This is a genomic window from Methanoregula sp. (assembly GCF_049518935.1).
In the GTDB taxonomy this organism is placed as follows: Archaea; Halobacteriota; Methanomicrobia; order Methanomicrobiales; family Methanospirillaceae; genus Methanoregula.
Genome location: NZ_JBEKRH010000013.1, coordinates 1 through 52,149 on the forward strand (window position 1 = coordinate 1; position 52,149 = coordinate 52,149).

At 56.5% G+C, this 52,149-nt stretch carries 60 protein-coding genes and 4 tRNA genes; 24 read left to right on the forward strand and 40 right to left on the reverse strand.

The annotated features are described in order from the left end of the window. From ABSE13_RS08790 to ABSE13_RS08820, 7 genes are all read right to left on the reverse strand, one after another. The coding region (locus ABSE13_RS08790; RefSeq protein ID WP_424028144.1) for a S1 RNA-binding domain-containing protein at positions 1–185 on the reverse strand (185 nt) is incomplete at its 3' end. A 6-nt stretch (positions 186–191) separates the two neighbouring features. Beyond that, positions 192–380 carry a 30S ribosomal protein S27e gene (locus tag ABSE13_RS08795; protein ID WP_424028145.1) on the reverse strand — a complete coding sequence of 63 codons (189 nt, stop codon included), beginning with the start codon at positions 378–380 and terminating at the stop codon, positions 192–194. Between the two features lie 6 nt (positions 381–386). After that, a complete protein-coding gene (locus ABSE13_RS08800; protein WP_424028146.1) occupies positions 387–665 on the reverse strand; it encodes a 50S ribosomal protein L44e in 279 nt (92 codons plus the stop codon). A gap of 38 nt (positions 666–703) precedes the next feature. Continuing rightward, a complete protein-coding gene (locus ABSE13_RS08805) occupies positions 704–1,417 on the reverse strand; it encodes a hypothetical protein (RefSeq protein ID WP_424028147.1) in 714 nt (237 codons plus the stop codon). Between the two features lie 12 nt (positions 1,418–1,429). Next, positions 1,430–2,572 carry a DNA primase catalytic subunit PriS gene (gene priS / locus ABSE13_RS08810; protein WP_424028148.1) on the reverse strand — a complete coding sequence of 381 codons (1,143 nt, stop codon included), beginning with the start codon at positions 2,570–2,572 and terminating at the stop codon, positions 1,430–1,432. Beyond that, the gene (locus tag ABSE13_RS08815) at positions 2,569–4,146 is read right to left on the reverse strand and encodes a tRNA uridine(34) 5-carboxymethylaminomethyl modification radical SAM/GNAT enzyme Elp3 (RefSeq protein WP_424028149.1); all 1,578 of its coding nucleotides are present in this window, start codon (positions 4,144–4,146) and stop codon (positions 2,569–2,571) included. The genes priS and ABSE13_RS08815 overlap by 4 nt, the downstream gene beginning before the upstream one ends. 6 nt (positions 4,147–4,152) lie before the next feature. Further along, a complete protein-coding gene (locus ABSE13_RS08820) occupies positions 4,153–4,419 on the reverse strand; it encodes a UPF0058 family protein (RefSeq protein ID WP_424028150.1) in 267 nt (88 codons plus the stop codon). Positions 4,420–4,474: 55 nt separating this feature from the next. On the opposite strand from ABSE13_RS08820, the gene ABSE13_RS08825 reads away from it, so the two are divergent. Both ABSE13_RS08825 and ABSE13_RS08830 read left to right on the forward strand, forming a co-directional pair. Next, a complete protein-coding gene (locus ABSE13_RS08825) occupies positions 4,475–5,377 on the forward strand; it encodes an ADP-ribosylglycohydrolase family protein (protein WP_424028151.1) in 903 nt (300 codons plus the stop codon). A 190-nt stretch (positions 5,378–5,567) separates the two neighbouring features. Further along, positions 5,568–6,638, forward strand: coding sequence for a hypothetical protein (locus tag ABSE13_RS08830; RefSeq protein WP_424028152.1), 1,071 nt, complete (start codon positions 5,568–5,570; stop codon positions 6,636–6,638). Positions 6,639–6,851: 213 nt separating this feature from the next. Here the strand turns inward: ABSE13_RS08830 and ABSE13_RS08835 are convergent, their stop codons facing one another. Together ABSE13_RS08835 and ABSE13_RS08840 are read right to left on the reverse strand one after the other, a co-directional pair. Then, entirely contained in the window at positions 6,852–7,298 is a 447-nt protein-coding gene (locus ABSE13_RS08835; RefSeq protein WP_424028153.1) for a UPF0179 family protein, read from the reverse strand. Between the two features lie 7 nt (positions 7,299–7,305). Then, positions 7,306–8,385, reverse strand: coding sequence for an NAD(P)-dependent glycerol-1-phosphate dehydrogenase (locus ABSE13_RS08840; RefSeq protein ID WP_424028203.1), 1,080 nt, complete (start codon positions 8,383–8,385; stop codon positions 7,306–7,308). Positions 8,386–8,396: 11 nt separating this feature from the next. Between ABSE13_RS08840 and ABSE13_RS08845 the strand changes: the two genes are divergently transcribed. The 7 genes from ABSE13_RS08845 to ABSE13_RS08875 all read left to right on the forward strand — a co-directional run bounded on the left by ABSE13_RS08845 (position 8,397) and on the right by ABSE13_RS08875 (position 14,399). Continuing rightward, positions 8,397–9,245, forward strand: a complete 849-nt coding sequence (locus ABSE13_RS08845) for a DUF63 family protein (protein WP_424028154.1) — start codon at positions 8,397–8,399, stop codon at positions 9,243–9,245. After that, on the forward strand, positions 9,238–9,804 hold the full coding sequence (locus tag ABSE13_RS08850; protein WP_424028155.1) for a stage II sporulation protein M: 567 nt from the start codon (positions 9,238–9,240) through the stop codon (positions 9,802–9,804). The genes ABSE13_RS08845 and ABSE13_RS08850 overlap by 8 nt, the downstream gene beginning before the upstream one ends. Before the next feature lie 14 nt (positions 9,805–9,818). Then, positions 9,819–11,255 carry a proline--tRNA ligase gene (gene proS / locus ABSE13_RS08855; RefSeq protein WP_424028156.1) on the forward strand — a complete coding sequence of 479 codons (1,437 nt, stop codon included), beginning with the start codon at positions 9,819–9,821 and terminating at the stop codon, positions 11,253–11,255. An 80-nt stretch (positions 11,256–11,335) separates the two neighbouring features. Further along, positions 11,336–12,046: a sugar phosphate isomerase/epimerase family protein gene (locus tag ABSE13_RS08860; protein WP_424028157.1), complete on the forward strand. Its 711-nt coding sequence runs from the start codon at positions 11,336–11,338 to the stop codon at positions 12,044–12,046. A gap of 77 nt (positions 12,047–12,123) precedes the next feature. Beyond that, the gene (locus ABSE13_RS08865; RefSeq protein ID WP_424028158.1) at positions 12,124–12,399 is read left to right on the forward strand and encodes an acylphosphatase; all 276 of its coding nucleotides are present in this window, start codon (positions 12,124–12,126) and stop codon (positions 12,397–12,399) included. Positions 12,400–12,521: 122 nt separating this feature from the next. Beyond that, positions 12,522–12,920, forward strand: coding sequence for a hypothetical protein (locus ABSE13_RS08870; RefSeq protein WP_424028159.1), 399 nt, complete (start codon positions 12,522–12,524; stop codon positions 12,918–12,920). Between the two features lie 144 nt (positions 12,921–13,064). Next, entirely contained in the window at positions 13,065–14,399 is a 1,335-nt protein-coding gene (locus ABSE13_RS08875; protein ID WP_424028160.1) for a YcdB/YcdC domain-containing protein, read from the forward strand. Between the two features lie 20 nt (positions 14,400–14,419). Here the strand turns inward: ABSE13_RS08875 and ABSE13_RS08880 are convergent, their stop codons facing one another. The 3 genes from ABSE13_RS08880 to ABSE13_RS08890 form a co-directional block, all read right to left on the reverse strand. Continuing rightward, complete coding sequence (locus ABSE13_RS08880; RefSeq protein ID WP_424028161.1) at positions 14,420–14,875, reverse strand: hypothetical protein; 456 nt, start codon at positions 14,873–14,875, stop codon at positions 14,420–14,422. A 156-nt stretch (positions 14,876–15,031) separates the two neighbouring features. After that, on the reverse strand, positions 15,032–15,340 hold the full coding sequence (locus ABSE13_RS08885) for a hypothetical protein (RefSeq protein ID WP_424028162.1): 309 nt from the start codon (positions 15,338–15,340) through the stop codon (positions 15,032–15,034). Between the two features lie 3 nt (positions 15,341–15,343). Continuing rightward, entirely contained in the window at positions 15,344–16,237 is an 894-nt protein-coding gene (locus ABSE13_RS08890; protein ID WP_424028163.1) for an Mrp/NBP35 family ATP-binding protein, read from the reverse strand. 142 nt (positions 16,238–16,379) lie between these two features. Here ABSE13_RS08890 and ABSE13_RS08895 point away from each other — a divergent pair, with 142 nt between their 5' ends. The 3 genes from ABSE13_RS08895 (at position 16,380) to ABSE13_RS08905 (ending at position 18,725) form a co-directional block, all read left to right on the forward strand. Then, positions 16,380–16,832 carry a YbhB/YbcL family Raf kinase inhibitor-like protein gene (locus ABSE13_RS08895; protein WP_424028164.1) on the forward strand — a complete coding sequence of 151 codons (453 nt, stop codon included), beginning with the start codon at positions 16,380–16,382 and terminating at the stop codon, positions 16,830–16,832. A gap of 77 nt (positions 16,833–16,909) precedes the next feature. Further along, the gene (locus tag ABSE13_RS08900) at positions 16,910–17,371 is read left to right on the forward strand and encodes a YbhB/YbcL family Raf kinase inhibitor-like protein (protein ID WP_424028165.1); all 462 of its coding nucleotides are present in this window, start codon (positions 16,910–16,912) and stop codon (positions 17,369–17,371) included. Between the two features lie 166 nt (positions 17,372–17,537). Beyond that, a complete protein-coding gene (locus ABSE13_RS08905) occupies positions 17,538–18,725 on the forward strand; it encodes a deoxyguanosinetriphosphate triphosphohydrolase family protein (RefSeq protein WP_424028166.1) in 1,188 nt (395 codons plus the stop codon). A 68-nt stretch (positions 18,726–18,793) separates the two neighbouring features. Here the strand turns inward: ABSE13_RS08905 and ABSE13_RS08910 are convergent, their stop codons facing one another. The 3 genes from ABSE13_RS08910 to ABSE13_RS08920 all read right to left on the reverse strand — a co-directional run bounded on the left by ABSE13_RS08910 (position 18,794) and on the right by ABSE13_RS08920 (position 22,033). Beyond that, complete coding sequence (locus ABSE13_RS08910) at positions 18,794–18,994, reverse strand: hypothetical protein (RefSeq protein WP_424028167.1); 201 nt, start codon at positions 18,992–18,994, stop codon at positions 18,794–18,796. A gap of 49 nt (positions 18,995–19,043) precedes the next feature. Continuing rightward, positions 19,044–21,119, reverse strand: coding sequence for a protein kinase domain-containing protein (locus ABSE13_RS08915; RefSeq protein WP_424028168.1), 2,076 nt, complete (start codon positions 21,117–21,119; stop codon positions 19,044–19,046). Positions 21,120–21,247: 128 nt separating this feature from the next. Further along, positions 21,248–22,033 carry an FHA domain-containing protein gene (locus ABSE13_RS08920; protein ID WP_424028169.1) on the reverse strand — a complete coding sequence of 262 codons (786 nt, stop codon included), beginning with the start codon at positions 22,031–22,033 and terminating at the stop codon, positions 21,248–21,250. Between the two features lie 244 nt (positions 22,034–22,277). Between ABSE13_RS08920 and ABSE13_RS08925 the strand changes: the two genes are divergently transcribed. Continuing rightward, entirely contained in the window at positions 22,278–22,529 is a 252-nt protein-coding gene (locus ABSE13_RS08925) for a hypothetical protein (RefSeq protein WP_424028170.1), read from the forward strand. A gap of 300 nt (positions 22,530–22,829) precedes the next feature. Here ABSE13_RS08925 and ABSE13_RS08930 read toward each other — a convergent pair whose 3' ends face one another. Further along, positions 22,830–23,729: a hypothetical protein gene (locus ABSE13_RS08930; protein ID WP_424028171.1), complete on the reverse strand. Its 900-nt coding sequence runs from the start codon at positions 23,727–23,729 to the stop codon at positions 22,830–22,832. Between the two features lie 270 nt (positions 23,730–23,999). Here ABSE13_RS08930 and ABSE13_RS08935 point away from each other — a divergent pair. From ABSE13_RS08935 to ABSE13_RS08950, 4 genes are all read left to right on the forward strand, one after another. Further along, positions 24,000–24,070: transfer RNA gene (locus ABSE13_RS08935), tRNA-Gly, on the forward strand. Position 24,071: 1 nt separating this feature from the next. Continuing rightward, entirely contained in the window at positions 24,072–24,755 is a 684-nt protein-coding gene (locus ABSE13_RS08940; RefSeq protein ID WP_424028172.1) for a DUF5612 domain-containing protein, read from the forward strand. After that, positions 24,756–25,328, forward strand: a complete 573-nt coding sequence (locus ABSE13_RS08945; RefSeq protein WP_424028173.1) for an L-threonylcarbamoyladenylate synthase — start codon at positions 24,756–24,758, stop codon at positions 25,326–25,328. Positions 25,329–25,338: 10 nt separating this feature from the next. After that, on the forward strand, positions 25,339–26,262 hold the full coding sequence (locus tag ABSE13_RS08950) for a DNA polymerase subunit beta (protein WP_424028174.1): 924 nt from the start codon (positions 25,339–25,341) through the stop codon (positions 26,260–26,262). Positions 26,263–26,307: 45 nt separating this feature from the next. Here ABSE13_RS08950 and ABSE13_RS08955 read toward each other — a convergent pair whose 3' ends face one another. Beyond that, positions 26,308–26,778 carry a hypothetical protein gene (locus tag ABSE13_RS08955; RefSeq protein ID WP_424028175.1) on the reverse strand — a complete coding sequence of 157 codons (471 nt, stop codon included), beginning with the start codon at positions 26,776–26,778 and terminating at the stop codon, positions 26,308–26,310. 395 nt (positions 26,779–27,173) lie between these two features. Then, positions 27,174–27,842: a CRISPR-associated protein Cas4 gene (locus ABSE13_RS08960; protein ID WP_424028176.1), complete on the reverse strand. Its 669-nt coding sequence runs from the start codon at positions 27,840–27,842 to the stop codon at positions 27,174–27,176. 286 nt (positions 27,843–28,128) lie between these two features. Between ABSE13_RS08960 and ABSE13_RS08965 the strand changes: the two genes are divergently transcribed. Next, on the forward strand, positions 28,129–28,422 hold the full coding sequence (locus tag ABSE13_RS08965) for a DUF3467 domain-containing protein (protein WP_424028177.1): 294 nt from the start codon (positions 28,129–28,131) through the stop codon (positions 28,420–28,422). Between the two features lie 55 nt (positions 28,423–28,477). After that, a tRNA-Thr gene (locus ABSE13_RS08970) sits at positions 28,478–28,549 on the forward strand. A gap of 74 nt (positions 28,550–28,623) precedes the next feature. Here ABSE13_RS08970 and ABSE13_RS08975 read toward each other — a convergent pair. The 5 genes from ABSE13_RS08975 to ABSE13_RS08995 form a co-directional block, all read right to left on the reverse strand. Continuing rightward, on the reverse strand, positions 28,624–29,658 hold the full coding sequence (locus tag ABSE13_RS08975; RefSeq protein ID WP_424028178.1) for a PAS domain-containing protein: 1,035 nt from the start codon (positions 29,656–29,658) through the stop codon (positions 28,624–28,626). Positions 29,659–29,771: 113 nt separating this feature from the next. Then, a complete protein-coding gene (locus ABSE13_RS08980; RefSeq protein ID WP_424028179.1) occupies positions 29,772–30,164 on the reverse strand; it encodes a DNA polymerase ligase N-terminal domain-containing protein in 393 nt (130 codons plus the stop codon). Continuing rightward, positions 30,161–30,820: a thiamine phosphate synthase gene (thiE, locus tag ABSE13_RS08985; protein ID WP_424028180.1), complete on the reverse strand. Its 660-nt coding sequence runs from the start codon at positions 30,818–30,820 to the stop codon at positions 30,161–30,163. The genes ABSE13_RS08980 and thiE overlap by 4 nt, the downstream gene beginning before the upstream one ends. Before the next feature lie 14 nt (positions 30,821–30,834). Then, entirely contained in the window at positions 30,835–31,635 is an 801-nt protein-coding gene (thiM, locus tag ABSE13_RS08990; protein WP_424028181.1) for a hydroxyethylthiazole kinase, read from the reverse strand. A 143-nt stretch (positions 31,636–31,778) separates the two neighbouring features. Next, positions 31,779–34,439 carry an aminotransferase class V-fold PLP-dependent enzyme gene (locus ABSE13_RS08995; protein WP_424028182.1) on the reverse strand — a complete coding sequence of 887 codons (2,661 nt, stop codon included), beginning with the start codon at positions 34,437–34,439 and terminating at the stop codon, positions 31,779–31,781. Positions 34,440–34,715: 276 nt separating this feature from the next. On the opposite strand from ABSE13_RS08995, the gene ABSE13_RS09000 reads away from it, so the two are divergent. Next, entirely contained in the window at positions 34,716–35,120 is a 405-nt protein-coding gene (locus ABSE13_RS09000; RefSeq protein WP_424028183.1) for a pyridoxamine 5'-phosphate oxidase family protein, read from the forward strand. A 102-nt stretch (positions 35,121–35,222) separates the two neighbouring features. On the opposite strand, the gene ABSE13_RS09005 is transcribed toward ABSE13_RS09000, so the two are convergent. From ABSE13_RS09005 to ABSE13_RS09020, 4 genes are all read right to left on the reverse strand, one after another. Continuing rightward, a complete protein-coding gene (locus ABSE13_RS09005; RefSeq protein WP_424028184.1) occupies positions 35,223–35,942 on the reverse strand; it encodes a DUF169 domain-containing protein in 720 nt (239 codons plus the stop codon). 178 nt (positions 35,943–36,120) lie between these two features. Beyond that, on the reverse strand, positions 36,121–36,678 hold the full coding sequence (locus ABSE13_RS09010) for a YeeE/YedE thiosulfate transporter family protein (RefSeq protein WP_424028185.1): 558 nt from the start codon (positions 36,676–36,678) through the stop codon (positions 36,121–36,123). A gap of 2 nt (positions 36,679–36,680) precedes the next feature. After that, the gene (locus ABSE13_RS09015; RefSeq protein ID WP_424028186.1) at positions 36,681–37,208 is read right to left on the reverse strand and encodes a YeeE/YedE thiosulfate transporter family protein; all 528 of its coding nucleotides are present in this window, start codon (positions 37,206–37,208) and stop codon (positions 36,681–36,683) included. Between the two features lie 116 nt (positions 37,209–37,324). Beyond that, positions 37,325–37,549, reverse strand: coding sequence for a ferredoxin (locus ABSE13_RS09020; protein WP_424028187.1), 225 nt, complete (start codon positions 37,547–37,549; stop codon positions 37,325–37,327). A gap of 217 nt (positions 37,550–37,766) precedes the next feature. On the opposite strand from ABSE13_RS09020, the gene ABSE13_RS09025 reads away from it, so the two are divergent. Both ABSE13_RS09025 and ABSE13_RS09030 read left to right on the forward strand, forming a co-directional pair. After that, complete coding sequence (locus tag ABSE13_RS09025; protein ID WP_424028188.1) at positions 37,767–38,492, forward strand: DUF4013 domain-containing protein; 726 nt, start codon at positions 37,767–37,769, stop codon at positions 38,490–38,492. A gap of 130 nt (positions 38,493–38,622) precedes the next feature. After that, positions 38,623–39,345 carry a 4Fe-4S double cluster binding domain-containing protein gene (locus tag ABSE13_RS09030; protein WP_424028189.1) on the forward strand — a complete coding sequence of 241 codons (723 nt, stop codon included), beginning with the start codon at positions 38,623–38,625 and terminating at the stop codon, positions 39,343–39,345. A 170-nt stretch (positions 39,346–39,515) separates the two neighbouring features. Here the strand turns inward: ABSE13_RS09030 and ABSE13_RS09035 are convergent, their stop codons facing one another. From ABSE13_RS09035 to ABSE13_RS09095, 13 genes are all read right to left on the reverse strand, one after another. Beyond that, positions 39,516–40,037, reverse strand: coding sequence for a hypothetical protein (locus ABSE13_RS09035; protein ID WP_424028190.1), 522 nt, complete (start codon positions 40,035–40,037; stop codon positions 39,516–39,518). A gap of 209 nt (positions 40,038–40,246) precedes the next feature. Then, positions 40,247–41,164, reverse strand: coding sequence for an AEC family transporter (locus ABSE13_RS09040; protein ID WP_424028191.1), 918 nt, complete (start codon positions 41,162–41,164; stop codon positions 40,247–40,249). Positions 41,165–41,515: 351 nt separating this feature from the next. Further along, the gene (locus ABSE13_RS09045; protein ID WP_424028192.1) at positions 41,516–42,331 is read right to left on the reverse strand and encodes a sulfite exporter TauE/SafE family protein; all 816 of its coding nucleotides are present in this window, start codon (positions 42,329–42,331) and stop codon (positions 41,516–41,518) included. Between the two features lie 250 nt (positions 42,332–42,581). Next, positions 42,582–43,694 carry a tRNA uracil 4-sulfurtransferase ThiI gene (gene thiI / locus ABSE13_RS09050; protein WP_424028193.1) on the reverse strand — a complete coding sequence of 371 codons (1,113 nt, stop codon included), beginning with the start codon at positions 43,692–43,694 and terminating at the stop codon, positions 42,582–42,584. A 20-nt stretch (positions 43,695–43,714) separates the two neighbouring features. After that, the gene (locus tag ABSE13_RS09055) at positions 43,715–44,002 is read right to left on the reverse strand and encodes a DUF1894 domain-containing protein (RefSeq protein WP_424028194.1); all 288 of its coding nucleotides are present in this window, start codon (positions 44,000–44,002) and stop codon (positions 43,715–43,717) included. After that, complete coding sequence (locus ABSE13_RS09060) at positions 43,990–44,475, reverse strand: DUF1890 domain-containing protein (protein ID WP_424028195.1); 486 nt, start codon at positions 44,473–44,475, stop codon at positions 43,990–43,992. The genes ABSE13_RS09055 and ABSE13_RS09060 overlap by 13 nt, the downstream gene beginning before the upstream one ends. Beyond that, positions 44,472–45,947 carry a homoserine O-acetyltransferase MetX gene (metX, locus tag ABSE13_RS09065; RefSeq protein WP_424028196.1) on the reverse strand — a complete coding sequence of 492 codons (1,476 nt, stop codon included), beginning with the start codon at positions 45,945–45,947 and terminating at the stop codon, positions 44,472–44,474. The genes ABSE13_RS09060 and metX overlap by 4 nt, the downstream gene beginning before the upstream one ends. A 90-nt stretch (positions 45,948–46,037) precedes the next feature. Further along, complete coding sequence (locus tag ABSE13_RS09070) at positions 46,038–47,336, reverse strand: O-acetylhomoserine aminocarboxypropyltransferase/cysteine synthase family protein (RefSeq protein WP_424028197.1); 1,299 nt, start codon at positions 47,334–47,336, stop codon at positions 46,038–46,040. 165 nt (positions 47,337–47,501) lie between these two features. After that, positions 47,502–48,866 (reverse strand): O-phospho-L-seryl-tRNA:Cys-tRNA synthase, encoded by a 1,365-nt coding sequence (gene pscS / locus ABSE13_RS09075; RefSeq protein WP_424028198.1) that lies wholly within the window; start codon positions 48,864–48,866, stop codon positions 47,502–47,504. Between the two features lie 25 nt (positions 48,867–48,891). Continuing rightward, positions 48,892–48,962: transfer RNA gene (locus ABSE13_RS09080), tRNA-Cys, on the reverse strand. A 297-nt stretch (positions 48,963–49,259) separates the two neighbouring features. Next, complete coding sequence (locus tag ABSE13_RS09085; protein WP_424028199.1) at positions 49,260–50,255, reverse strand: radical SAM protein; 996 nt, start codon at positions 50,253–50,255, stop codon at positions 49,260–49,262. 247 nt (positions 50,256–50,502) lie between these two features. Continuing rightward, positions 50,503–50,574, reverse strand: a tRNA-Cys gene (locus ABSE13_RS09090). Between the two features lie 277 nt (positions 50,575–50,851). Next, positions 50,852–51,040 carry a winged helix-turn-helix transcriptional regulator gene (locus ABSE13_RS09095; protein WP_424028200.1) on the reverse strand — a complete coding sequence of 63 codons (189 nt, stop codon included), beginning with the start codon at positions 51,038–51,040 and terminating at the stop codon, positions 50,852–50,854. Between the two features lie 366 nt (positions 51,041–51,406). On the opposite strand from ABSE13_RS09095, the gene ABSE13_RS09100 reads away from it, so the two are divergent. Both ABSE13_RS09100 and ABSE13_RS09105 read left to right on the forward strand, forming a co-directional pair. Continuing rightward, positions 51,407–51,703, forward strand: a complete 297-nt coding sequence (locus tag ABSE13_RS09100; RefSeq protein WP_424028201.1) for a hypothetical protein — start codon at positions 51,407–51,409, stop codon at positions 51,701–51,703. Positions 51,704–51,958: 255 nt separating this feature from the next. Next, positions 51,959–52,149: MarR family transcriptional regulator (locus ABSE13_RS09105; RefSeq protein ID WP_424028202.1), on the forward strand; the 191-nt coding region annotated here is incomplete at its 3' end.

Here is a 52,149-nt window from a genome sequence, read left to right on the forward strand (position 1 = left end):
ATCTTCTGGCCTTCCCGGATATGGTCGCGGATGTACTTGATCCAGCCCGTTGCAATTTCAGAGATGGGGATGAGCCCCTGGCGGCCACCGTACTCATCGAGCGAGACGAAGGCAACAAAGTCCTTGACGTTCTCAACCGTGCAGACGACCAGTTCTGATTCCTGTGGCCACTCTCTGTCCGTCATGGGTGGTTACTTGAGCTCCTGGATGATCTCTGCCTTGAGGTTTGCCCTGCCGCCTGCCGGGGTGGCAAGCTCGCGGCCGCATACTACGCACTTGACGAGCGTGCTGGCCTTCTCGAAGATGACCTGCTCGTTGTCGCAGTCAGGGCACTTTACCTTGAAAAATTTACTCCGGTTTTCCCGAATCTGTTGTACCATTTCGCTTCACTCCGTCAGTTCGAACTTTGCGACACGGTAACCCTTGCGCAGGTGCGCCTTTCCGCAGGTGACACAGCGGTACCGGACGTTGATCTTCTTGGTCGGCTTGTCGCCGCCGGGCACCTTTGAGAACTTGCCCATGTTACCCACTTTACCCCTCCGGGCCTTCTGGCGGTCGATCCAGTGGAGGCCGGTGGTCTTGCCTTTCTTTACCTTTTCAACCTCGTGCACCTGATGATTCCTGCAAAAGGGGCAGTAAGTTGTAAATTTCGCTGGCATCTTCATGAAAATTTCACCGATAATCCCGATTAAGAATACCTATATTATTTGCAAAGTTGGATATTTAAGACTATGTTGCGTTCGCTCAGTACCGCAGCGTTCCGCTCCGGAAGCGTCACTATATCTCCTTTTGAGAGGGTATAAATCCTCCCATCCACTCCCATGAACGATTCCATGTCGTCCAGCACCCGGACAAGGGTGCAGGGATGGGCGAGGATGGAGGGCATCCCCGCCGCCTGTGCAACAGAACCCGCTGCCAGCGGAAGATCCTGTCCTCCCTGGTTCATATCTTCCTGCAGGGATTCTCCCATCCCGTCACCGTCGCCGGTTTCGGCAGCGACAACAGCGGGCGTGGTAATCAGGGGTGCATGAATGTTGCTGTGGGGTTTGTTGTAAAGCAGGATTCCCTGGCACTTCTCGATACTTGCCGTTGCCGCATCAAACATCTCCCGCTCGGCCGGGATCATCCGCTTGACTTCCTCGCGGTCGTAATAGTTGCCCTCCGCATGCATGATCGTAAGGGCAAGGATCTTGCGCGACCGGATTGCAAACAGGTCCTGAAGGGTCTCGCGGATCGAGAGTGTCTCATCGATCAGGGAACGGGCATCGTCCGAGAACGGGTCCTCGAATGCATACACTTTTTTGGTGATCGCGGCGAGTTCCGCATGGCCTTTCTCGAAGATATCGGGAGCAACAGCGGTAAGCCGCCCGGTCTCCCGTTCCGAGAGAAGGATACTACGAAGATCGTCGAGATGCATTGTGTTGCCCGCCTAGGTGATTTCCGCCATGCCGCGACAGCAGAGAAAAACTGCTACCGCTTCCGGTACTGTAGAGATGCCCTTTTTGAGCTCATAAGTACTTCCGAGCATTGGCATCTTCAGCGGGAACTTCTGGTCTACCCTGACATCCCGGGTCCCGAATACCACCGCATCGGTGAGGGGATCGAAGTCGTGGAACTCGCGGAGCTCAAGTGGTTGCACCCGCATCCCGCTCCCGCCATGGAGAGATGTCGGCATCCGGATCAACCGTTTCGTGTCGGTCGTGACCGGTTCATCGGCCAGTGCAGCCCGTTCGAGCAGGCGCTTCCGGAACTCCCCGTCATCCTTTTCGACAAGGATCCGGAGGGCATCGTCCCGGAGCTTTCCCTTCACAACGAGTTCCGCGGGCCGGGTGGCGAGATGCTTTGAAAGCGTCCCGCGTTCGTTCAGCAGCCGCTCGGCGGTTTTGTCGCCGATGCCCGGGTGGGAGGTCAGGTACTTGATCGCCTCTTCATGCGGCATTTCCCCGATCCAGTCGAGATACTCCAGAAGGGTCTCGCGGTACCGCTTCGGCCAGCCAGGCCCGGTCGTGATCTTCCCGGAGAGCAGGGCGCCCGGGTCGATCCCGATCCCGCAGACATAGTCGATCAGTTCCCGGCGCTCGGCACTCCCCCAGCCCCGGAACGCAATGTCCTTTACATGGACGTGATACCCCCGCCCCCCCGAGAAGACCAGCTCGATCGTCTTTGGGTCCATGCCAAACTCATCGGTCAGCATTGTAAGGAGTTTTCCGGTCTCAACCTTGACCCGGGCGAGCATCTGGTCGTACGGGCCCCGCACGATATGGTCCGCATCGAGGTCGAAGATCAGGTCCGCCCCGCACCAGCCTTTGTCTGCCATGGTCCCGGCATCCGGCTTCTCGTAGTACGCAGTTGAGTAGTAGGCGTGCTGGGGGATCAGGTTCCGTATATAGTCCCCGAGTTCCTCCCTGCCGGAGAAGCCGATATGCCTGCGCATCCGCATCTCCGAGCCGCCCGGGTTGAAGAGGACAAAACCCCACTCGCGCTGCACGAGGGACGAGGGTGTAAGGAGGACTGCCTTCCGGTAGTACTCGGTAAATCGCTGGCGGAGGAATTCGGTCGTTGCCGGGTTCATTGCAGCACCTTAACCATATAGGGTCCGCTGCGCTCATAGCCCTGCCTGCGGTAATACGGCCGGACTCCTATCCCGCTCATGATCGCGAGGCTGGTGAACCCGCCATCGGTTGCGATCTCTTCTGCCCGGGCGAGGAGCAGCCGGCCAAAGTTCCGGTGCTGCCACTCCTCGTCACCGGCATCCTTCCCGACCGACACAAGGCTGCCATAGACATGCAGTTCCCGCAGGAGTGCTGCACAGTCAAGCTCCTGGCGGTAGACCTGCGAGGGGAACCGGAGCCGGGCAAAGCCGATCAGGGAATCACCCGACACCGCCGAGATGAAGTGCTCCTGCCCTCCGCAGGCCTCGTACTCGAGAACACGCACTTCCGCTTCCACAACCGAGGGGAGCCGGCCAATCTCCCGGCAGCGAATGCACCGGCACCGCTTCCCGAGCGAAGTGAGTCGGTTCTGGGCCAGCTGCCGGAAGTTCGAATGCTTTGAACCGGCCACGATCAGCTTTGCCGGGATGTCCCGCTGGATCCGCTGGAGCCGGGTGAACTCAGGGATCACCGACTTTGCATACGCAATGAGATCCACGAGTTCCTCCTCACCATAGGAGGAGTAGAGGCCCCGCTGCCAGAGATCCTCGATCTCCGAGCCGGGCGTGACGAGAGTCGGGTAGATCTTGAGGAAGTCCGGCTTGAACCGGGGATCGGTGAAGATCGTATCGAACATCGCCCGGTCCGCCTCGATTGTCGATGACGGCAGGTTCGGCATCATGTGGAACCCGACCTTGAGCCCGGCATCGCGGAGAAGGGTGTTGGCCTCAACAGTATCCGCCACTGTGCACCCCCGCCGGTTGAAGGCAAGGACAGCATCGTCCGTATGCTGGACCCCGAGCTCCACCTTGGTCACGCCAAGTTCGAGCATCCGGTCAATATGCTCCCGCCGGCACCAGTCCGGCCGGGTCTCGAACGTTATCGCAACGTTTCGGATCGCCGACTGCTCATTCTCAGCCTCTACGGTTGCCACATCACGAGCTTCCACGGCAGGGGATCCCCCGGGATATGTATTCATCGCCTCGATGCAGCGGGATACAAACGATTCCTGGTACTCCACCGGCCGTGCGGTCATCGTCCCGCCCATCACGATCAGCTCGACCTTGTCTACCCTGTGCCCGAGGATCTCAAACTGTTCGAGACGGGCATGCACCTGCCGGAACGGGTCGTACCCGTGCTCCCGTGCCCGTTTTGCCGCCGGCTCCTCACCGGTATAACTCTGTGGGGAATGGAATGGATGGTCGGGCCCGCCCGGACAGGGAAGACACTTGCCGTGCGGGCAGGCAAAGGGAGAGGTCATAACGGCAACCGGTGCAACGCCAGATAGCGTGCGGGTCGGCTTGACGAGCAGGATCTTCCGGAGCGTCTCCCGCTCCCCCGGTGCGGCTGCTGCAAGGATCGCGGAGTTCTTGGGCACCGCGGGCAAGGAGTACTTCCGACAGACCGCAATCTTGGCGGCAACAATCGCGTCGTCACCGGGGGGCAGGGTGAGGATACGGGAGATCATCTCCCGCAACGCCATGACCTCATCCATAGAAAATTAATGTTCAGCTGCAACTTTGACCGATGCAGTCTCAGAAGAGTAGTTCACCACGGGCATGCTGCGGTGGTGGATATGGGAGACGATCTCATCCCCGAGCGTGAGGAGAGCGTCCTTGTGGGCCTTCTTGTCCTTGTGGATGTGGACAGGAGAGATCTCAAGGGAGTTGTAACGATCCGTCTGTATTTCCTCGTTGTTGACTCCCTCGTAATACTTCTTGATGTGGATCATCAACATGTGTAAATGCAGCAACTCTTCCTTTTGCACACTATCACCTTAGTCTGAATCAATCCTTAATTTGTGGTGCACATATACCTTACTGGTGAAATTTATAACAGGAAACCTGCGGCACGTGGGATCCCTGGTTGCGCTCGCAATTGGGGATGCGTTGGGTGCGCCTTTTGAAGGATCTCCGCAACCTGAAGCGTGGGTGGCAGAAATGCGTTCCGGTGGGCGGCATTTCCGGAAAAAAGGGGAGGTCACGGACGATACCCTGCAGGCCATCGCAGTCGCGGAATCGCTTGCAATTTGCGGGGGTTTCAACCCGGAAGACCTTGTTATGCGATTGGTTGCCGGGTACAAATTGCGTCCCGCATGGTTCGGTCCAACATCCTCAGCATTCTTTGATCTGGTGGAATCCGGGACCCTGCCGCACCTTGCTGCACGGCTCGTTCACAAACGCCGTGGGAGCAGCCGGTCCAACGGCAGCGTGATGCGGGGGTTCCCCCTCGGGATCTTCTTCCCTGCCCTGCGGGTTTACGATGTCAGCTTAACCTGTTCGCGGCTCACCCATTACGACCCGGTCGGGGGCCACTGCTCCGCGTTCCTGAACGTGATGGTGAGCGACCTGTGCCGGGGGATCTCCAGGGCAACGGCATTCCGGCATGCACGATCGCTTTGTATACATCCTGAGGTACGCACTGTGCTCGGCAATTACCAGCATTATACTATAGTGCCCGGGCTCGATGCAGTGGAATGTTCCCACGCGGCCCTCTCCTGCTTCATGGAATCGCGATCTCTGGAGCATGCAATGCTTTGGGCGATCAACCTCGGCGGGGATACAGACACGGTCGGTGCCTGTACCGGTGCACTTGCGGGTGCATACTGGGGGATCGATTCTGTGCCTGAACGGTGGAGCCGGGAGGTTGAGGGGCATGACAGGCTGGTGCAGCTTGCAGGTCAGATATGGGAAGCGAGATCAGATCGATGTGGGAACAGACGGTAATGCAACAATTTTCGGGGACGCTATCCGGCGTATCCTGAATAGTTTACATAACGGGCCATGAAAAAATAGTGGCCGTCAATAAATATACACTCTGCAGCGTGTGACTGGCCGGTCCCAAAAGGCTGGAGAACCAGATCGTATGCATTAATACGATCCGGTTTTAAAAAGACCTCCCATACAGGTGAGTCCAATGGAGGGGAAGATACGGACGGGTACCAATCGCTGGTATATCGGTGCTGCTGTGTGCATACTGGTCATCCTGGTCATGGCTGCCGGGTGCAACATGGCCGCAAGCCCACCACCCGGGAATGACAACGGGGGAAGCGGCGGGGGAGAGAACGGGGGTTCATCGCACTCGGTGGGCGATACCGGAACAGAGACCTGGCAAGCTACGTTTTCGGTCACGGAGAATGATCATACCACGATGGCACTAACAAGAGTCGGCGATACGGCATCCACGCAGAAAGAGGAAGCAACATCCACACTGGAATTCCACGGTACGTTTCCGGTCGTGATGGCACATGAGAGAACTTCGGAGGGGGATCATTATTACATTCCTGACCGCCCGGACAAGGGATATCCCGCCAGCGGGTCGTTCGAGTCCCATGACCACGTGGCCTCGACCGGGCAGGAGACCGGCTGCCACCCGATGGCATTCGAGACCTTCGATCAGGAGCAGCTCGGATCCATCTCGCTGACAAATTTTGATTTTGCTGTCGAGGGGCCAAAGGAATTTGTCCAGGTGGACAACAGTTTCCCGACAACGATCGAGACCAAGGATGTCTTTTCGGATCCGAAGGACTGCCCGAACAGCGAGGAAACTACCACACAGAACGGCGGTACCTGGTACCAGTGCCATTCCGATACCCCGAACCCGGATGACACGTTCCCGGGCGGAACCCACGATTTCCACCGCGAGGGTTCCCGTTATGTCATCCTGTGCCATGCAATGATAAACACTCCGTATAATGACGATGCGGAATACCACTACGATCCGAGCTCGATGAAAACGGAGGATATCACCCTGAAGATCACCATGGACCCGGATTACGTGCAGGGAACAGCTACGCCCACATCGTCTCCGACACCCACGATACCGGAACCGACTCTGAGTCTCGCTCCGCTGGAACCAACGGTTAGTCTGGCACCGCTTGAACCTACCGTAAGCCTCGCACCACTTGCACCAACGGTAAGCCTTGCACCGCTGGTGACTCCGGAGATTACCCTTGCACCGCTGGTAACACCAACGTCCGGGAAATGAACTGCTGAAATTTCCCTTTTTTCTTTTGTAAAAACATCCTCCGGCAAGCCGGGATATTCACGAGGGGGAAACACAATATCCGGAGAGTATTACTAGATCTCACAAAAAGACATCACAAGCGGTGCAGCAAAGAAAGAGAACAATATGGCAGATGATGGCGTTTACCGATAATCAGCACAGGCAGACATAAAAAAATATTACACGGGGAGATTCTCATGCCGGCTTGATCTCCACGAGCTTGAGCGCCCGGCCCTTGTCGCAGATATCCGAAGCGTTCCCGAGCACATCAACTACCGTGTACTTCTCGCCTTCGACCACGCCCTCAGGCCGGCAGAGTGCAAAACTCCGGCAGTCTCCCTTATTACAGGAAAAATCGGGCTTGATCTTGGAATTGATGATCGCCATCTCCGGGCTGATCAGGATCGTGATCGGGGCCTCGGTCACCTCGACTGCGGTCGCACCATTGAGATGGACCGCACATTCGTGATGGGTGGTCCTGACGGTCACGATCCGGTACTTGTGCCCTTTCTGGAGATTATTACAGGCCTTCTTTACCTTGCAGCTGTCGCACCCGGGCGCCTCGCCCTCGTAGATGAACTCTACACCCTGCCGGGCAAGCACCGTTCCCACGAGCGTTACCTTGGATTTCGATTCGGTCATCTGGTCCTCACTCCCGGTAGAGCATCTGCACGAGGTTCTCTGCGGATTCGCGTGTGAGCCCCATATCGAATATGGTAAAGCGCTCAGGACGGATAGTCTTTGCCATCAGGAGCGCCTCGACGGCAATGGCATCGTCAATACCCACCTCCGCCGGCGTCACGGGTGCGCCGATGCTTTTCAGGGAGGAACGGATACTCCGCCAGTCGCCGCCGTGCAGGTACATGGAGATGATCGTCCCGATCCCACAGCTCTCGCCGTGAAGAGCCTTCCCCGGGGCCAGCTTGTCGAGAGCGTGGGAAAACTTATGCTCCCCACCGCTTGCCGGCCGGGACGAGCCGGCAATGCTCATCGCAACCCCGCTCGAGACGAGCGCTTTGGTGACAAACCACGCGGACTGCTCCTGGTGCGGCTTGATCAGGTGGGCATTCTTCACCAGGATCTCCGCGGTCATCTTCGAGAGCGCGATCGCGTACTCGCTCATTGGTTCGCCTTTCACCCGGTGGGCGAGCTCCCAGTCGAGGATTGCAGTGTAATTCGAGATAACGTCTGCACAGCCCGCGGCAAGGAGCCGATGGGGGGCGGAAGCGATGATCCCCGTATCCGCTACGATCGCAATCGGGGGCTGAGCCTCGAGCGACGAGTGCCCCTCGTCCATCGCGACCGAGGCGCGGGCGGAGGCGATGCCGTCATGGGAAGCTGCGGTCGGGACGGAGATGAACTGGATGTCGAGGTTGTATGCTACAATCTTTGCGGTATCGATTACCCGGCCGCCGCCAACACCGATAATGAAATCCATACCCGCGGCCGCCTTCTCAGCCTCCTTGATGACGGGGATGGTGATCTCTTCGGCAAGGAACGGGGTCACCGTGCGGCCGGGCGAGAGGATATCCCTTACCCGGTTGCCGGCAAGCTCCATCGTGCCCCTGCCCGAGATCAGGAGCGCAGAAGGGCCAAGGCTGAGGTCATCGCAGACCGCGGGAATCTGCCCGAAGACATCGTGCCCGATCACCACGTCACGGGGCAGCTGCATCCACTTGGACTTGTCAAAGACCTTATCCTTGAGTAATTTTATTGCATCTGCGCTCATTGTACTCATGGATGATTAGTGATTTCCTCTACAAATACTACATCGATCCCATACGATACGAACAGCCTTACAACGCTGTCGAGACAATCACGTACGCCCTCATCCTCATAGTCGCGCTCTACCTGATCTACCGCTGGTTTAACAGCTCGGACTTCAAGGTTGACGGCCGGTTCGTGCTCGCCACCATCCCTTATGTGATCTTCGGGGGTGTCCTCAGGGTGGTCCAGGACACCCACATGATCCAGTCCGACATCCAGTTTGCGATCGTCACGCCGTTCATCTACTTTGTCATCTTCGCCTATACGTTTGGTATCCTCCTCTTCTCCCGGCACCTGGAGCGGCAGGGATTTGTCGACGATTACCTGAAGGTCTATGCGGGTGCCGGCATCTTTTCGACATTCTGTGTCGCGCTTGTCCTCATCGCCTGGAGCATCCCTCACCATGGGGTCGACCTCTCGATCCTCGCCATCATCCTCGGTATGGCAGTCACTGCAACGGCGATCGTCTGGGGATTCATCAGATATATCCTCAAGTGGGAGTACGTCAGAGACCCGCTCTACGTGATGCTCCTCTTCGGCCAGCTGCTTGACGCGAGCGCCACGAGCTACGGTATTGACTTCCACCCCGGGGTCCACTACATCGAGCAGCATGTTGTCGGTTCTTTCCTGATCGACTGGGCACATACCGCGTTCATCATGTTCCCCCTGAAACTGGTGGTGCTCTTCCCTGCGATCTACTTCATGCAGATGTTCCGGAAAGAGGCGAACCCGGCATTCTGGCATCTCGTGCTGCTCGCGATGATCGTGGTCGGGTTTGCCCCGGGTGTCCGGGACATGGTCCGGATGGTACTGTATGTCTGATTCCGTACTCACCGATGCGCTTATCATCACGCTCCTTCTCTTTTTTACCACGGTTACGGTCGGCTGGCTGGGTTCAGCACAGAACCCGTCGATGGGGCAGGACCTCATGAAACTCTTCGAGAAAGAAGTAGCCGGCCAGATGTCCACCAGTAACCCGGCCGATCTGTGCGCCAAGCTCTTTGCCAACAACCTTGAGGCCTGTATCCTGCTCTTCCTTGGCGGGGCATCGTTTGGCATCCTGACAATTTTTATCATGAGCATCAACGGGATCGTGATAGGAGCTGTCATGGAGATAGTCCACAAGGAACACTCGGCGCTCTTTGTCGCCGCCGCGATCCTGCCGCATGGTATCTTCGAGATCCCGGCCTTCATTATATCAGGAGCGCTCGGTATCCTGCTCGCCCAGTCATTGATTGCGGAGTGGTATGGCGGGCATGACGCAGCCGCGGATGCGGCCCGCTATGCCCGGCTCTTTATTGTCTATGTCCTGCCGCTGGTCGCCATAGCCGCATGCGTCGAGGCTTTTATTACGCCGGCAGTCATACATCTGGTAGCTTAGAGGGTTAGACAGAAATGGACGACGATACGGGCGCCCTGCCGCCGAAGCAGGACTTTTCCGGATGGTTTAACGATCTTCTCTGGCGGGCCGGGATCATGGATGTCCGCTACCCGGTCAAGGGGCTCTATGTCTGGTACCCGTACGGGTTTGCGATCCGCAAGTTCGTGTACAACGGGCTCCGCGAACTTCTCGACCGGGACCACCAGGAGACGCTATTTCCCCTCCTGATTCCTGAGCAGGAGTTCATGAAGGAGGCCGAGCATATCAAGGGCTTCGAGAACGAGGTCTACTGGGTGACCCACGGGGGCACGACCCCGCTCGATGTGAAGCTCGCTCTCCGGCCCACGAGTGAGACGGCAATCTACCCGATGTATGCACTCTGGCTCCGCTCTCATGCCGATCTGCCGATGAAATACTACCAGATCGTCAACACGTTCCGGTACGAGACCAAGCAGACCCGGCCCCTGATCCGTCTCCGCGAGATCACCTCGTTCATGGAATCCCACACGGTCCACGCCACGTGGGATGAGGCAGAGGCACAGGTGGAGTATGAACTCGGCCTCACCAAAGAATTCTATGACGGGCTCTGCATACCGATCACCATCTCGAAGCGCCCGGACTGGGACAAGTTCCCGGGAGCGGACTATACGATCGCAGTGGACGCGATCATGCCGAACGGCCGGACCCTCCAGATCGGTACTGTCCACCACCTCGGCACGCATTTCTCGAAGACATTCTCGATCAAGTACGAGGACAAGAACGGGGAGCAGCAGCTCGCGAACCAGACCTGCTACGGGATCTCGGAGCGGTGCATCGCGGCCCTCATCAGCCTGCACGGCGACGACAAGGGGCTGATCCTGCCACCGGCCGTGGCACCGGTCCAGGCGGTCATCGTCCCGATCACGATCGGGAAGCGGCACGAGGACGTACTCGCCGCTGCCCAGAAACTTGAGGCGGATCTCAAGGCCGCAGGGTTCCGGGTGAAGACGGATATCCGCGACATGCGGCCCGGTGCGAAATACTACTGGTGGGAGCTCCGGGGCGTGCCGCTCCGGCTCGAGCTCGGGCCGAGAGATCTTGATGGCGGGAAAGTGATGGCCGTCAAACGGACGGGCGAAAAGAGCCAGATCGAGCTTGCGACAGTCACGGACGGCGTAACCCGGGTGCTTGGCGAGATAACAGAGGCAATCCGTGTGAAGGCCGAGGAACACACGAAGGCACACCTCTGCTCCGTCGACTCGATGGAAGCCCTCAACGCAGCGCTCAACGAGGGCAAGGTCGCGGTCGTTCACTGGTGCCGGGAACGGGGCTGCGGGGACGCGATCGAGGAGAAGGCGAACTCGAGTATCCTCGGCACCGAAGTCCGTTCACTTTACGTCCCGTGCACTGACGGGTGCTGCATCGTCTGCGGGAATCCCGGCAAGGCGACGCTTGTGGGCAGGACATACTGAATTTTACCAAAAGTCATACGGAGTCAGCTGCCTGCCTCCCGGCCCAAACCTTTTTCGTTTGCCCCGCGCCACCGCTCATCATGATTGGTATCTCGACCTACTGCCTCCTTGAGGAGCCGCTGCCTGTAGCACTGGACCGGCTCTCTGCCCTCACCGGCCTCATCGAGGTAGTAGACGAGGGCCCCCACTTCGTCACCGATACCGGACTCTTTGAGAGTTATTCCACGGATTTCATTTTTCATGCCCCCTACCATGGGATGAACATCGCCTGCCTCTTCGAGCCCATCCGCAGGGCAAGCGTCGAGGTGATGACCGATTGCTTCACGGTTGCCGCGGAGATCGGGGCTGCCGTGGTCCTCCACCCGGGCTATTTTGCCTGGGAACAGGAGCGGGAGCAGGCGGACCGGCAGTTCAAAAAATCCCTGAGGGAGCTAACCGATTTTGCCTGCGAGCACTCGCTTACGTTTTATTTCGAGAATATGGGGGACATGAATTTCTTCAACCTGCGGACACCCGAAGACCTTGCGATCATAGACGGTACCGGATTCACCCTTGACGTTGGACATGCGAACCTCAATCAGTGCCTGCCGGGATTCCTCCGGAAAAAGATCAGCCACATGCACATCCACGATAATAACGGGAAACGGGATACTCACAGTACTGTCGGAGAAGGGGAGATCGATTTTGCCCCGGTGATGGCAGCACAGCGGCGGGAAAAGGCGACCGCAGTCATTGAAGTGAGGTCATTTGAAGGCGTCCTGAAGAGTATGAAGGCGCTCGAAGCATTGTGAAGGACATCCCCGTTTCCTGCGATACGATCCCTGCCGTTTGCCAAGATTTATGGCAGGTCGTTTCCTGATAGTACCGTATGGAGAGGATCATGGCCGTTGCCCGGGGAAGGGTGCAGGGTGTTGGATACCGGCACTTTGTTGAAGGATGCGCCCACGCGACCGGGGTGCACGGGTACGTGAAGAACATGCCGGACGGCACCGTGGAGATGGTTGCCGAAAGTTCCCCGGCCTCACTTGAAGATTTTATCCGGCTCACCCATGCCCGGGACGATCCGGTGATCCATGTCGAGCAGATCGCGGTCACGCAGGGTCAGGCCACAGGTGAGTTCAGGGGCTTCCGGGTGGAGTGGTAACCCGGCTGGAGTCCGGCGTGTCTCATAAACCATCGAACTGGCGACCGTTCCGGTGACCTCCCCGACATTCGCGACCACAAACCTGTTGACTCCCGCACCCGTACCCCTGCTGGGGACTTCCTATGCGGATAAGGATAACCGGACGGAGCGCAGCTGTCCTGGTCATCGCATCCCTTGCGGTGGCCGGTGTTCTGGCGATTGTTTCAGCACAGAACGGTGGAGGAAATGCAGGGGCCTTTGCTCCCGGGCCGGGCCTAAACAGAACCAACAGCTCGCCGGACCTGGAAATCATTCCTGCGGACTACCGGCCCGGCCCGACACCGGTGACAATTTTCCGGGCCGGACTGAACCAGAGTGTTCTCCCCGGCCCAAGGTATATGGCGTTCGGCCCGAGTGTTATTGAGATTGCGATCGACCCGCGGCTGCTCGCGGTTGTCTTTGCCGGTCTGTTCGCAGGGTGTGCAGCACTGGTCATCTTGGTAATGAGAAGAAACCGGGATGACGACGAGAGGAGCCGGTAGGTACCCCATCGGGGTATGTGTCCCGGCAGAGGTGAGCCGGAGGAATACAGACCCAACGGTCACAGGGAAGCCGGATCGTGCCAAGGAGGCCTGCCCTTTTTTATCTCCTGCCGGAATAACTACTAAAGCAATGAGGCAGCAGAAGTGAGTGCGGACTCCGGGGATTTCAACCAGCCCTATTTACCCGGGCGGTACAGGAAGAAAGTGCGGGAGAACCAGAGCCGGCGGCTCAGGAAAAAACTCCTCCTTGCCGGGGCACTGGTAGCGATTGCTGCCATTGCAATCTTCATTTTTTCCGGCATATTCTCCACCCATGGAACACCATCACCGTTGTCACACCCGCTGGTGCCGGCGTCCGGTTCTGCCATGACGACGATCACAGTATCCGTTGCACCTACGGTCATCCCCGCAACAAATGTCACACCGTCAGAGACCTACGCATTTACTGTCGGGCCCGGGGTCCCCGTCCAGGCATCAGGAGACACAATCTCCCTCAGTGAGGCAGTTGCTTCGCTCCGGGAGTATTACCCGGCCGGTGATTCTTCTATCTCCAGCGTGAATTTCTCATCTGGTTCCAACCACACCCTCTTTGGTTTCACGCTCACCCCGACGACACCTCAGTGGGGAGAAGATTTCGTCGTGTTCATTGATGCCACAACAGGAGAACCGTATGCGCCCGGACAGGAGAATGCCGCCATAACGGCATCAAAGGCGAAGATCCTGGCCCTCTCGGCCTTCCCCGGGATCCACCCGGAGCAGGTGAAGGTCTGGTACGCAAACGATCCGGTCAAGGGAGGCGGGTGGCAGTTCATCTTCCTCACGCAGAACACCGTACTTGCCCGGGGGACCCTGGATGCCACTACCGGTGACACCACCGCACTCATTCTTATTGTCCCGCACACCGGCCGGCCGGCCAGTCCCTCGATCGACCAGGATAAGGCAAAGACGATTGCCGATCAGTACATCAGCGACCACAACGGCGGGCCACTCTCCCTCAACATGACAACGGAACACTATGAGGACTGGAGCACCGCCTCGGAACCGGCAGCAGGGCAGTACGTTCTTACTTACGAGCGGATCTTCCAGGACTTCCCTGTTGATACGGACAGGATCGCGATCGCCGTGGATTCGGTGACCGGGAATGTTCTTTCCTATGACAAGACGTGGACAACGGAGGATTTTGCTTTCTCCCAGACGGTCGAACTGGCCGTCGGCATGCGCGATGCCACGTTTAACGTGATGCAGGCCGCCAAGACAAAGTTCCCGCTCTCCGTTGAGAGCGTCCGGATCATCTCCGCAGATATCCGGTGGAACAACCGGCACACCCCCGGCATCACCCAGCGGCCCGGCAGTGTCCCGCTTGCATGGAAAGTCCTGTTCGATGACGCAACAATCCGGGCCGATCCCACGCTGCCACAGGGTATCGGCTGGGTCGATATCCAGACCGGCAATGTCACGGAGCTGGAGTACCGGCACTAAAGATTTTTTCTAAAAAAATTTCAGCACCGGTCGCAGACGAAATCGACTTTAAGTGCTGTCTTCCGCATGTCGCCCCTTATCTGCTTTTTGCCCCCGCGTACGAACCATTTGTTGCACTTTGCACAGTGCTTGGGGAGGATGCGATCCCACGGCTTCATCGGGATCTCGAGGACAAAACCGGTCCGTTCCCAGTCTTCCGGGGGTTTTTCCGCGTTCTGCTCGTATGAAGCAACGAACTCCATGATCTGGTGGGGGGGCACGCCCAGGTCCACGAATTTCTTGAAGACGAAGTAGTTGAAGATGAGCCACGAGAGGTCGGACCGGTCGAGGATCCCGTCATACTCCCCGAACGCCTCGTCGAAGTCCTCGAGCGAGCAGCCGCACAGCGGGCATTTGCCGCCGACTAGCTCATCGAGAAATACCTCTTCCTGGCATCCCGGACAAGTGGTGTGAGGGGATTGCATGCGTGATGTCATTGTCTCTCCTTAGTGAATAGGCGATATAGTATTCATCAGTACAGGGGTTCCTGATCGTTGCACTAGTATAGCTGTCCTAGTATTTGCCGGGTCGGCACATATAGGTATCACCAGTGCATACCAGGTCACGATAAAAGGGTATTGGTCGGATAGAGATCAATCGGCGGAAGGCTCGGTGGGTTCCATGACAAGGGACCCGAATACAACTTTCTCAAGAACCTGCGCAACGTACTTGATATGCATCGCTGTCTCGAGGTCCTCGTTCCGGTGGACATCGGCATAGAGCTGGAGGCGCATCAGGGAAAACCGGAAACGGTCGAGCGTCTCATCGTCCAGATTCATCGCCTCGCGGTAGACCGGTTCGAGCATGTCGGGGAATGCAAGCGGGTTCTCAAGACACACAACAATCCCGTTGTATATCGGAACAGGCTTTTCCTTACCGGTGAGAATCCGCAGGTAGTCCATCACTTATCCCTCGACAACCCTGATGAGTTCTTCCATGACCTTATCCACGCTCTTCCACGTGGGACTGTCGCCACGGCGGATGATGAACGGGCGGCCTTCGTCGCCGGCCTTGCGCATCTCGATATCGAGCGGGATTGCACCGAGGAACGGGACGCTGAGCTCTTCGGCAATCTTCTTGCCGCCACCCTTGCCGAAGAGGTCGATCTCCTCGCCGCAGTGGGGACAGAGCATCCCACTCATGTTCTCGATGATACCGATGACCGGGAGGCCGAGTTTCTCGATGAACTTTGCCGATTTTCGTGCATCGAGGGTCGCGACATCCTGGGGGGTGGTGACGATTACGGCACCGCGGACATTGGGCGCGAGCTGGGCGATCGTAAGTGCCTCATCACCGGTGCCGGGAGGCAGGTCGACAACAAGGTAGTCAAGCGAGCCCCAGTTGACTTCTGAAAGGAACTGCTGGATCGCTGCCATCTTCATCGGGCCGCGCCAGATGATCGGGGTGCTCGTATCGGGGATGAGGAAGGCCATCGAGATAACCGAGAGCTTGCCGGTGACATGGACGGGTTCGATCTTGTCGTCCATCATCGCCAGCTTGTGCTGCTCGATCCCCAGCATCTTGGGGATGTTGGGGCCATGCATATCGAGATCGAGAAGGCCGACCTTCTTGCCATGGTTCGAAAGCGCATAGGCAAGGTTGACCGAGACGGTCGATTTGCCAACGCCACCCTTGCCGGACAGGACCAGGATCACGTGCCTCACATCGATCTCTGCCTTGGGGGGCATGCCGGCCGGCCCGGTCTTTGCTGACGAGCAGGTGCTGGCGGTAGGGCAGCTCCCGCATTCCTGCTTGCACTCCTCATCCGCCTTGGTCTTCTGGATAGTTTTCTTTGCCATGATTGAACCTCGTAGTAATCGGTATATGATCGTATCAGTTGTTCGCGAGAGACAATAAAGATGGGCGATCTGTGCATATCCGGCCGGCCGCCAGATTTATTACCAGGTCGGGTGCTTATCACTCCTCCAGAGATGACTGGTCATGAGTGATCTTGCTGTCAGCATCGATTTCCTGGAATTCCCACCGGAGATGATCTGTGGCGGGGAGAGCACATCCCCGAAGATCACCATCAGGGGACTTGAGGCCACGTCCGTCGCGGTTATGGTATTCAACCCCTCGATGATGAACCACCTCTCCTACTGCAGCTGGCTGATCTGGAATATGCCCGCTCAGGGGGTTATCCCTGCCGGCATCCCCCATGGGAAGATCATAACAACACCGGTCTCCGCCCACCAGGGCACAAATGATGCCGGTGAGATCGGGTACACGGGCCCCTGCCCGGAGCCCGGCCATATGCACCGCTACCTCTTCCGGGTCTACGGTCTCGATACCATCATCGAGCTCCCCGGCGGCGCAAAGAAGCACGAGCTCCAGGGAGCGATGCATGGCCATATCCTCCAGTACGGGGAGACGGAAGGCGTTGCCTCACGCTGAACACATAATGCCGGCATGCCATCACCGTCATATTTATTTCCCTGTCCGTGCTTCATGACACGAGAGGAGGTTACTGAATGGAGGAACTCAAAGTAAAAATTTCCGTTAAGATCCTGCCCAATGACTATACCTGTGATGGCGAAGACCGGTCGCCCGAGATAACGGTCGGCGGTGTGAACACTGGCATAGCAAAGTGCCTTGCGATCATTGTCAACGACCCGGATGCCGGTGGTGGCGGGGGATTTATCCACTGGCTTGCCTGGAACATTGAGCTTGTCAGACTCATCCCGGAGAAGATCCCAAAGACGCCCGAGGTCACGTTTCCGTTGAAAGCGGTCCAGGGAAAGAACAGCTTTGGGAAGACAGGGTACAACGGCCCTTGTCCCCCGCATGGCCAGACCCACCGTTACTTCTTCAAATTGTACGGGCTGGATACCCTGCTTTCGCTTCCTGCCGGTGCAACAAAAGACGAACTCGCTGCAGCCATGCAGGGCCACGTGGTCCAGTACGGCGAGACATATGTCACGTATGGCAGGTAAGCGTCCCATCTCATTTTTTTTACAAAACACAAACCAACGCAGCCGGATGCCGGCAGCACGCACGTGCTGCGATAAACCGAGAACAATCCTGTTTTTCCCCGCAGGTCCCCGTTACCAGGGGTATGCTGTCGTCATCCTTATGAAGATCGAACACTCATGACCATTGATGAAGAGTCCTGCGCGGGCGAGAGTGCCCGATACAGCAAAGCTAGCCGCGATCAGGGCGATGAACGGGAAGCGCGAGAGACTCCTCTCCCCGCTTGCCACAACAAGCGAGGACGCGGTCCGCAGGCATAACCGGACACCGGAGGATATCCGTACACCCTACTCACGGGATGCTGACCGTATCATCCACACACGCGCCTACACACGGTACATCGACAAGACTCAGGTCTTCTACCTCGTGGAGAACGACCATATCACCCACCGGGTGATCCACGTCCAGCTGGTCTCGAAAATTGCCAGGACGATCGGGAGATCCCTCCGGCTCAACGAAGACCTGATCGAAGCGATCGCACTCGGGCATGACATCGGGCATATCCCGTACGGCCATTTTGGGGAGACCTGCCTGTCCGCCATCTGCGAGCGGAACGGGATCGGGAAATTCTTCCACAACGTCCAGAGCGTCCGGTTCCTCGACCAGATCGAAGACTGTGACCTGACTATGCAGGTGCTCGACGGTATTCTCTGTCATAACGGTGAGGCGGATGATCTTCGGGTCACCGCTGAACCCTGCCCTGGCTGGGCTGCGTTTGACAAGAAAGTGCAGGACAATGCCGACGGAAGACGATCGCGATCTGCCATGACCCTTGAGGGCTGCGTAGTGAAATTCGCCGATACCATTGCCTATATCGGCCGCGACCTGCAGGATGCCCGCGAAGTCGGGCTTATCGGCGAGGGGACACAGATCCCCGAGGGGGCCCGGGTAATTCTTGGCGAAGCGAACCGGGATATAATCAATACCCTGATCTACGATCTGCTGGAGAACAGCGACACGGAAGACAACGGTTTTATCTCGTACAGCCGGGAAGTCGAAAAGGCCCTGATATCCCTGCGCCGGTTTTCCCGGGACGCAATCTATGATCACCCGTCCCTCACATCAGAACGGGGAAAGATCGAGCGGATGTATGCCACCCTCTTCGAGACCGGTCTCCGGGACCTTGAAACGGAAGAGCGGCATGCCAGGATCTTCACAGATTTCCTTGACACCGGCTGGATCAGCCGTCAGTATCTTAAGACTGCCACTCCCGCAGAACTTGTCAGGGATTTCCTCGCCGGTATGACCGACCGGTACTTTGCGAAGCGTTACGAGGAATGTGTAATCCCCCGGCGGGTAGAAGGGAGATTCCGCTAAAACGGGGAGAGCTGTCCAGAGAGCACCGGGTACTTCGTCGTACAGGGGAATATCCGGGAGCCAGTGAGTCAGTCGTATTTTCCCTTGGGTTCTGACCAGCCGGTGAACCCGCAGTAGATGCAGCCTATGCCATCGCAGTGCCGGCAGGCCCGTTTCGGGGCAGTGACAAGAACAGTACCGGTTTTATTACAGTAGAGGCACCCTTCCCCGCCGCAGTGCCCGCAAGGAGCGGGCTCATATGTCTTTTTTTCCCCGGCGATGGTGCTCACATCCCTCGTTCGCAACCGGAACCTGCGACAGGCCTGCAATCACACGGGATCATTCGTCGTCCTCGTCGAGGTACCCGTGCAGGGCATCGTGCAGTTCTGCGGCTGACTGGTAGCGATCCGCCGGGTTCTTCTCCAGGCATTTCAGGATGATCTTCTCGACGGCTTCCGCATCGGGATTGTACTCGGAGGGAGGGATCGGCTGCTCCCGGAGGATGGCATTCCCCACCTCCACGATACTCTCGCCACCGAAGGGAATGGACCCGGTGACCAGCTCGTAGAAAACCACGCCCAGCTGGTAGATATCTGTACGCTCATCGGTCCTTCCGAATTCCGAGGGGGAAACCTGTTCGGGAGCGGCATACGACAGGGAGAAGCCGGCTACGCTGGATTTTTTTACCTCTGCGGCCAGGACTTTGCTCATACCCCAGTCCGTAATCTTGGGCACTACTTCTGCGGTGAGCAGGATATTGTGCGGCTTGATGTCACGGTGTATGAACCCGTGCTCGTGGGCATAGCGCAGACCATCCGTGACACCCGTTATCAGGTGAACCGCCTTCCAGACGGGCAGGGGCTTGTCGAGTGCCTCAAGGGATCCCGGCACAAATTCCATCTCGACGTAGGGTACGGGAAGGATGTTGACTGCTGATACTTCGACAATATTGGGGTGCCGCAACGTCTCCCATGCGGCAATCTCATTGAGGAAACACTTTCCGGTGATTTCGTCGAAACTGATCGGGATCTTGACGGCAACAGTGATTCCGTCAGCTTTGCGCCTTGCAGAAAAGACCCATGCAATTCCACCCCTGCCGACAAATTTGATTTCCGTGTACTTGTTCTCCAGCTCCTTGGGGAAGTAGTTCTTCTGGTCGGTTGCCGACGGCTGGGGACTTGCCTGGGTCTCTTCTGCATAGACCGTCCTGGTTGAAGGAGTGGTGGTCATCAGGGCCCTGGTGCGATCGACTGCAGACCGGAGAACGGATGCTGCCTGCGCGACCACGGGAAGCGGGGGAGCCAGGCGTTTCTCTGCATTCCGCCGGGCAAGGTAGATAATCCCCCCGATACCGGCAATAACGAGACCAGCGAGGATGACAAAAAGCGGGATGACCGGGAGATTGTTTCGTACAGGGAACAGGGATGCAGAGGGTTGCGAGGGGGCGGGCGTGCCAGATTCTCCGGGTGTCCCGCTGGCAGGGGTTTTTATGGGAACCGGAGGTGTTGAAGATACAGGAGTGGCCGGGAAAGTCCCTGACGGGGTTGCCGTTAACAGAGGCGTTGCCGGCAGAGCGGATCCCGGGGTGATCCCGGTATAATATTCAAGGGGATCCATCAGCGGGAACGCATCCACAATATTCTGGCTGGAATCCCCGCTTGCGTTCCGGAGAACCACGAGGCTGATGATATAAGGCGAATCCCCGATACCATCCCCGTTCTTGTCCCGCCCCCGGTAATCATTCCAGTAGTTGCCCATACGGCTCTGCTGCTGCTGCCCGAGGTACGTATAGCTGAATGCGGACGCGGTGCTCCAGACGGAGCTCGGGCTTTTGGAGAGCACGTTCTGGGTATTGGAAATCGTGTTTTGTGCAATGGTATTGGAGATCGAGTTCTCGTCAAGCGTGATCCCAATCGTATTCTTCTCGATAGTGTTCTCCTGGATCAGGTTGCCACTGGCCGATTCAAGGGTGATGCCGGCCCGGTTGTTATCGGTGATCTGATTGTTCTCGATGGTATTTTTTCCCGAGGAAACAAGTGCGATGCCGGCCCCGTTGTTCTGGAGGGTATTGCGCCGCACGGCATTACTGCTGGACGTGATGCGGATCCCGCTTGAGGCGCCGTTTTCGATGGTGAAACCTTCAACCGTACACCCGTCGGCAATGATCTCGATGTCATCACCCTTCTTCCCGGGCTGGATGACTGGCACTCCGTTGCCGCTGTCGACACCGATAAGGGTAATTTTTTTATCTAGCTTGATATTCTCGGCATAGGTCCCGCTCTCGACACGGATCGTGTCGCCTCCGCTGGACCAGTCGACGGCATCCTTGATGCTGGTAAACTCGGCACCGGAGGGGGCGACAAGATGATCTGCCGCAGAAACCGGGGGGCAAACAGCTGTACAGGCAAGTGCCATGAGCAGAAGGAGACAGGAAGCCCGCCACGCCGGTAGCCAAAGGTACGGGAGGCGTACGTGCCAGGGGTTCCGGAATTGCGCGGGAATCGGGGAGTTCATTCTCGTACTCGGGGACCAGAACGTGGTGATCAGGGAGAGGCAGGGAGGATGACGAGGAGTTTTACTCCCGATATTCCCTTTGCCAGCTCTATGAGGTCGCCATCCTGTACAGGGGCTTTGACATTCTTCTCAAGCTTCCGGTTATTCAGCTGGGTGCCACCGGTGCTCCCGCAGTCCTCAATGTGCCAGATACCCTTCTCCCTGACGAATTTCCCATGCGGCCGGGATACCCTTGTGACCGCAGTGTAGCCGTCCGAGAGGACCACATCGGAATCCGGGCGGAAGGCCGTAACGTTCTCGGGGTCGAGCCTGCCGATATTGACCACATCGTTTTTCAAAAGAAAGATTTTGCCGTCGTCAGGACCGCCAAGCGCAATTGCGGCAGGGATATTACCCAGCACTTCCCGGGACAGGGTACCTTTCACTTCATCAAGGCGTCGCGAGATCTCGCTTCCTACAACCTGCACCCGCGTATTGGAGAAGAGACCAAGGTTCCGTATGATCGCTTCAAGACCGCCCGGGACAAGTGAATATTCCCAGACCGGATGGATCCCCTTAGACGTGGGGGCTCCAAGGCCCGCCTCCTTCTTGATGACCCCGATACTCAGGAGTTTGTCCAGGTGTTTCTTGGTATTTTCGTAACTTGTCTCGATCTCCTTGGAGATTCCCCGGGCATCCCGGGGTTTCTTCTCGAGGAATTTGAGAATCCTGAGGCGTGCGCTGCTCGAGAGCACGTCCAGGTATTCCGAGAGTTCCTCTAAGGAATCGGAATCTTCGTGAACAATAATCGTGGGAGACTTATCCGCAGGATCCATAGCGCTCCACCTGGGTTCTATGTATAACCCATTAGTCACCGGAAGATAAGGGCATGACGGTTTATATTACCTCCCTATATACCCATCCGCCCGGTTCCTCTATTGAACCACGGGGTTAGATACTCCAACCCGGGCGATTTGGGGTATTTATCAGCAGGTGCACATGACATTACTATCAGGTGATGCACGAACTTAAAAATCGGCGTGTCACCGACCCATGCAAGAACAACGAGGAACTAAACCGATGAACACAGGCAAGATTCTGATCGGCCTTTCACTTATCATGGTCTCAGTGGCCATGATGATATCCCCGTCCAACGCTGCCGAGCCGGGCGCAGCCTGCGTGCCATGCCATGAAGGCATCTTTTCCACGCATCTGCACGGCACGTATCCCGGCAGTGCTGACGGCAGCGGGGTTTCTGCACACGACCCCCTGCCGGCAGTGACGGGAGCCGATCGATCCTCCTCATCAGGACACTACCTGCCTGTGCTGTAACCGGTGAAGATCCTCGCGCAAGCCACGCACCAGTACGAACGATGACCATGCAGGCACGTCCCCGTTCCTCTCTCCGGATGAACACGGGAAGAAGCACATATGTAAGCACATGCCCCATACGGCCGTCCATACCGGCCGATCTGGAATAGTCTCTCACTCCAGAGATCCGGGGGTTGCCACACCTCCGGGAATCATACATCCAGCCATATCATACTTTTTATATAGCCGTATCAAAAAAGAGATTTTCCGGGATTTCTGATTCCGTTTCGCAGTATCCCGGGGTTCCGAAAGTCCTTTGGATCAGTCTTTTTTCTGCATGAAACGCCCGACGCACACACCGGCAATTCCCAGCGCCGCCATGACCGGGATCACTGACAGGGGAGATTCGGTAGGGCTGGCGGGGGGGTAGGGAGTGGGTACCGTGGCAGTCGGTTTCTGGGTCAGCGTTTTGGCGGGAACCGGTGTAACTCCCGAAACTGCAGCAGTGACTGCACTTGTTGGTGCAGGAGTCACAGATCCCGGCGAGGTAAGCCGGACATTGTCAATATACCCCTGCGCATAGATATTTGTCGGGCCGTAATCCCCGATTGAGCCAATATAGATCCGGTTCATGCCGTGAAGATCTTCACCGGTATTCACGTAATAACTCCAGACCTGCGTCCCCGAAGTCTTTTCATTGACTTTCATAGCGAGAATCTTCTGGTCGGCATTGTAATCGACTACAACATGATAGGTTTTGTTGAGATCGTATTTTACCGTGGGGCCATCGTAGGCGGTCGAACCGCTCGTCAGGGCATCATCATTCTGGCTATCGACTTCAACCATCTTGTTGCCGGGGGTCACCAGGTGCAGCCACATGATCTGGCCGAATTTTGCGTTGGTGAATTCCGTGAGAACATTGGGTCCCTTTCCCGGATCCATCTCCGAGCCGGAGAAACCCATCCGGAAAGTTGCACCCGGGTCGACACTGGTTAATATGACATCATACTCAAAGGTGAAAGAGCCTTTGTCATATCCATCGATCGTGGTGTAGGCATACGCGCCGGTACTTGGTTCGATCTTGAAATGGTACATCTCGAGGCCGGGATCCCAGTAATCTTTGGACGGGTTGTTGGTGATCCACTGGGGATCGGTGGCGAACGAGTTCTGGTAGATCACGTTTATCGGCTGGTCACCGGCAGTCTGGGCAGCGATCGGCATTATAAGTACCAGCAAACCGGTTATAATCAGGAAACAAAGAGCGGAGGTTCGAAACGTCATAGAGAATCTTCCTGTACGTTTTATTCAGGATTTTCATTCGGAGGCTGATCCCGTGCGGGTTGACCAGCAGATATGCAGGAGTGTAAGGGATCTTATCGTATACGTACTTTGTCCTGCGGTCTTAAAAATATCGAAAGGATACGCGGGAAACGGGATGATATATTTATGCTAAAATCGCGTACTTATTAGAAAGCAGCAATCGAGTGCTGTGCGATAATAGTCTAGCGGTAGGACAGGAGCTTCCCAAGCTTCTAACCCGGGTTCGATCCCCGGTTATCGCATATGGAGTCTGTACCTGAGCGCTCGGCAATCCGGATCATCGCTGAGAACCGCAGGGGAGTCCTGCGGGACATCGCAACGGTAGTTGCCCGGCACGATGCCAATATCGTCATGATCAGCCAGGAAGTCTTCGATTCCGGGCCCTATTGCGGCATGGCCGAACTCTATTTTGAATATGACTGCGACGATGCAGGAGACCATGACTCACTCATAGCGGAACTCAACGATATCCCCTCCGTGAAGGATGTCAGGTCCTACCAGCCGTTCGGCCACATCTTCGGCTCGCGGGTCATCATTATGGGTGGCGGGGCACAGGTGGCACAAGTGGCACTCGGCGCAGTGAATGAGGCGGACCGGCACAACATCCGCGGGGAGCGGATCTCGGTGGACACGATCCCGCTCGTGGGGGAACGGACACTCGCCCTCGCCGTTGACGCCGTCTCACGGCTGCCCCGGGCCTCAATCCTCGTGCTTGCCGGCTCAATCATGGGCGGCGACATCTCCAAGGCTGTCGACCGGGTTCGGGAGGCTGGTATCCCGGTCATTGCCCTGAAGATGGCGGGCACCGTGCCCCAGCACGCGGATCTCGTGGTCACCGATCCGATCCAGGCAGGCGTGTTTGCGGTGATGCATGTCAGCAGCAAGGCCGTGTTCGATATCAACCGCGTCCGCGGGCAGGAATTTTAAATGGATATCATCGCGGAAGCGGTTTCGATCCTGATGCATGACGGCACCGTAGTGTACCCGACTGATACGGTATACGGGCTGGGGGCCGACGCATTCTCTGACGAGGCGATCCTGAAGGTATACGAGGCGAAGAAACGCCCGCTCGGTATGCCAATTTCGATCGCAGTATCAGATGCGGATATGCTGCACGCAGTTGCCCGCACCGAGCCGTGGATGGACCCCTTCATCACCACATTTCTTCCGGGGCCGGTAACCGTTGTCCTGCCCGCACGGAAGAGCGTGCCGATGATCCTGACGGGGGGTACAGGACTGATTGGTATCCGTATGCCCTCGCACCCGCTCGCGCTCGAACTGATCCGGACATTCGATGCCCCGATCACCGCGACGAGCGCCAACCTTCACGGCACAAAGGATCCGCAGGTGCCTGATGAATGCACGGTCCCCCGGGAGTTGCTCATCGATGGCGGCAGGTTGTCCGGCACTCCGAGCACGGTGGTTGACCTTACCGGGAAACGGGTTATCCGCGCCGGAGCCGATATCGACCGGGTAGCGAAGTTTTTGCTGACACTCTGAGGTTGTCGTTGTGCTTCCCGTCCGCCTGCGTGATTTCATCGAGGATTACGATGGCTGGCTCTATGCGGTCTCTGCGTACGATAATGATGACCGGATCGCCTGTGTCCTCCGCTATGTTCCTGAGCCGGAGGGGGAGCGGGTGAATCCAGCGGGCCGGCGATACAACAAGTACGATTTTGAAGAGGCATACGCACTTATTGCGAAGAGAAAACCACAATACGCCGGCCTCCTCCACCGTATCCCGCAGAAGGATGTAAAGCGGGTGCTCAAACCCGACATCGAGATCGGGCGGATCGCCGTCGCCCATCCCCGTGTGGAGAAGCTGATCCGCCTCTTCTGCCTGCCGGAAGGTACCGTGGGGTGCACAGGTTCGCTGCTCTGCGAACTGTCAAACGGGAGCTCCGATATTGACATGGTGGTATACGGGAAGCACTGGTTCACTGCGCAGGCGCTCGTCCGGGAGGGCATCCGCGACGGGAAGATCGAGGGGCTCACGGACGGGATGTGGCGGAAGGTCTACGAGAAGCGCAAGCCCGAGATCTCCTATGACCAGTTCGTGCTCCACGAGCAGCGGAAATGGAACCGCGGGCAGATCGAGGGAACGTATTTCGATATCCTTTACACCCGCTCCTACGAAGAAATTGGAAGCGTTCCCTCCGGGCAGGGTACCGTGATCGGGAAGATGACGATCGAAGCGAAGGTGAAGGATGCCTCGCTCGCGTTCGACAACCCGGCAGTGTACGAGGTGGAGCACGAATCAGTGAGCCGGGTGCTTGCCTTCACCCATACCTACAGCGGGCAGGCGCTCGCCGGCGAAACAATCGAGGCCTGTGGGATCTGCGAGCAGCACGGTGACGAGTGCTGGCTGATTGTCGGAACCACCCGCGAGGCCCGCGGGGAATACATAGTCTCGCGGACCCTGCTGGAACAATAAAAAAGAAAGATCGAGGGGATATCACGGGCAGCCGGCCCAGGATCCTCACCCCATACCGGCATACACAACCCGCATCTCGTGTACACAGGCCGGCCCCTGCAGGCAGGGCCGGTACCAGACTTCAACAAGGTCCTCGTACTGGTCCGGAAAATACCGCTTTGACGGAACGAACCCGAATTTCCGGAGGATGTGCTGCATCACGGGCCGGGGCATCACTACATTGACATCATACCCTTCGTCCAGCCACCGGCGGATCAGGGCCTGCGTGTTCCCCTCGTTCCGGTGCCGGGAGATGATATAGTGGAGGATGAGCCGGTTACCTCCTTCCATCTCCAGCCAGCCGGAGAAGAGATCTTCGGAGAATCCCAGTGCATCTCCCCCGGGGGTCCCTGTCTCGATGCGTGTTGCGGTCGTATCGTTCACTTCCCTTCGTATGCTTGCGATCCAGACCGTTTCTGAAAACCGGCATAAAAGGGAGGGGCATGGGCATGGCGAAAGTGATCGGATAAAATCCATGATTACAGGTCTTCCACTATCTTCTGTTTTGGGGGTCGGGGGGGGTCGCAGGGGTCGGGCAGATAGACCCAGCGACCCCCAGGGGGGTCAGGGCACAATGCATACTGATCCCCCGGACCACACTAAATGACACTGCAATGGATCGGGTTTTAGTAAATATCTCCGTTACAGCAGGAACAATTTTATGACGTAGAAAAGAGAATTTCCCGAGTGGATATACCGGGGATCGTTTGAGTATGGGGGGATCAGACCAGAAATCGGGTGACCCCCACGACCCCTTATTCCGGCTCGGGTTTGCTCTGGCCGGTCTGCGTTTCTGTTGACACGTTACCGCGCCGGGTTAATTTACCGGGTCGGGAACTCTGGAGGATTAGCTGTTGAGGAAGGCCATATCCTCACAGCAGCTCGCTCAGTCTCCGCCCGACACTGCTCTCACATTTCTCCTTGAACTTGCACCGGTTGCAGGGTGCATTGAGCGGGTGCTGCGGCATCGCACCGCTCTGGATCTCCCTGAGCTTGTGCAGGGCCGCGATCACCTGCCGCCGGTCCCGGGGCTGGACCGCATGGTACCGGGAGATCCCGTCCGGGAGATATTCCACGAACCCGCCTTCCACTTCCTTCCCGGTCATCTCCTCGAGGCAGAATGCAATGGCGGCGACCCGCAACCGGTCGGCGGCGTACGTGCCCATCGGCATCGCCCCCGACGCCCGCACGATAGAGAAGGCACCGCTGGCATCGATGCGGTCGATCATCCCGGCCATCCCCTGTTTCTGCGATGTGACGGTCACGTCCGTCTGGACCGCAGGCTTCCATGCGGTTTTGGTGCAGGCAGTGATGCAGAGATCCAGAAATTCCCTCATCGCAGGATCGACTGCCGGGCAGACCGCAACTACCTCGCCCCAGATTGCCTCCGGTTCAAGCGCCTTACCAAGATGGTATGACAGCTGCTTGCAGACCGCGTACCGGTCGGATTCCGCAATCGGATCGTTCCGTTCGTAACAGTACCGGACCGGGCAGGCATGGACCCGCACCAGGTCCGAGATCGTGGCATGTTTCCCGTTCACGGGCAGGATGGTTCCTCATCCAGAACTGGGAAACCAATCGGGTTAAACTTTTTGAATTGCAGCCGGTTTTCAGGAATGGGCAGACCATTGTCTGGATACGTGCTGGAACATTTCCGGCGGGGATCATATCCCCGGTGATTTATACCAGAATAAAAGGTTCCAGCAGGTTTTCGTATGATGAAAACAGGACCATGGTTTTCCTGCCGGCATAGAACCGTGCAGATGTTTTCCTGCCCTTGTGATACCGTACCAACGTTTTCATGGCAGAAGAACATACCAGATCTCCATGACATCGCAGGAAATTTCAGTCAATATCCCGCCCACTCTCGATCCGGTGTACAGCAACATGATCCAGATCGCCTACAAGGACGATGAGTTTACCTTCATGTTCCTCCACCAGCTCCCGCAGGTGAACCAGGCCCGGGCCAAGGCAATCGTCTCCATCACCCCGTCTCATGCAAAGAACCTCCTTGGCGTGCTGACCAAGACCGTCGCTGACTACGAGGCCAAGTTCGGTACGATCGCCCCCAAGGAGAACACGGAAAACAAGACCGTGACCTCGCTTTCCGGATATTCATAATATTTTTGATCCAGAGATTTTAATAACGCGAAAAACCGATATTATGGGGTATTACGCCGCCGTGGCTTAGCGGTATAGCGGCTGATTCGTAATCAGCAGGTCGAGGGTTCAAGTCCCTCCGGCGGCTCTTTTTTTATGGTGTGTGGGTCATGAGCGAATGCCCACAACAATTGTCCGCGCCATTACTATCGGACCCGCACCTCAGTTCTTCCGTTCCGAGGTGTCCCTCACCGTGCTCATCACGGCAGACATGCCGAAATATTCCGTGATCCGGCTGCTGATCTCGACCGGTATCGTGCCGCCGTCTTTCTTCTTCAGTTCCGATTCGAAGAGCATGTGACCCCGGGCCATGAACTGCCGGACTATGTCGGACTGGAAGATCGTCCCCGGGTTTACAGCGATATCGCGGAGGCTCATATGCATGAACTCCTTTTTCGTGTACCCGAGGTACCTGCTGGCGATTACGTTGGTTTCGAAAATCTTCCCGTCGATATCGTGCAAGATGATCGCATCACTCGCCCCATCGAAGAGCGTCCGGTAGCGGAGCTCGGATTCGATCAGCTCATCCTTAATGCGCTTCTGTTCCGTAATATCCACAATCGAGCAGATGATCATGCCTTCCTTGGTAAGGGCTGCGGTAACAAGCACCCAGATTATGGTCCTGTCTTTTTTGCGCAGGGCAATCTCCATATCTGCAATAGCATCATCCTGCCGGATCTTCTTCATGAACCGGGTTTCCTGACTATCGTCAAGCCAGATGGACGAGAACATCTGTTTTTTGAGATCCGCCGGAGCATACCCCAGGATAGCGGCAGACTGTGCATTAATCTCCCGGATCTGCTGGGTGTCCAGATCGAACGTAAGCATTCCGGCCTGAGAATTCTCAAAGATCTCACGGTATTTCCGCTCCTGCAACAACTGGCTGGAGAAAGCGGAAATCACGACACCCAGCGAAACGAAGATGTAGAAGAATGCGATGCTTGACGCATAGAGCTGGATATCGGCAGGCCCATAGAGCCAGACGAGCCCAAGGAAGATCCACCCGAGAAGAACCGTGAAATAGACCCCGTACCTCGGATAGAAATATGCGAGGAGAATGATGGGCAGGATATAGAAATAGGGAAATATCCCGAAATAACCGTTTTTTAAGGAGAAGATCGAAACGAGGATAATGCCAATGGTGAGCAGCGCGGTAATCGAAAGCCAGAGCGTGTTTTGCGGCGAAATTGTCTTCATGTCCCACTCATTCCCAGTACTCAGGATTTATTGGTTGAACATGGTTGCAGGAATTTATTATATCTTCTCATGCATTCCCAAATATCCCGGAAAAGACCAGATACCGCGGGGGATCAGACGCCATCCTTTGCCCGTAAGACGAGCCACTCCTTTTCACCGGCATTCCTGAATCGCACGAGCACATATTTTCCGGTATACCGGGCACCATGCAGGAGGATCTCGATCCGGCCGGGTTCCCAGGCAAGGGTATCATAGGTCCCGTTGTCGGCAATCTTCACGTCACCGGCACCGTACTCACCTTCGGGAATGGTCCCGGTAAAGCCGATGTAATCAAGAGGATGATCTTCGACAGCAATCGCCAGCCTCCGTTCACCGGGGTTTTCCGGCAACCCCTTAGGAACAGCCCAGCTCTTCAGCACACCATCCCGCTCCAACCGGAAATCGAAATGGTGGTGTTTTGCGAAATGTTCGTGGAGTACGAAGCGCAGCGTACCTGGATTTCTCATAGGCCCGCCATCCCCTTGCACTTCTTCCGTGCGGCTTTCCTCTCAGCCACGATTGCAGCCATCTTCCTGGCCGTACCGGTGAGGTCAGTGGCACCGACAACTGCCGATATAACCGCAATCCCGTCCGCCCCGGCGTCGATGACGTCACCTGCATTTTCCAGCCCGATGCCCCCGATGGCGATGACGGGGATGCTGACAGCGGTCTGGATCTCCCTGAGCAGGGTGAGGCCATGACCGGGTCCGGCATCGCGCTTGGAACCCGTGGCAAAGACCGGGCTGATGGCGACATAATCGGCCCCATCCCGTTCCGCATTACGGGCCTCCACAACGGATCCCACAGAGACCCCGATAACAAAACCCGGGGGGGAAATCTGGCGGGCAACCACGCATGACATGTCCCCCTGCCCGAGATGGACACCGTCTGCACCACAGGAAAGGGCAACGTCAAGCCTGTCGTTTACGATAAACCCGGCACCGGCGCTCCGGGTGATGGCCCGGATCTCCCACCCGATCCCGGCCAGCTCGCTGCAGGTTCGGGCCTTGTCCCGGAGCTGGATCACGTCAGCCCCGCCAGCCACGGCGAGCCTGGCAATCTCCGTATGCGATCTCCCGCCGGAGACAGTCTCGTCCGTCACAACGTACAGGTCGTATTTCATGGGTGGTGAGGTGATTATACGGTCCGGATCCGGGCCACAGTCGCGAGATCCTCGGGAGTGAGTGTCGCAAGTTCATCGAAGAGCGCCGTCTTGAAACTCAACGGGCCCCGGGCACAGGCCGCCGCCCTTTCGCCGGCAATGCCGAATGCGGCAAGGGCTGCTGCCGAGGCAAGGACAGTATCCCTGGATTCGGCGGCAAACGTGCCGGTCACGGATGCGGCCATGCACCCGGTACCGGAGATGCTGCCCATCATCGGGTGGCCATTGTCCACGAGAAGGATACACTTCCCATCGGTTACGATATCCGTGGCCCCGCTTACGACCACCGTGAGCCCGGCCGATCTGGCAAAATCCCGTGCGATCACCTGCGGATCCCCGACAAGCCCGTGGGAATCGACACCCCGTACTTTCCCTTCCGCCCCGGCGAGCACACCGATCTCACCGGCATTGCCCTTGAGGATAGTGATATCGAGTTTATCCATTAACCTTCGGACAGTTTTTGTCCGGTACTGCGTGGCGCCTGCTCCCACGGGATCGAGAATGACCGGGATCTCCCGGTCGTTTGCCATCCGGCCGGCGAGTTCCATGGACTTGACCTGCACCCGGTTGAGAGTACCGATATTAAGGACAAGCGCACTGGCAACCGCAGCCATCTCCTCCACTTCTTCGGCCGCTTCAGCCATCACCGGTGCGCCACCGGCACAGAGAGTGATATTGGCGCAGTCATTGACCGTCACGTAGTTCGTGATGTGGTGGATGAGCGGGCGTTTTTCCCTCACCTGGGAAAACAGGTCTGACAACTGATGTTTTTTCATGGAAGATCACGCTGAACCCGGGACATCGGGCAATTGTGTTTGATCAATGGTGGAAATTCCTGCATATTAAATCATGATAAACCGGCAGGCCACACCGGGAATTCCGGGCCGGGAAACAGGAGACACGGAAGGGACGCGCCAGATTACCGTGTGATCTCTTCGATCGTGGCAAGGAAGAGATCGACATCCTCTGCCGAGTTGTAGGGGCCCAGGCTGACCCGGACCGTCCCGTCCGGCAGGCCCAGCCGCTCCATTAAGGGAATACAGCAGTGGTGGCCCGACCGGACCATGATGTCGGCCATCTCATCGAGCCTCTGGGCTACTTCGTGGGGATGCAGCCCGTCAACGGTGAACGAGACCACCCCGACACGCTGCTCCGGCTTCTCCGGAACGTACAGCCTGATCCGGGGCATCTTCCGGAGACCGTCGATGATCCGGGTGGTGAGTGCCTGCTCGTGCCGGTGTACCCGCTCCATGCCAAGACCGGTAAGATAATCGACGGCAACGCCAAGACCGATGCCGCCCGAGATGTTGCCGGTCCCGGCTTCGTACCGCTGGTAGCCTTCGGACAGGGTGAACTCCCGTCCCTTCACCGATTCCACAACACCGCCACCCAGCAGCAGCGGCTCGATCACCGGCTCCTTCATCCAGAGCACACCGGTACCGGTTGGTCCGAGCATCTTGTGGCCGGAGAAGGCGCAGAAGTCGCAGCCGAGCTGCGCGACATCCACCGGCATGTGAGGCACGGTCTGGGCCATATCCACCAGCAGGAGCGCACCGTGGTCATGGCAGCACTTCGCGATCTCCGCAACGGGAGTGATCACTCCAAGGACGTTGGAGGCATGGGTGATCGCTACGAGGCGCGTAGTGCCGGTGATTGCTGTTTCGAAAGCGGAGAGATCAAAGGAATAATCGTCACGGATTCCAACAACATCGACTGCGACCCCGTTCCGGCCGAGGTGATACCAGGGCAGGAGGTTGGAGTGGTGCTCGAGGATGGTGGTCAGGACGCGGTCACCGGTCTTCCAGGGAAATCCCTGTGCTACCGTGTTGATCGATTCCGTAGTGTTCTTGGTGAAGACGGTGATACCCTCTTTTGCCCCGATGAAACCGGCCACTTTCTCGTGGGCGTGCCAGTAGCGCTGGGACGCGATCTGGGTGAGGCGGTGGACGCCCCTCCCGACATTCGCCCGGTAGTTCCGCTCGAACTCCACGTACGACTGGATAACCGGTTCCGGGGAGAGGCTGGTAGCGGCATTGTCGAGGTAGACTACTTCCGCAAGGAGCGGGAAATCCCTGCGGACTGCCTGCAGATCATACATATCCCGTGCCGGTTCTTTCATGCCCGCTCCCTGTATTCCTGCTTCCGGTATTTTTTCCTGAGGTTTATCAACCATGCTTCCTTTCCTCACATCCCTCACGAGTTCTGGGTCAGCCCGTATCGTGAGATCCTCGTTGACCGCGATGCTGTGCACCCGGCAGAGTTCCTGCATCTTCCGCGGGATCTTCCGCCACCGCCAGAGCCCCCACCGGCAGTAGGCCTCTGGCAGCCCCTTCTTTGCTGCCCACGACTCCACGAAGTCGTCCCACCGCTTTGTATATTCCGGGTGGCTTATACGGATCTGCTCGTACTCGCTCTCGAGCATGGCCGGGCAGAGGTAGCAGCCTATCCGCTCGATGCCCTGCTCGTAGAGCGGGTTCATATCGGCCTTCTGCCACCAGAGGTAAAGGAAGACTTCGAGTGCCCGCCAGTTCCGGATCGGCGAGACATTGAGCTGTAATGGATTGTCGGGATTCTGGCTCGTCTCTTCAAGGCTTGCCCGGTTCCACGACTCATACCAGCGGTTGCCCTGGATCGTGACGCAGGGACCCACTTCGGCAAGATAGAGCTTGAGCGGCCGGAGTTTCTGGAACTTGCAGCACCAGCGATTGTCTTTCCCCGGGGGTCCGGCCTTCTCCACGGCCTGCCAGAAGTCGCCCGCCTTCCCGGCGATCTCCACCCCTTCGGATTTCACGAACGCAAGGGTTTCGGGAAATTCGAGGCCGGTATCAATGAAGAATGCCCGGGTCACCCCGGCCTTCCGGGCGAGATGAAGCACAGCCGTGCTGTCCTTGCCTCCGGAGAACGAGACGTTAACTGTCGGCCGGTCCTCCATATGGTGTTTTATCGTCCGGATCGCGTTCCGTTCAAGGTTCTTGAGGTGGTACCGGTTCCGGTCGATCGCCACGTCCCATCCGGGGTCCGGCAGGCTTCGGGGAGTGACGGTGATCAGTTCCTTCACCTTGATGGACCCGTCTTTCACGGTTCCCGTCCCGTACCGGGCCTTGTATTTCACGATCACGGTCCCATCGGGAACGGGGATTTTGAGCGGGATCCTCTTCCCGCCTATGCGCCCCTGCTCCTTCCGGGCATCGGTATGGGTATCGAGGTCAACGATCCCCTTTGTTGCGTGGGGGACCAGGAACGGAAGGGCTTCCGGTGTAATATCAAGGCTGAATTTACGGTTGACCGGATCGAACGTGAGCCACCCGAGCCGTTCACCGTGCATGATCACGAGGTCGGCCCGGTCCACGCCGCCGGTCTTGTTGAGGAGGAGGATCTTTGCGAGAGGGATATCGCCGTACCGTTCCCGCACGAGCCTGCTGATGAGATCGTGATCTGCGGAAAGAGCCGGCCGCAGATCGTAGGGCTGGAGGAGCTCGATCCGTTTTCCCTCCCGGCCGCACGCACAGCTCTTCGCGATCAGCGGCACGTTGCAATCTTCGCACCAGTACAGTACCTTCTTGACCGGCGGCTCGTGCATCACACACACAGATGGAACGGTTCAGGAGATAAGAGAAGCGATGAAGGGCAGACTGCCGCCCGTTTCCGGTGCAGGCAGGAACCCGTCATGCGGAGATCATGACGCGTTATACGCGTTATTGTGGAAGCGGACGGTCCACGGACGCAGTACCCGGGCAGAGGATAACCGCAACAAGGGACAATGCTGACTTGTTGCACCTGTGCAGGTGATTTTTTAGGAAACCTGACAGCAAAGTTTATGGGGATATAATCCCGATGCGAAGATGGTGATCTGACCATGGTAAAACTGACAGCCGAAATGAAAGAGGCATTTTCCAGGATGAAGGTATTCCCCGTAGCCACCGCCTCAAAAGACGGGACGCCGAACGTGATCCCCGTAGGTATCGCAGATCTCGTGGATGACGAGACGATCTGGTTTACTGATAACTTCATGAACAAGACGATGACGAACCTGAGGACCAACCCGAAGATCGCAATCTATGTCTGGGGCCCTGAGATCAAGGGGTGCTTCCAGATCAAGGGGGTTGCATCCATCAAGAACAGCGGGGCTGAATACGAAGAGATGAAGGCAAAAATCAACAAGAAGAACCCGGCACTCCCGGCACGGTCCCTCGTGATCGTGAAGATCACGGAAGTCTTTGAATGCAAGCCCGGTCCGACTGCAGGTTCGAAACTCATCTAATCCTTTTTTTACCTGGCTGTTCCACAGCATCACGGGTTGTTGGGACGGCGGGTATACCGTCATGATACCTGACGTGATGCAATTTTAAAAAATGGTATATCTTCAGTTCTGTTTCGATCCCGGCGCTGCTGCTACCACGTTGAGCGCCTCGATGATCTCCGGCAGGATCTCGGCGGGGATCCCCACGACCAGTTCCCCGTCTGCAATACCGGAGAACTTCCGTGAGCCGTCGCAGCCAAGGGAGAAGTTTATGCGGCCGGAGAGGTAGGTCTGGGCGCAGGCATCGGCGCAGACGGACTGGATACCGGCAAATTCCGCATTGACCCTTCCACCCACCCGAAAGACCGTACTCTGCGTGAGCTTGAGCATTGCCCACGGGCTCGCCACAATGATGACCACCTGCGGATCGAACGGGGTCTTCTCGAGGGGTGCATACATCGTGGCATACGTGTCGCCCGGGTCCAGGTGGGGAACGCGGTCGATTGTCCGCTTGCAGGCAGCAGAACTTTCAAACTTGCCCAGTTTGTAGTAAAAGTCGCCGTTCTTGAGGGTTTCGGTGATCTCCCTGAGACCGAGCGACCAGGCTCCGCCATTGCATTCGTGATTTTCCGCAAGAGCGTAGAAGATCTTCCCTTCGTTCCTCGCAAGACCGATCATCGAGCAGTGCCGGATCGTCTTATCAAGTTTATCCATGCCTGCCGGGATCTCCTCCTTCTTTGTGGCAAACCGGAACGCGACCGGAGAGCCTGACAGTTTCAGGAGTTTTTTGAGCGTATCCGCAGCCCCGGCATAGTCGATGGGTATTTTCACAGATGCTGCCATGCAATTCATCTCATGGACTTTTTCATAAAGTCCTCTGTTTACACCATGTGATGCTGATCACTTAAACCTAGTGAAAATACCTGTATTCAGTTCCGATCGTGATGATCCAGCCCCGTACGGAGCCCGCTGCCCGGAATCCCCTCAGGCATACTACCGGAAGAGGAGTGCCCTGTCCTTATCACAGCCCGATATACCCGAGCCCTGCAAGGAGCGCGATCATGGCGATTTCCAGAAGCACGATCACGGTCCACGTGGGGAGGTGAAGGAATTCCGGGACCGTAACTGCCGGGAACGGTCCCTTCTGCAGGACCGTATCCCGGAGCTTCGGATATGCTTCTGCAAAGATACCGGCACCGACAACCATCCCCAGCATCCCCCCCAGCGCATCGAGTGCTCCGGTCCCAACCGCCCCGGCAACGGTTCCCGGGCAATAGCCGAGCAGGGCAAATCCGACACCGAAGATCAACCCGCCGATTACGTTTGCCCCGAGTGTTCCCCCGGCAGCATGCGATCGCACGAACCCGAAATGTTTGAGAATGTGGAATCCGATCATACCCACAATCACAGCGGAGAGCATCACTTTTACTACCGTGAAATCGGTGAGCAGGAGCTGGCCCTCGATCACGTTGTAGTCCGTCACCCCCCCTTTCTGGAGGAGAAAACCAAAGCAGATCCCAAAGAGCAGCCCGAGTGCGATCTGGAGCCGGCCATTGGCCCGGATGCTTTCAAGTGTCATCGTTACCACACCCCGACAACCCGGAAGAGCAGCAGGGCCGTGATAATCCCCCCGGCAAAGAAGCACGCCGCCGTAACCATGCTTGCAAGGGAGAGCTGGATCGAGCCGTTGATGCCATGGCCGCTGGTGCAACCGCCGGCCCACCGGGCACCAAATCCGAGCAGGATTCCCCCGGCAAGCGCGAACACGACGCGGAGAACCGGGCCGGGACCGAATGTCGCTTCCCAGAGCGAGGGGACCCAGAAGAGGTGAAAGCTTCCCGAGAAAAGGACAGAAATATATGCACCGATCATCACGCCGGGAATGATCATCAGGGCCCAGTCGACCCGGGGCGGTATCTCCCGGTAATAATCCATCCGTTCAGTCTTTTCCGCGTTGAGTGTCCTGCCGATCAGCCCGCGCAGTTTGACAAATGCCGTCGAACAGCCGATAGGGCGATCGGAGAGGACGAAGGCAAGGCAGCACAGGACGCCGATACCGGCACCGGCAAGGTACGGCGACCATGTCGCAAGGGTAAGGTATTCGAACACCAGGGATAACCCCCTGCCGGAAGATTCAGGCAGATATTCAGGATATAATCAGGAAGTATGGATTAATTTTTCGGCCGGGGCACTTCCTGCCTGCCGCATGGCAGAACGTTAACGTCTCAGTCGACGATGGTGATGATCTGGGCCGGGCAGAGGTCCGCCGCGTCCCGGGCACACCCTTCCAGATCCTCCGGGGGAACCCCTTCGGCAGCATTCCCGCCAACACGGTACTGTTCGGTAATCCGGCTGAAGGAGTCCCCGGGGTCCTCCTCGAACAGGCCGGGGCATGAATCCCAGCAGGACCCGCAGCTGACGCACAATGCCCGGTTGATAGAGACTTTCATGGAGACACACTTCCCATACAGGTGCATGGTCAACCGGATGCCATAAACATGTGCCTGGTACCAATGACAGGAAGATCACGGGGTGGGTTTCCCTGAATGACCCCTCGGTACAACCTGCGGTGTGAAAAACCCTTATTGCCTGCGATCTGCCATAGTACAATTGAACCCGGATACCCGGTAACTGTCCCGTATCCGGTAGCGCAAAACTGGTGACCCCATGGATTATACGGATATTGTACGCGATGCCCTGGCTTTTGTGAGGCAGGGAGTCTTTGAGAACAGGGGCAGATGGCTGCGGCTGATCCTCGCGATCATCCTCCTTGCTATCCCGATGAACGGTTATATTATGCGGATTTACCGGGGGGAGACTCCCGCCCCGGAGGTTGACCGGTGGGGAGGACTGTTCATTGACGGCCTGAAACTGATGATCGTGGGGATCATCTGGTCGATCCCCATCCTTGTGATCTGGATTGCCACGTATGGTGCTCTTGCGGCAGCCATCTTATCCGGGGATACACGGCCGGCGATGCTATCGGGCTGGACACCGAACATAGGCCTTGTCCTCCTCATGTATCTCTTCGAGATCGCTGTCGGGATTCTCCTGCCGGTTGCATCGATCCGGTTTGCCCGGAGCGGCCGGTTTTCTGAAGCGTTCAACTTCCGGGCAATCCTCGACCACATAGGAAAGATCGGGTGGGTCAGCTACATCCTCGGTTTACTCATCGTTGCCGTTCTTGTTGCAATCCCGATAATGGCACTTGTCTGCATCTTTGTCCTGCTCGGGATCGTTGTGGCCCTGATCTCAGGGTTTAACCTTGCGTTTGTTCTCGGCGTCATCGCCATCGCGGTCATCGTGATCCTCCTCATCTCGCCGCTCTTTACCGTCTTCCAGGCCCGGTACTGGACACGCCTCTACGATAGTGCAGCACCTGCAACCGGATAACTAACCTTTTTACCCCCCTTGAGAGGGGGCTGCACGGGCCGGGGATGCGGGGCAAACGATGACGGTTTAACGGAGCTGCCAACCGCCAGACTAACAATCTCCTGCGTTATACATTCCAGTACGAGCGCCTATGTATCTTGATAACCGGATCAAAATCCTGGCAAAATCCCTTGGTGCTGACTACTGCGGGGTTGCAGACCTTGCGCCTGCACGGGATTTCATCAAATGGCAGGGCGGGAAACAGGTTGCTGAATATCCCCGGGCCGTGGTCGTGGGAATCGGCCTGCTGGACACCCTCGTCGACCTCCTCCCGGAGCGGGAAACTCCCCCGAACGCGGTGCTCTACCGGCACCATACCTACGATGTCGTGAACGCGGCACTCGACCTGATGGCCCTGCAGGTAGCCAACACGATCCAGCGGGCAGGTTATCGTGCCTTCCCGGTCCCGGCCTCAAAACGGGCAAGCGATGAGAAGATCGCCGGTATATTCTCCCATAAACTGGCGGCGCATATGGCAGGCCTTGGCTGGATCGGCCGGAGCTGCCTCCTTGTCACCCCGGACCACGGACCCCGTGTCAGGTGGATCGCGGTCCTGACCGATGCACCCCTTACCCCGACCGGCACCCCCATGGAGCCCCGGTGCGGGAAATGCACTGCCTGTGTTGATGCCTGCCCGATCCAGGCCTTCACGGGAAAGATATTCGCGGAGAACGAACCACGGGAAGCCAGGTTTGATGCGGCTGCATGTGACCGGTACTTCAAGGCGATGGAGAGCGCCGGGAAACCGGCTGCCTGCGGGATGTGCCTTTACATCTGCCCGTACGGCAAGAGAATACAGGGCAGGAAGGACTGAACGTCATCCGGATCCAGGAAAAGACGGGCAGGCACCGGGTGACCATCCCGTCACAGTGGCACCTGACAGGGATCTCCGCCATTTATCCAGAACGAGGTACGGGAGGACGGGGTTCCCGTATTGCGCACCATATATTTTAAAAAATGAAGATCGGGTAAAAGGAGGATTTTTCAGGACGGCGAACCGGGCACGGCACTATCCGTGGTGGCGATCCGGTAGATCGTCCCGTCGGTGTATTGGTATGTAGTTGCATAGTCATTCCCGTCGAGACGGATGAAATACTTCGGGGTCAGGCCCTGGAACCGGCTGTCGGGATAGAGGATCATTGTCTTCACTACAGGTTTCGATCCACCCATGCCACCGGCATCGAAGACGTACCGGGTCCCATCCGGGTACTGCATTATCGCCTCAACGGATTTGTAGACACCGCCGCTGATGGAGAGGCTCCCCCGGAACTGGTAGACAGAACCAGTACCGCTGGCCACTCCCAGGCTCTCTTCCTCGATCCGGGCAAGCTCCGTCGCCGGGACCGCAGTGATTACGGTGCCGGATACCACGGTCGGTTGGGTTGCTGCAGCGACCGGGGATGGCGTTGTGGTAACCGGTGTTCCGGTGGGATTCGTGTACATGCACCCCGCGAGGCATGCGAAGAGGAGGAGACAAAAAAAGGCAAAGACTGGATGATTTCTCATAAGTAGAACTGGTGATTCACCCCCTTTAAGATTCCGGTTTTTCCTGCGGGCATGACGGAGGATTGTCCCGGGGATATGCAAGGTCCTCCGGGGCCGGGACCGGGTCCATGGCGGCAAGTACGGGTCCCCGGGGCTCACTGGCACGTGCCGTCCCGCAACTTCCCTCCTGACTTCCGGAATGCAGGAGACACGGCAAGGTTGCCCGTCCTTCAGAAGAGCAGGAAATCCAGCAGGGGGATCGTTGCGAGACAGAGGAGAGTTGACAGGAAAACTCCCTGTGATGCCAGCGTAGCATCAACATCATATTCATCAGAAAGCAGGACAGTGTTTGCCGCCACGGGCATCGCGATCAGGAGAACCACGCTCAACAGGAGGAGCCGGTCGGAAATGAACCGGGAAAGGATGGCAAATGCCATGACGGGAAAGACCAGCAGCCTCAGAGCAGATATGAGATACACCCGCCAGTCACCTGCAAGACGTGCTGTGGGCAGGGTGGCGAGCAGTGCACCAATAACAAGCATTGCAAGGGGTGTGGTTGCCTTTCCGATCCAGTCGAGCGCCGCATCTGCCGGATAGGGAATATGGTACCCAATCAGGAAGAGGAATAATCCGAGAAGGGATGCTGCAAGACCGGGAGTCAGCAGGATCCGGGGATCCAGCCTGCCTGCCTTCTCGTGGGCGAGAAGCCAGACCCCAAGGGTGAAGGCCAGGAGATTGAACGGCAGGTTGAACAGGATCACGTAAAACAGGGATCCCGGCCCCAGGATCACTTCCGCGACCGGGATTCCCATGAACCCCACGTTCGGGAACACCAGCATGAACTGGAAGACTCCTTTCTCTGTACCGGTTGCGGGAAGGAAATGGCAGACAACGAGACTGACGAGGAAGGCACCGGTATAGTAGGCGAAGGCGACCGCAAGCGTGTTATCCACCAGGGTCATTGCCTGGCTCGTATGCGGCACCTGCATACTGCTTATCGTGAGAGCCGGCAGGGCAATATTCACGAGGATATGGGAGATCTTGTGGACCCGGTCCCCATCGAGAAGGCCGTGCCTGCGTGCGAAAAAACCGATGCCGATAATGATGAACAGGGAGAGGATCGATGCGAGAACAGCAAAAAAGTCCATGGATGATCAGGTCCGGGGATCTACGGGGGGAATGCTGGCCCATGCAGCAGGATTGCAGGTGAATTGTCACATCCTGCCAGGGCAGGATCGTGGATATCAGGGATGACAGCGCCGTGGAATATATCTGTTATTTATTGGCCCGGACCCGACATATACTTTTAGAACGAGCATGAGCACATCTATCGCACCGGTATACTGCGACGATTTGAATCCGCGGACCTGAAACGAAACGGTAAAAGGAATATGCAGGTTTCATTCTGCATATCCCGGTGCACCTTCCCGGGAGTGTTTTAAAAACCGGAGGACACACGGGATACACCTCCAGGGGATGGGAGTATTTCCTACCAATTATTACAACATGTCCATCAGGACTTTCTGCTGGAACATGAGAACCGCAATACCCAAGAGAAGGACACCGAATATCTTCTTGATCTGGTCTTCCCTGATATGAGGGGCGATATTTGCCCCGATGAATGCGCCAAAGGCAGCCCCGGCCCCATACACCGCAACGAAGGGCCATGCGATCTGGCCGAGCGTGGCATGGGCTGTTGCCCCGGTGATCGAGACGATGATGATCGTAAACATCGATGTTGCGATCGCATAATGCACCGGGATACCCGCCGTGGCAAGGGCCGGTACAAAGATGGCCCCGCCGCTCGTACCTGTCACCCCGCTGAGGAGGCCCCCGGCTGCCCCCCAGAAGAGGAGGTGGGAGTACCAGATACGGGCGACTGGCTGGGTACCCTGGTGCGGGACGCTCGCAGACAGCACGAACGAAGGTCCCCACTGTATCTCCCTGAGAAACCGGAACCACGGGAAGAGCATCTCAAGGGAGATCAGGGTGAGCATGATGCAGAATAGTGCAACAAGTACCCGGGCATCGACAAGCGTGGTGAGATACGAGCCTGCCACCGAGGCGAGCATGCTGGGGATGATAAGGATCAGCGCCACTTTGAAGAGGATCACGCCCTGTTTCCGGTACCAGAACGAGGCTGACATCGAGGAGAAGATCATGATTGCAAGGCTGGTGCCGATCGCCGTTTTCGTGTCCACTCCGAAGATCAGGGTGAGCGTCGGGACGTACAGAAAACCGCCGCCAAGACCGATAATGGCAGCAATGATACCAATCCCAAGCGAGATCAGATACGCGGCGTAATATTCGATCACGGTGTCTCCCTGCCATCTTGTGGATGTCGTCGATTATGAGATATTCAGGCTTAAATTTACCCCATTTGCGGATTAAGATTCCGGTTTAGACCGGATTATTCCCCGTATTAAAAATGGGTTTGGAGAATCAAGGGGAGGATGCGATCCTGATGAATGCCTGAACCAGCGACGGGGGGTACAGTTACGGGGTTTATCACCCTGTAACGCAGGAACGGAGGGCCTCTGCATATCATAACCAGAAAAAAAGGGATTATACCGGCAACGGCATCTTCGTTGCTTCCAGTTTTGCCTCGATCTCGAGAATGGTTGCCAGCTTCGCCTTGGTCGAGGGACCTGAAGGTACGGCCTTGCAGCCGGACGCCTTTGAGGTCGATTCGGAGAATGTTCCGATCTCCCGGGCAATCTTCATGGTCTCCTCCTTGTCAAACCCGATAAGCGGACGATGGATCGGTACCTCGGATGCAGCGTCAGTCAGGACGACCAGGTTGTCAAGAGTCTGGCTTGCCACCTGCCCGAGAGACTCGCCGGTAACAATCCCTTTTGCCCCGGCCTGCACGGCCAATGCCGTAGCCACGCGATACATCCGGCGCTTGCAGAAGAGGCAGGTGTATTTCTCGAGGTGCCGCCGGACCAGTTCCTGTTTTGCGGCTGCCAGGTACGAGTCCCGGATTACCGTCAGATGGATACCGGGCTGGTATTTTGCGAGGACTTCCACCACCCGTTCCGCTCTGGCGATAGTTGTTTCATCAAGGAACGTGTCGAGCGCGACAAAGACCGGGAGAATCCGGCACCCCCGCTTCATCATCATCCAGGCAGCGACCGGGGAATCAATCCCACCCGATACCAAGGCGACAAGCGTGCCTTCGACCCCGAGGGGGAGGCCTCCGACAGCCTTCGTGACCGTATCGTAGAGGTAGGCTTCGTTTGCCCGTATCTCTATGTGGATCTCCTTGTCCGGGGTGGCCAGGTTCACCTTGAGGTGGGGAAATTCCCCGCGGATCAAATCACCAAACTCGATTGCCTTCTCGTTTGAGCTGAAAGCGTGCTTACCCACACGTTTCATCCGGACCGCGAATGTTTTTGCCTTCTCGATCCCGTGCCGGCGGCAGTAATCGGGAAGGAATGAGCCGATCTCATCCAGTTTGATGTGCTCAACTTCCGAGAACGAGACAATCCCGAAGATATTTTTCAACAGATCGGGTTTCACATCCCCGTCCAGCCAGATCCTGCCCCGCTCATTCCGGACATGGATGCCGGGCATGACCTCGAGGATATTTGCTATCAGTACATTTTCCCACTGCCTGCGGACAGGGTCGGATTTGAGGAAGATCTCAGAATACCGGACAAGCCATTGTTTTTTCATAGCGTAATTTCACCAGGGATTCACTTTTTCTTTCGTGCGGTTTCCCGGACACGCATAGCCTCGTCAGCATCCTCGACTGCGAGCAGGTACGTGCCATGACAGGGCTTGGTATACGGGAAAATGATCCTGGAACCTTCAATACCAAGCGCGATCGGTGGCAGGCCGATGATATATTCGTCAAAGAGCCTGTAGCCGGGGTCGACATACCAGAATTCTGAAAAATTCTTTTCCACGTACTCGCGGCACTCCCTGAACGAGGCACCCAGCGGCAGGATCATCTCGTACTTCAGGTTCTCTATGCAACCCATCCGAACACCTCGTTGATCTTCTTTTTGAGCTGCAGAGGATTGTGCACCGCTTTTTCCACGATCTTCTCGCACGGAAAATCAACCGATACGACAAGAGTTTCCGGATCCTTTCCGAAGATTATCACGACCAAGCGGGATGACGGCAGGAGGTGGCGCATGGTTGCTGCATAAGAGATCCCAGCATCACTGTGTGCAAAGACCACGCAAAGGTCGCTGTCGCGCTTTTTCCCGACGAGTTCTTCAATACATTTTTCAAGGACAATCATCTCAGGCAGGTACCGTTTTTCCGGATCGGATACCTTAAGGAGGTTCAGGACCGCAGGATTGCCCGTGGCATGGACGGCAAAGCCCTGTTTCCTGAGAACATGGGAAAGATGGAGTGCAAGGGCCTGCTGGACCGGGACTTCAGGACAGCCAAGGACGATGAGTGCGCTGCCGGCCGGTGTACCGGCAGAGATGTTCGTGACGGTCATTGGTTCCCTCTCCCGACCAGCACACTGATTGCGTCGACCGTGATAAGCCCTATGACATGTTGCTGGTCGTCGATAACCGGGAGCGCCGAGATCGCGTGCGCCTCCATCTTCTTTGCCGCAACTTCGATCGGCTCACCGGGCGTTGCCGTGATCACGTCCCGGGACATAATCTCGTCCAGCCAGAGGAAGTTGGATGCGACCGCTTTCGCGATATCCCACGATGTGACGATACCCACGAGTTGCCCCCCGCTGGAGAGTACGGGCAGGTGGTTGACACCGGTATGGATCATCCGCCGTGCAGTCACCGCTATGGTTGTTCCCTCCTCGATCGTCTGGATGTCCCGGACCATCACGTCGCCGACAACCGTATGGGAAAGGAACCTGCCGACAAGGTAATTGATCTGGCCGGACTCGAGCAGGAAGGCATCATGCCCGTAATTGGACCGGATCTCACAGTAGTGGACCTCGGCTTCATTTGCGGTCAGGGCAGATAGCATCTCCTGGGACTGGTACGGCGGGTAGAGCCAGTCAGAGGATACTGATATGATCAGGAATGATGCTTTTACCCCGGCAAGGCCGTTCGTGAGCGACCCGTCACGAGTCAGGTCGAAGTAATCGATCGCCTTCGTGATATACAGGTACGAATTGGCATCGAACCTCCGGGTGAACGTGTCACCCTGGTGGTGAAGATAGCTCTCGACCTTGAAGTCCGTGGAGAAGTCGAACCCGATACGATCCTTACCCTGGAGGGCCCGCCCGAACTTCTCGTGCATGGACTCATTCGAGAGGTACGTAATGTGACCGACCATCCGGGCGAGTGCGAGACCATGGATCGGAAGGGTTTTCCCATAATAATCGCCGCTATTCCAGTGAGGATCCGAGATGATTGCCTTCCTGCCGACCTCGTTGAACGCGATCTGCTGGGGGGTCGAATAGCCACATGCCGCAATGACAACTGCCTTTTTCATGAAGTCAGGGTACGTCACCGCCCATTGCATCACCTGCATCCCACCCATCGATCCTCCTGCTACCGCATAGAGCTGGCTGATCCCGAAGTGGTCGATGAGCAGTTTCTGGGCATTCACCATGTCCCTGATCGTGATGACCGGGAATTTGGCTCCATAGGGTTTTCCGGTTTTGGGGTTGATGCTGGATGGACCGGTCGATCCCTTGCACCCGCCGATGACGTTTGTGCAGATCACAAAGAAGTGGTCAGTATCAAAGGCCTTGCCCGGACCAACCACCGTGTCCCACCAGCCGGGCTTATCGTCACCCTCATGGAACCCTGCGATATGGGCATCTCCCGAGAGGGCATGGCAGATAAGAATCGCGTTGCTTTTATCCTTGTTCAGCCTGCCATAGGTTTCATATGCGATAGAAAGGGGGGGGAGGATCTCCCCGCTCTCGAGCGTGAGCGGGGATGAATGATGATAAAAACTGGTTGGTACTATCCCGACGGATCCTTTGATCATCGACAACCACCTTCCAATCCAGGTTTGTCGGGATAGCCAACGGATATTTTCATAGTGATAATTTCTCTGGCAAGTCCTTAATATCTGCGATTACGAGCTGGCTTCAAGGGCCTGCTTGAGATCCGCGATGATATCTTCGATATCTTCCGTTCCCACGGATAATCTGACGAGGTCGGGTGTGACACCGGTCTTCTTCTGCTCTTCCGGTGTGAGCTGCTGGTGGGTCGTAGTCGCCGGGTGGATGACCAGGCTCTTTGAGTCCCCGATGTTCGCGAGGTTGCTGAAGACCTTGAGGTTGTCGATGAACTTCGTGCTTGCCTTCTCGCCGCCCTTGACGCCAAAGGAGACAAGCGGGCCGTATCCTCCACTGAGGTATTTCTGGGCGAGCTTGTGGCTCTGGTGTTCCGGAAGTCCGGTGTAGTTGACCCAGGCGACTTTCGGGTGGTTCTTTAAGAACTCGGCGACTGCGAGCGCATTCTCCGAGTGGCGGGGTACCCGCAGGTGGAGGGTCTCGAGGCCGATGAGGAAGAGCCAGGCATTGAACGGGCTGAGTACCGCACCGGTATCTCGGAGAAGGGAGATCCGGATCTTGAAGATGAAAGCAACGTTACCGAAGGTTGCAAAGTTACCGAAGGTGTCCCAGTACTTGAGACCGTGGTAGCTCGGGTCAGGTTCGGTAAATTCCGGGAACTTCCCGTTGTTCCAGGCAAACTTACCGGAATCGACGATCACGCCACCGATCGAGTTGCCATGACCGCCAATGTATTTGGTGGCGGAGAGAACGGAGATGTCAGCACCGTGCTCGATCGGGCGGACGAGTCCAACACCGGTTGTGTTGTCTACAACAAGCGGGATCCCTGCATCGTGGGCGATCTTTGCGATCGCCTCAAAGTCCGGCACATCCAGCTTCGGGTTCCCGATGGTCTCAGCGTAGATCGCCTTGGTCTTGGGAGTGATTGCCTTCTTAAATGCTTCTGGTTTTGTCGAGTCGACAAAGATCACATGCCTTCCGAGTTTCGGGAAGGTGTAGTGGAAGAGCTCATACGTACCGCCATAGAGGTTGTCAGCGGACACGATCTCGTCACCCGGCTGGGTGATGTTCAGGAGTGCGTACGTAATTGCTGCCTGGCCGGATGCAGTTGCAAGTGCACTGTTACCGCCTTCGATGGCTGCGACACGTTTCTCGAACACGTCCGTGGTCGGGTTCATGAGACGGGTATAGATGTTCCCGAGTTCGCGGAGGCCGAACAGGTTCGCTGCGTGCTCCGCACTCTTGAATACGTACGAGGAGGTCTGGTAAATCGGTACTGCTCTTGACCCGGTAGTGGGGTCAACAACCTGCCCTGCATGGAGGGAGAGGGTTCCAAGGTTAAACTTCTTCTTTGACATGATGGATTCCTTCGTTGTTTCTTTTAAGGGGGATTTTTCTTCAATGCATTCTTTCTGGGATTTCCGAAACGGGTTGATCTTTACCAGGATACCCGGAATTTCGGGGGGTCATGATGAATCCTGATCATCTGCTGGTCAGGGAGCGGCAATGCGGTTCTGCCGTGCTCACTTTGCAACAGGGATCTCGTATTTTTCTGCGATTTCGGTGAAGACATCAGCGAGGTAGCGGATCTGCTTTTCGTTGAGACCGTAGGTGTTCAGTTTCCAGGTCCTGGTAGCTCCAGCGAACTCTCCGACGATCCCGCGGGAGGACAGTTCATCACTGAAGTAGAACCCGCGGCGCTTGTGGGTCTTTGCGACCGTGTCAAAACTGCCGGTGGTGTCGATCTTCGTGAGGGTGTGTTTCCGCGGGTACTCTGAGAGCACCTTGCTACCGCCGATCCTGAGTAGTCTGTCGATGAAGAAATTGGATCTCTTCACTTCATCATCCCACTTCAGGGTCCGTGCCTTGACTGCCGGGAACGATGCGATCATGGAGAGCAGGGTTCCGCCCATCAGCGTGCATCCGAGCAGTTCCACTTCCTTGATACCAAACTTGCGTTTGGTGAGGTCGCCGACCATCGCGGTGGTACGGAGCGCTTTTAGCGCAAATTCATCGGTCATTGCTAGTACCCCGGACGGTGCGACCGATGCCATACTCTTGTGTCCGGAGCCGACCACAAAATCTGCTCCGATCTTTTTGCCGTCTACCGGCTGGATACCGACGGTATAGGCGCCGTTATAGAGGAAGGGGATATCGTATTGGTGAGCCACTTTTCCGATTTCTTTGATCTCGTGCTCGTTTGCAAACTGGTAGTCGAAGTGGTCGATCATGACGAGCACCGGGAGTTTTCCGGTCTCCCGCCTGACCTCTTCGATCTTCTGTGCCGTTGCCTCGCCGGTAACGATATTTTTGGCGTTCAGCGGCACTTCCCTGATTATTCCACCAGCATTTTCCACAGCAAGGAACTCCGTATAGTGGGCGAGAGCGGAGACGATGACGCTGTCACCTTTCCCGACGAGTGTTCCCGCGACAGCCTGGAAACCACGGCGTGCCCCGGGGACTACCCGGGCCTGGTCCATATTCAGCCATTTTGCGAGTTCTTCATGGAATTCTGCAATCCCCGGTTTTGTAATCTTGTCGAGCCGGAACGGTTTCCTGCAGGCATCACATGTCGAGTATCCGTCACCATAGGAGATGATCGCTTTGCGTGCCTCCGTGGTAAGCCTTCCGGCTGCCTGGATGGGGTGGATATTGATGTACTCCTCCTCCCGGCTCCTGACATCGAGCGTACCGGCGATTTTTGTCACCTTCGGGGTGCCGGTGCCGGCTTCGAGGTCAGCAACGATTGCCCTGAGGCTGGCAATCCGCTGACGGAACGCGGCTTCCTCTTCGGCATCGAACCCGGTCGGGAGGGACTCCCGGAAGAGCCCCCGGACCTCTTCGAGCTCGAAGAGTGCTTCGAATGTTTTCTGGATCCTGATACTCATACTGTTTCTCCTGTTCCTTTTGAAGAGCCAACGCCCGGAATTGAACCGGGTTACGCTGATCTGCAGTCAGCTGCGTAGCCAGTCCGCCACATTGGCACGTCCTTCACGATTGTGAATTCGACTATACTAGATACCAATCGGGACCATATAATAGTTCTCCAATCGGCAGCATTTTCCTGTTCCTGTTTTTACGTCGTGAATTTCCTGTTTTTTACGCACCCTGTGTACTGCATGTACTCAGGATTCCGGACCGGACAACTGAACGCGCCAGCAAACCGTTGATGAATGATTTGTTCCTATAAATGAATGGACAATATCAGCTAGAATAAAATAACAGCTGGTTGCGGGTGAGACGAAAAAATTCCGATAGAAATATGAGAGCAGTGTCGGCCCTTACAGATCCCGCTGCGGGGTCAGGTCGCAGCCGGTACAGGGAAGGCACATGGTTTGTGCTACTCTCACATCAAGACCGTGACGTTCGAGAGCCGCTCTGGTTATCCGGGTCAGCTTCATCAACCGGTAAGGTGAAGGCCGTTCAACGTTGATCTGCCCTTTCCTGAGGGGATGCGGGGAGATCGGGCGCAGGTTCGGAATAACCCCCATACTGGTGAGTTTCTCAACACCCTCCTGCACACACTCGTCCGTTTCTCCGAGTCCGATGATAAAATTGGAGGAAACGCGGTTCCTGCCAAAAACCGGCACTGCTTCGTGAAGGGCGGAAAGGATCTCATCCAGAGAAAGGTTCGGGCAGACACGTCCGAAAATCTCGCGATCCATGGTCTCCACATTATATTTGATCTCATTTACGCCGGCATAGAACAATTCGGCCGTGGAATTTTCAGTCGGATACACGGAAACACCTATCGGGAGGTCAAACCGGTCTACTAGATGCCTGACCACCGAGACCATATAGGCAACCTCTTTTTCCGGAGATTCTGCAACTCCACTGGTCAGGGAGATTGCTTTTACCGATCCTTTTTCCAGTGCCACCGCAACCATGGCAGCAATCTCTTCCCGGGATTTTATTTTTCCGTGGAGGAGGGGAACGGGGCAGAATTTACAATCGAAAATGCAACGCTCGCTGACCGTGATATATGCCTGTTCCGGACAATGACAGAGAGGTAGTTCGAGGGTTCCATATGCGATAATCTTCCCTTCCCGTTGTACTGCGACACCATCGTTCCAGGGGATTACTTTGAGGGGGGACTCCTGTTTGATCGACAGCCTGACCCTGTGTGAGCCGGATCGTATGAAGAACGAGGACCCGCCGGCTCCAGGACCCGCAGTTGCCGTGGTCTTCAGTTCCTGCGGAAGAAGCGAGGGGTCAATGTCTGCACTGCCGATATTGATCAGGAGCGCTTTTGTTTCTGCTGAAAGGCCACGTTCCATGATATGTTCCTTACAGATAGAGATTGAACCTGAGTGGGCCGAAGACAGAGTTCATCCGACGGTGCCGGATATTTTCCGGGTTCGAAGGACTTGCGAGTTCTTCTCTTACTCGTGGTTCCGGGGAATCTTACGGGGTTCGAAGTCCGACATGTCATCAGACATGGAGGATGAGAAGAACCTGCCAAGGTTCTTCGAAGAACTCTTCCGAGTTCTTCTCTTACTCGTGGTTCAGATGAACCACTCGTAAAGCCAAGGCCCGGATTTGAACCGGGATGTAGCTGATCTGCAGTCAGCCGCGTGGCCACTCCGCCACCTTGGCACGGTATGTTCACAATTGTTATATCGTATGGAACCATTGGAACAGTCATTATTTATAGATTAATTTTCAGGCAGATTTTTCCGCTTTTCCAAAAGAGCAGGCAACAGAACTCCGGGCAATAACCTGTGAATAGTGGCGTAGTGTAAGAAAGAAAGCTGAGAAAATCGGGGAGTTTGTTCATTGTGGGAAAATTCCCGACATATCAACGGGACGTCAACTCCGGACAAGGTTTTCGGGAATCAACATCATAAAAAAATGATATCGGATCAGTACCACATCATACCGCGACCACATCCTGGCGAGGCTTGTTCAGGCCATAGAGGCTCTGCCGTGCGTCAGTGAAATAATGGCGCTCAACAAGGACATTATTCTCCTTGAGCCTTCCCAATGCATACCGTACTGTCCGTGAGGGTAACGAGGTCTCACGGATGAGATCCTTCTGCGTCAGGTGTCCATTGGTTTCCAAGACTTTGTACACGAGCTTTGCCGATGGTGGCAGATGCCCGATTGATGGGACTGCTGGTTCAGTAACTCCTACGATGTTTTCGACAAAAACGATCCCTCATAGTTGGATCACCATACAAACATATGAGTTCACAATTGTTAAGTATTTCGTTCCGGCTCAGGATCATATTCAACGCATTAACCTGGAGACCTGCTATTAAGAATCCTGCTGCCGGCTGATCAGAATAAATACCCGAACGATATGCCTGATTCCCTGCACGGTACGGATTCCCGATATTCTTGAGAAAAAATTGCCACAATCAACCGGTTCATAGTAATGACAGCGAAAATACAACAGCATAATTCATAATTTCCCTGCTCCATGACCATGATCATTTACGGACGCGAACTCAGGAAAACACCGAGCTACCGGGTGTGGATTGACGAAAAAAATGTCGCCCATTTCCGGCTAGTGAAGCGGATAAACTTCAAGACGTTCATCGGCCTCTGCAGGGAAAGTTACCTTGCGATTGACAAAGAGACTGAACTTCATGAACTTCACCCACGAATCATCATATACATACCCCGCTCGCTCTATGATGAGATGTCCGAGAATGTCTCAGAATTCATTATGTTCTGCCGGTCATGTACTGATGCAACATTCGAGCTCTCTATAATCGGATAACCGGCCGTATTATATCCGGGCTCCCCGATATCCGAAGAATCAATGTTCATTTTCAGGGTATTTCTGATGAGGTGGTTTCATCGCAGGTTCCACCCGGTTATTTTTTTACAGGTATTTTATGTGCGCGGATCTGAAGGTTTTCCAGTAATGCGAGTAATATGTATTACCCTTGGTAATAAAAAAATTTAAAAATATGCTTTTAAACGAAAGACTTAACAATCGTGAACTCGAACTATAGTATGTGATACGTCATGAGTGATCGTTTTTGTTGTAAATGAATCAGCAACCAGATCCCAGGGACCGAAGATCGAACACCTTCCGCCATCAGCAAAACTGGTATACAACGTGCTGAAAGCAAACCGGCAGATGACCCAGAAAGACATCATCCGGGAAACCTATCTCCCCTCAAGAACCGTGAGATACGCGCTGAACCGGCTGAAAGAAGA

Coding starts and splice junctions, on each gene's coding strand:
- ABSE13_RS08795 (WP_424028145.1), bottom strand. CDS start 380: ATGGTACAACAGATTCGGGAAAACCGGAGTAAATTTTTCAAGGTAAAG.
- ABSE13_RS08800 (WP_424028146.1), bottom strand. CDS start 665: ATGAAGATGCCAGCGAAATTTACAACTTACTGCCCCTTTTGCAGGAAT.
- ABSE13_RS08805 (WP_424028147.1), bottom strand. CDS start 1,417: ATGCATCTCGACGATCTTCGTAGTATCCTTCTCTCGGAACGGGAGACC.
- priS (WP_424028148.1), bottom strand. CDS start 2,572: ATGAACCCGGCAACGACCGAATTCCTCCGCCAGCGATTTACCGAGTAC.
- ABSE13_RS08815 (WP_424028149.1), bottom strand. CDS start 4,146: ATGGATGAGGTCATGGCGTTGCGGGAGATGATCTCCCGTATCCTCACC.
- ABSE13_RS08830 (WP_424028152.1), top strand. CDS start 5,568: ATGGAGGGGAAGATACGGACGGGTACCAATCGCTGGTATATCGGTGCT.
- ABSE13_RS08835 (WP_424028153.1), bottom strand. CDS start 7,298: ATGACCGAATCGAAATCCAAGGTAACGCTCGTGGGAACGGTGCTTGCC.
- ABSE13_RS08840 (WP_424028203.1), bottom strand. CDS start 8,385: ATGAGCGCAGATGCAATAAAATTACTCAAGGATAAGGTCTTTGACAAG.
- ABSE13_RS08845 (WP_424028154.1), top strand. CDS start 8,397: ATGATTAGTGATTTCCTCTACAAATACTACATCGATCCCATACGATAC.
- ABSE13_RS08850 (WP_424028155.1), top strand. CDS start 9,238: ATGTCTGATTCCGTACTCACCGATGCGCTTATCATCACGCTCCTTCTC.
- proS (WP_424028156.1), top strand. CDS start 9,819: ATGGACGACGATACGGGCGCCCTGCCGCCGAAGCAGGACTTTTCCGGA.
- ABSE13_RS08860 (WP_424028157.1), top strand. CDS start 11,336: ATGATTGGTATCTCGACCTACTGCCTCCTTGAGGAGCCGCTGCCTGTA.
- ABSE13_RS08865 (WP_424028158.1), top strand. CDS start 12,124: ATGGAGAGGATCATGGCCGTTGCCCGGGGAAGGGTGCAGGGTGTTGGA.
- ABSE13_RS08870 (WP_424028159.1), top strand. CDS start 12,522: ATGCGGATAAGGATAACCGGACGGAGCGCAGCTGTCCTGGTCATCGCA.
- ABSE13_RS08880 (WP_424028161.1), bottom strand. CDS start 14,875: ATGACATCACGCATGCAATCCCCTCACACCACTTGTCCGGGATGCCAG.
- ABSE13_RS08885 (WP_424028162.1), bottom strand. CDS start 15,340: ATGGACTACCTGCGGATTCTCACCGGTAAGGAAAAGCCTGTTCCGATA.
- ABSE13_RS08890 (WP_424028163.1), bottom strand. CDS start 16,237: ATGGCAAAGAAAACTATCCAGAAGACCAAGGCGGATGAGGAGTGCAAG.
- ABSE13_RS08895 (WP_424028164.1), top strand. CDS start 16,380: ATGAGTGATCTTGCTGTCAGCATCGATTTCCTGGAATTCCCACCGGAG.
- ABSE13_RS08900 (WP_424028165.1), top strand. CDS start 16,910: ATGGAGGAACTCAAAGTAAAAATTTCCGTTAAGATCCTGCCCAATGAC.
- ABSE13_RS08905 (WP_424028166.1), top strand. CDS start 17,538: ATGAAGAGTCCTGCGCGGGCGAGAGTGCCCGATACAGCAAAGCTAGCC.
- ABSE13_RS08915 (WP_424028168.1), bottom strand. CDS start 21,119: ATGGCACTTGCCTGTACAGCTGTTTGCCCCCCGGTTTCTGCGGCAGAT.
- ABSE13_RS08920 (WP_424028169.1), bottom strand. CDS start 22,033: ATGGATCCTGCGGATAAGTCTCCCACGATTATTGTTCACGAAGATTCC.
- ABSE13_RS08925 (WP_424028170.1), top strand. CDS start 22,278: ATGAACACAGGCAAGATTCTGATCGGCCTTTCACTTATCATGGTCTCA.
- ABSE13_RS08930 (WP_424028171.1), bottom strand. CDS start 23,729: ATGCCGATCGCTGCCCAGACTGCCGGTGACCAGCCGATAAACGTGATC.
- ABSE13_RS08940 (WP_424028172.1), top strand. CDS start 24,072: ATGGAGTCTGTACCTGAGCGCTCGGCAATCCGGATCATCGCTGAGAAC.
- ABSE13_RS08945 (WP_424028173.1), top strand. CDS start 24,756: ATGGATATCATCGCGGAAGCGGTTTCGATCCTGATGCATGACGGCACC.
- ABSE13_RS08955 (WP_424028175.1), bottom strand. CDS start 26,778: ATGGATTTTATCCGATCACTTTCGCCATGCCCATGCCCCTCCCTTTTA.
- ABSE13_RS08965 (WP_424028177.1), top strand. CDS start 28,129: ATGACATCGCAGGAAATTTCAGTCAATATCCCGCCCACTCTCGATCCG.
- ABSE13_RS08975 (WP_424028178.1), bottom strand. CDS start 29,658: ATGAAGACAATTTCGCCGCAAAACACGCTCTGGCTTTCGATTACCGCG.
- ABSE13_RS08980 (WP_424028179.1), bottom strand. CDS start 30,164: ATGAGAAATCCAGGTACGCTGCGCTTCGTACTCCACGAACATTTCGCA.
- thiE (WP_424028180.1), bottom strand. CDS start 30,820: ATGAAATACGACCTGTACGTTGTGACGGACGAGACTGTCTCCGGCGGG.
- thiM (WP_424028181.1), bottom strand. CDS start 31,635: ATGAAAAAACATCAGTTGTCAGACCTGTTTTCCCAGGTGAGGGAAAAA.
- ABSE13_RS08995 (WP_424028182.1), bottom strand. CDS start 34,439: ATGCACGAGCCGCCGGTCAAGAAGGTACTGTACTGGTGCGAAGATTGC.
- ABSE13_RS09000 (WP_424028183.1), top strand. CDS start 34,716: ATGGTAAAACTGACAGCCGAAATGAAAGAGGCATTTTCCAGGATGAAG.
- ABSE13_RS09005 (WP_424028184.1), bottom strand. CDS start 35,942: ATGGCAGCATCTGTGAAAATACCCATCGACTATGCCGGGGCTGCGGAT.
- ABSE13_RS09010 (WP_424028185.1), bottom strand. CDS start 36,678: ATGACACTTGAAAGCATCCGGGCCAATGGCCGGCTCCAGATCGCACTC.
- ABSE13_RS09020 (WP_424028187.1), bottom strand. CDS start 37,549: ATGAAAGTCTCTATCAACCGGGCATTGTGCGTCAGCTGCGGGTCCTGC.
- ABSE13_RS09025 (WP_424028188.1), top strand. CDS start 37,767: ATGGATTATACGGATATTGTACGCGATGCCCTGGCTTTTGTGAGGCAG.
- ABSE13_RS09030 (WP_424028189.1), top strand. CDS start 38,623: ATGTATCTTGATAACCGGATCAAAATCCTGGCAAAATCCCTTGGTGCT.
- ABSE13_RS09035 (WP_424028190.1), bottom strand. CDS start 40,037: ATGAGAAATCATCCAGTCTTTGCCTTTTTTTGTCTCCTCCTCTTCGCA.
- ABSE13_RS09040 (WP_424028191.1), bottom strand. CDS start 41,164: ATGGACTTTTTTGCTGTTCTCGCATCGATCCTCTCCCTGTTCATCATT.
- thiI (WP_424028193.1), bottom strand. CDS start 43,694: ATGAAAAAACAATGGCTTGTCCGGTATTCTGAGATCTTCCTCAAATCC.
- ABSE13_RS09055 (WP_424028194.1), bottom strand. CDS start 44,002: ATGGGTTGCATAGAGAACCTGAAGTACGAGATGATCCTGCCGCTGGGT.
- ABSE13_RS09060 (WP_424028195.1), bottom strand. CDS start 44,475: ATGACCGTCACGAACATCTCTGCCGGTACACCGGCCGGCAGCGCACTC.
- metX (WP_424028196.1), bottom strand. CDS start 45,947: ATGATCAAAGGATCCGTCGGGATAGTACCAACCAGTTTTTATCATCAT.
- ABSE13_RS09070 (WP_424028197.1), bottom strand. CDS start 47,336: ATGTCAAAGAAGAAGTTTAACCTTGGAACCCTCTCCCTCCATGCAGGG.
- pscS (WP_424028198.1), bottom strand. CDS start 48,866: ATGAGTATCAGGATCCAGAAAACATTCGAAGCACTCTTCGAGCTCGAA.
- ABSE13_RS09085 (WP_424028199.1), bottom strand. CDS start 50,255: ATGGAACGTGGCCTTTCAGCAGAAACAAAAGCGCTCCTGATCAATATC.
- ABSE13_RS09100 (WP_424028201.1), top strand. CDS start 51,407: ATGATCATTTACGGACGCGAACTCAGGAAAACACCGAGCTACCGGGTG.